Origin of the sequence: Mesorhizobium sp. M0119 (genome assembly GCF_040322615.1) — a bacterium.
Lineage (GTDB): Bacteria > Pseudomonadota > Alphaproteobacteria > Rhizobiales > Rhizobiaceae > Mesorhizobium.
Genome location: NZ_JAMYTU010000003.1, coordinates 112,924 through 167,889, shown reverse-complemented (window position 1 = coordinate 167,889; position 54,966 = coordinate 112,924). Strand labels below are relative to the sequence as shown.

Below are 54,966 nucleotides of genomic sequence, written 5' to 3'. Positions count from 1 at the left end.
GCCGGCCACGAACCCTTGTCAAAACGACAATCAGTCAACCTTGCAACCTGGAACATACTGCAAGGGGCTCAGCTTGAGCGGCAATGTAACCCTCTCGCCCGGGATATACGTCATTGAGGGAGGCGATTTCAAAGCGAGCTCGAATGCAAATATTTCCGGAGAGGGTGTCGTCATTTATCTGGCCGGTACCTCCGGCGTTAGCATGAACGGCACGGCGACCGTCAAGCTCAGCGCACCGACGTCGGGCACCTATTCAGGTGTGCTGTTCTATGGCGACAGAGCCAACCTGGCGGGATCCAACACGTTTAATGGCACGGCGGATTCGCTATTGACCGGCGCTCTGTATTTTCCAACACAGGGCGTCAATTATCTCGGCAATTTCTCGGGCAAAGGTGGTTGCACACAGGTCGTCGCCAGTACCGTGCAATGGTCCGGCAACGCAAACATCATTCAGGATTGCACGAGCCTTGGAATGCGAGACATTCCGGCCACGCAAACCGTTCAGCTTGTCGAGTAGTTTTCGTGGATCGGCTACAAGTCCGGATGCTCCGGAGTGATTCGGGTGTTGCCGCGGTAGAGTTTGCGCTGGTTCTGCCCATCCTTTGCCTGGTACTTCTTGGCATCATCGACGGCTGGTCTTTTGTCTCGAGCGCATTGTCGATGCGTGCAGGCGTCAAAACCGCGGCGAACCTCGTGATGCAAGGAGCAGTCGAGGATACGACTATCCAAGCTGTCGCTCTTTCGAGCTGGGAAAACCATCCTGATGGCGCGCAGGTGGCAGTGAGCCGGAAATACATGTGCGGGAACATCGTGGCCGATCCATCGATCCTGTGCGACACTTTGAAAGCCCCCTCGGTCTTCCTCGTAATACAGGCGACAGCCACCTGGTCACCGCCCTTCAGTTTTGGCGCGTTTTCCTTCTCGCGCGAACTCAGTCATCAACAGGTGATTCGTGTCCGCTAAGTCGAGAGCTTTCACGGGGGATGCATCAGGCGGAGCTGCATTAGAGTTCGCGCTGATCGCGCCTTTTCTGATAATGCTTTTGATCGGCATCTTTGCATTCGGCTGGGCTCTAAATGCTATGTCGAGTGTTCGGTACACGCTGGAAACGTCGTCACGTGCGCTGCAAATGAAGAACTCGCTGACGCAGGCCCAGATCCAAGCCATTGCCACGGAAAAATTACTGGATTTGGGATTGAAAGACGTCGAGGTGACAATAGCAATCGACGCCCCCAGCGGCGGCTTTCGCATGGCACATCTGACCGCCCAATATGCGTTCGTAATCGAGTTCCCGTATTTCGACCGATATCCGATAAATTATCAGACAACTGTCACAGTTCCCCTGATTGCATCGTGAGCACGTCCCCGGCCAGTCGAGCGGCACATTTCGCGGATGTTCGCTGCACGCCGCCTTTATAGGCGATCGCCTTGTACAGCGTGCCGTTGCCGGCTTTGTTCCGGCCGAGCCCCACCTCGCCTAATGCTGCGCCGCCGCTACTTGTTTGTTGACAGCATGCGAGGCCCACATGTGGATTTTGGCAGCAGAGGGCTGGAGGCTTCTCAAGCAGAGCGTCCTCGGCTTCATCGATGACAATGCGCTGAGCCATGGGGCGGCGATAGCGTTTTATGCCACGACTTCGCTTGCGCCGATCCTGCTCATCGTTGTCGCAATCGCCGGCATGGCCTTCGGGCATGAGGCGGCGCAACTCGCCCTTTCGGCGCAGATCGCCGGCCTGATGGGCCCGCAAAGCGCCGAGCTGCTGCAGGCAACGATCGAAAACGCCTCGCAGAAGGAAGCGGGAACCCTTGCCAGCATTCTGGGGCTGGTCACGCTGTTCGTTGCCGCATCCGGCGTGTTCGGCGAAATGCAGCTGGCGCTGAACGAAATCTGGAAAGTCAAACCGAGCGGGGCAACGATTTCACGGCTGGTGCGGGCACGCATCGCAAGCCTGGGCCTGGTCGCCGCTCTCGGCTTTCTGCTGTTGGTGTCGCTGGTTGCGAGCGCCGCGATTTCGGCGCTCGGAGACGTCATCAACGCCTATCTGCCGTTCGGCACCATCATCCTGAGCGCCATCAACGGGATCGTGTCTTTTGCCCTGATCGCGCTGCTGTTTGCCGCGATCTACAAGGTGCTGCCGGACCGCAGCCTGCAATGGCGCGATGTCGGCCTCGGCGCCGTGGTCACCGGGTTTCTGTTCACCATCGGCAAGTCGCTGATTGGCTGGTATATCGGAACCAGCGCCATCTCGTCGTCATACGGCGCGGCCGGCGCCCTGCTCGTCGTGCTGTTATGGGTCTATTATTCGGCGGAGATATTTCTGCTGGGCGCCGAATTCACGCGAGCCTATTCGGTCCGACACGGCAGCCGGACCGATTTGAAGAACAAGGTGGAATCGCGTGACAAATGAGTTCACGCCGAAATTCGACCTCGCCGGCAAGGTGGTGCTGGTCACCGCCGCCTCGCGCGGCACCGGAGATCGCGGCAGGCGAACTGCACTGGCCAACCTGGTGTCCGGCTTTCTCATTCATTGCCGGCGAGCCAACGGACCATGTTCGCCAGTAGCCGGAAATCGTCTCGGGACAATTCGGCCCCGAGGCCTCGCCGATCGGCGCGGCGATACTGCCGTTCTCGGCACTGCTAGCCCCCGACAGCGGCGTGCTGATGATCGGCAAGGACAGAACAATGCTGCCGGGCAGCCTTTCGAGGCTCGCCAGCCAAAGCCAGCCAGGCAGAAGCTCAGCGACTTCAACGGGATAGGATGGCGCTGCAAGAGAGCATCAAGCTCTGGGCATCATCAACATCAGCTCGCAGTCCGGCATGGGCACGGCGGGCTTTTTGCGCCGGCACCGGAACTTTTAGCGGCTGCTAATCTTCATTCGTAACCAACATTGAAATGCCGATCGGTCCGCGCTCCGCTTCAGTGCGGGCCAAGGAAGCAAGGAGGAATATATGAACTGGGATCAAATCAAGGGAAAATGGACGCAGTTCAAAGGCAAGGCGAAAGAGCAGTGGGGTGACCTCACCGACGACGATCTTGATCGGATCGAGGGCAATCGGGAGCAGCTCTTGGGACGTATCCAGGAGCGATATGGCATCGCCAAGGAAGAGGCTGAGCGCCAGGTAGATGACTGGTCCAGAAGCATCAGCTGAGCCTTGGGCGCGCAACGCCGTCTGCTGCCCACCACCGAGGTGAAACTCTGCGCCGCCCGCCGTGCCGACTGGTGCGGTGGGCTCTTCGACAGCGTGGCCCGCAAGGAACCTTTAGGTCGGCGTGGCCTCACAATCGTTGCGCTCAAGCAGGTCAGACTTAGGTCCCAAGCAAAATACTCCAGGATTGGACCGAAGCCCCGGCTGAGGAACGTAGCCGGCCGGCTCACGTTGTGGTGAGCTTTGGCGCGACGAAGATGCGTCCCGGCGGAAGAGTTCAAGCCAGGGAGGAGAGGCCCGACGCTCCGAACGAGCGTCGGGCCTGGGCGTAAATGCAAACCATCAGCAGACTGTTCAATTCCCATGCCCAGGCGGCACGTGCCGTTGCCAGGCTTCAGGCCGCCGGGATTCGTCGCCGGCAAATCAGCGTCGTCGGATCTTACAACGATAACGATGAACCGATCAGCGTTGCTGGATATTACGATGATGAGGTGAGCGTTCTCTGGCGGGGTGCGATTGCTGGTGCCGCACTTGGCGCGACGGCTGGTCTGTTGGCCGGTTTTAGCGCTTTTGGAGCTCAAGGCGTTGATCCTGCGGGGATGGCCGGCATGGCCCTGGTCGGTGCGGCGTGGGGCGGCTTTGCCGGCGTGCTTCTCGGAACTTTTGCCAATTTTGCCCAGAAGCCGCGCAAGCCGAAGATCGCAGAGGGTGTCGTACTGGTGATGGCCCGCGTCGATGAAAAGCAGGCCGGCGCCGCGCATACGGTGCTCCGGAGTTCCGCGGAGATGCCTACCGGGCCGATGAAGAGGAGCGCTTTGCCAAATTCAAGCCGGCTCCGCGTCCGATCTGGTGCCCGATGAAGTTTGTTTCGCGAAACGGGAATTCAAGCCGGAAACGCCCGACGAAAGCTTGGCAAACCAACACTTTGGAGGCATGCGGGCTGCTTGCCGTCGTGCTGTCCCTTATTCTTACCGTTCTGTTGGCTGGTCTCATCCTTGGCTGAACCCATGCCCTTGCCATCGGCGACACGGTGCCGAGCTCCGGCAAATTGGCAACTGGCGAAGGTGTGTGGCCAGTTCGAAGGATTAAACCATTCGTGCTAAGCGTTAATAGCTTGTAGCCATGGGAGAGGACGCCAACGTGGACAAACGGGCTGAAGGAGACACGGAGAGATTGGCTCGAGGCGAGTTCGAGCTCAAAGCCGAGCGATATGGCGTGAACGCCTTTCTTCTCGTTGTCGAACTTGTAAATCTGCTGGAAAAGCGCGGAACGATCAGCAGCGACGACGTCGCGAAAATAGCCGAGGCCGCCGCACTTGCCGTTGCCGCATCCAGTCAACCCGACGTGAACAGCATCAATCTGTTGCAGGCCATCGCTGCCGCCCGCCGGCCCAAATAGGCCTATATCAAATCCGCCAGCAATCGGCGCCAACCGATAAACGCTATATTGAACTGATCTCGATCGAGCGTGCGGAGCCCTTTCATGTGCAATGACTACGAGCAGCACATCGCCTGGGCCGAATATTGCCGGATGATGGAATCGCTGGCGCTCAAAATCCCCAGCCATCAAACCGAACTGGATCTGCCGCAGGCAGATGACATCCACATCAACGACCCCGCGCCCGTAATGCGGGCTGCCGGCGACACAATCGAACTGGCGTCGATGACGTTCGGCTTTCCTCCGGCCGGGCCAAAAGGCGGACCTGTATTCAACTTTCGCTCCGAGGGCCGACAGTTCGGCAACAGCAAGCGCTGCCTCGTTCCGGCCTCGGCATTCTTCGAATTCACGGGAACGAAATATCCAAAAACCAAGCACAGGTTCACGCTGAATGGCCATTCGTTCATGGCGATTGCCGGGCTGTGGCGCGAGCGTGTCGGCAACAAGCCGCCGACGTTCACGATGCTGACGACCGATCCAGGCCCGGATGTCGCGCCATATCACAACCGGCAAGTGGTTGTGCTCCCGCCATCGAACTGGGCGGCCTGGATCCATCTGACGAAGTCCGAGGCTGAACTCCTGCGACCGCTGCCGGAGGGGTCGCTCAGTGTGGAAACAGCTCGGGCAGGATCGGAGTAGGAACCATCGGATAATTGCGCGCTGAGCTGCGGCCGCGCCGCATAGTCACGGCGAGGCGCGCCATGCTCAGAACGAATGCCCGCACGACATAAGCGCTTCAGCCCCGCTTGACGTAGCCGGCGGTGACCTCGTCTTTGTGGGCGGCGAAAGCTTCCAAGACTTCGGTTTTCTCAGGCTTCGGAATTTTGAAATGATCCAAGGTCCGCCCGAGTTCCGCTGCGACCTCATCGAACTCCGCGGGGGAAATCCGCAGGTCGCGATGCGCCTCCTCGAGGCCAAGCGGCGTCGTGCCGGGCTTGGTGGCCACGAACTTGAAGGGCCCGCCAGAAACGTCGCAGACCCACAGCGTGCGCATGAACTTGAGGCCGGGCAACCTTTCAAGGTTCTTGGTGTGCCATTTGCGCAATTGTGGGTTCTTCGACTTCTTGCCGACGATCGGGTTCTTCACGACGGCGTCGCTGAAATGATCGATCACCGCCGCGATGGCGAACACACCCCCCAGCCGCTCATACAGACTTTTCTCAGATGTGCTTTTCTTGGCCTGCGCGAGCGCCTTGTCGGCAGGCAATACCGCCGTCGATGCGGCGGCCAGCGCCAGCGCGGCGACAACACTTCGTCTTGTCAAAGAGGTCGAAATTTTCATCCCTGGTTCCCTTCGAGGTTAGGCCAGAGCAAGCCGCAGCCTGACTGGCGGGCTTCATGAAGTGACATTCGGACACGTTGCCATATTTTAGCATCGTCTAAGGAACTAACGAGCCCTTCGCCCGAATTATTCCGATGGACGGCATTGTCGTGGTCAACATGCGTAACGGCCGCGCGGATGAGGAAGGCTTAAGCATGCGTCGCTGCACGCGGCAGAGGTCGCGAAGCCACTTCGGCCGCATCGGCGGCCCGATCGATGTTGCGGGCACCGTAGTGTTCCTGGCCTCGCTGGCGGCGGTCGCCTGCGGCCAATAGCCTATGCTTTTCGAAGATCGCTAGCTTCTGCGGATAGGTGATCCGCACCTTCGCGTTGCACCCGTCGCATTTGAAGTGCGCGATCGTTCTTAGTGCAGAGCCCTTTCTTACCGCCGGATGCGAGCAATCCGGACATTCGAATGTGAGCGCGACATCCGATAGGTCTTCGGCTAAGCCCATTTTCATCCCCTTCGCAAGCTCGGTGGCTACACTCTGGCGAGTCTCAATGAGCAATTCAGATGCCAGACGGCTGTGCCAAAGCGGGACCAGACCAATTCGCCTCGGAACGCCGCCAAGCTAGTGTGCCTTCTCTGTGCCTTTTGAGCGACGAAGAGACCTAACTTCCTCCAGCAGTTCGCGCTCATTGGTAGTCAAGTTTCGGAAGATTGCGACAATCATCACCGCCAAGGCTTCGGCATCCAGGCTTAGAGGGTCAATGTGTTCATCTGTGCAAACCTGATCAAACACCCGTTCACAAATAGCCAAATCGTGAGGGCTGAGGCGAGTGCGATTGAAACGCTGGCGCGACATTTGCGAGCCTTCGAGGCCCGCTGCCGTGCACAAAATGCGCGCCCTAACAAGAAACGCGAGTCGTTGAGTGATTGTTCCCGACTGCAAGCTTTGGTCCGCCGCCTGCAGCAGGGGCAGACCAGAATGCTTTCCGCGCGCGCATCATGGCGCATGCATCGATCGCTTCAGTGTGGTTCGATTGATGCTGGAGTCTGCCCGGGGAACTAGCGACCAGTTGGCGCTAACAGGTGCATGCTGAATTCGATGGTGCTGCGAGAGAGGATTGAACTCTCGACCTCTCCCTTACCAAGGGAGTGCTCTACCACTGAGCTACCGCAGCCGCCGATGGCGGGGCTTCTGCCATATCGAACCGGCAAGCGCAAGGCCAAGACAAAGACGGGTTGAAAGGCCGCACCAGGCGGTTGTTGCGGACATGGCCGTGCCACAATGTTGGCTATCCCTTGATCCGCACCGGCGGGTCGCCGGCCGGGGACGGAACGATGAACGGCAAGATAGTTTCTCCGAACAAGCCACCGAAGAAGGACGATCCAGCGAAAAAGGCCGGAGCGGGCCGCAAGGACCGGTTGGCCGAGCAGTTGCGCGCCAACCTGCAGAAGCGCAAGGCGCAATCGCGCTCGCGAAGGACCGGCGACGCCGACGAGCGGCCAGAGGGGCTGCAGGCGGTGATGAAAGAAGATTAACGCGAATCGGCTATGTTGGTCGCCGGTACTTTGGCCAAGTCGGCGTGGGCCAAAGTGGGGGAATAGCCTGTTTCTTGAACCAAGCCGGCCAATGGTCTAGATGGGCGGCAACAGACTCAACCGATTTAAACCGGCCTTTCGGCCGAGGGGACGCTCTTCATGGATCGCATCAGAATTGTCGGCGGCAACAAGCTTGCCGGAAGCATCCCGATCTCGGGCGCGAAAAACGCCGCGCTGCCGCTGATGATCGCCTCGTTGCTGACAGACGACACGCTGACGCTGGAAAACGTGCCGCATCTTGCCGATGTCGAGCAGCTGATCCGCATCCTCGGCAATCACGGCGTCGACTATTCGGTCAATGGCCGCCGCGAAAAGCAGCAGGAAGGCTATTCGCGCACCATTACTTTCTCCGCCCGCAACATTGTCGACACGACGGCGCCTTACGAGCTGGTGTCGAAGATGCGGGCCTCGTTCTGGGTGATTGGGCCGCTGCTGGCCCGCATGGGCGAGGCCAAGGTGTCGCTGCCCGGCGGCTGCGCCATCGGCACGCGCCCGGTCGACCTGTTCCTGGAAGGCCTGCAGGCGCTGGGCGCCGATATCGACGTCGACACCGGCTATGTCATCGCCAAGACCAGGAACGGCCGGCTTGTCGGCAACCGCTATGTGTTCCCGAAAGTCTCGGTCGGCGCCACCCATGTGCTGATGATGGCGGCCTCGCTGGCCAAGGGCGAGACGGTGCTCGAAAACGCCGCGCGCGAGCCCGAGATCGTCAACCTCGCCGAATGCCTCAACGCCATGGGCGCGAAGATCTCCGGCGCCGGTACGGCGACCATCACCATCGACGGCGTCGAGGCGCTGTCGGGCGCCCGCGTCAGGGTGATCCCCGACCGTATCGAGACCGGCACCTATGCGATGGCGGTGGCGATGACCGGCGGCGACGTCGTGCTGGAAGGCGCGCGGCCCGACCTGTTGCAGACGGCGCTGGACATCATTTCGCAGACGGGCGCCGAGATCACGCAGACCAATTCCGGCATTCGCGTCAGGCGCAACGGCGCCGGCATTTCACCGGTCGACGTGACGACGGCGCCCTTCCCGGCTTTCCCGACCGATCTGCAGGCGCAGTTCATGGGCCTGATGACGATGGCCAAGGGCAAGTCGCGCATCACCGAGACGATCTTCGAAAACCGCTTCATGCACGTCCAGGAACTCGCCCGGCTAGGCGCCCACATCACGCTGTCCGGCCAGACAGCGATCGTCGACGGCGTAGCGAAGCTCAAGGGCGCGCCGGTCATGGCGACCGACCTTCGCGCCTCGGTGTCGCTGGTCATCGCCGGCCTTGCGGCCGAAGGCGAAACCACGGTCAACCGCGTCTACCATCTCGACCGCGGCTTCGAGCGGCTGGAGGAAAAGCTGTCCGGCTGCGGCGCGGAGATCGAGCGCATTTCGGGCTAGAGCCTTTCCGCAAGGCTTGCGGTCCGGTTGCGCGGATCGCCAAGACCGCCTAACAGAAGGCCAAATGTAAACCTTCGCAGGTGCGAATTCCGCATGAATGGCCTTAAGCTTGTCGCGCTCGACGATCAGGATTTGAGCATCATCTCGGCGCATGTCCAGGATGCCGTCATGAAGGTCAGCGATCTCGAATACCTGCCTTCGGTCAAGCGCTTCGTGCTGACCATGAACCGCTTCGTGTGGGAGGCGAAATCCGGCTTCTTGCGCCGGCACAATGAGCGGCGGCAGGCCGTACTGCATTTCGACCGGGTGCTCGGCGCCAAGACCAGCGGCATTGCCCGCGACAAGCCCGACGAAGTGTTGTCGCTGCTGGCGATCAGCTTTCTCGCGCTCGACAAGCCGGCCGGCATCGTCGAGCTGATCTTTTCGGGCGGCGGCGCGATCATGCTCGATGTCGAATGCATCGAGGCACGGCTTGCCGATGTCGGCGGCGCCTGGGAAGCGACGTCGCGCCCGGTCCACAGGGTTTGAGCCGATGGCCATCATGCTTCGCCAGTCCGACGCCGATTTCGAGCAGCGCTTTGCCGCGTTCCTGCTGACCAAGCGGGAAGTCTCGGCCGATGTCGACGCCGTGGTGCGCGAGATCATCGCCAAGGTGCGCGCCGAGGGCGACGCGGCGCTTATCGGGTACACGCAGAAATTCGGCGGCGGCGACCTGGCCGAGCTCGGCATCGCCGTCTCCAGGGACGACATTGCCAAGGCTTACGATGCAGCCGATCCGCAGACGGTCGAGGCGCTGAAATTCGCGCGCGAGCGCATCCGCGCCCATCACCAGCGGCAGCTGCCGCAGGACGACCGCTACACCGATGCCGCCGGCGTCGAGCTCGGCTCGCGCTGGACGGCGATCGAGGCCGTCGGGCTCTATGTGCCGGGCGGCACGGCGAGCTATCCAAGCTCGGTGCTGATGAATGCCGTGCCGGCTAAGGTCGCCGGCGTCGAGCGCATCGCCATGGTGGTGCCGGCCTCCGGCGGCGAGGTGCCGCCGCTGGTGCTGGTGGCAGCCGACCTTGCCGGCGTTTCCGAAATCTACCGCGTCGGCGGCGCCCAGGCGATCGCCGCCCTTGCCTATGGTACCGAGACGATAAAGCCCGTCGCCAAGATCGTCGGCCCCGGCAATGCCTATGTCGCGGCGGCGAAACGCCAGGTGTTCGGCACGGTCGGCATCGACATGATCGCCGGGCCGTCGGAAGTGCTGGTCGTGGCCGACGGTAGCAACGATCCGGACTGGATCGCCGCCGACCTCCTCGCCCAGGCCGAACACGACGTGTCGGCGCAGTCGATCCTGATCACCAACGACCGCGCGTTTGGCGCAGCGGTCGAACAGGCGGTCGAACGCCAGTTGCAGCACCTGCCGCGCGGAAAAACGGCGGCGGCGAGCTGGCGCGATTTCGGCGCCGTGATCCTGGTGCCGACGATCGAGGCAGCACTGCCGCTGGTCGACCGCATCGCGGCCGAACATGTCGAGCTTGCCATCGACGACCCAGAGGCTTTCCTGGCGCGGATGCGCAATGCCGGTGCGGTGTTTCTCGGCCGCCACACGCCGGAGGCCATCGGCGACTATGTCGCCGGCTCCAACCACGTGCTGCCGACGGCGCGCTCGGCGCGCTTTTCGTCCGGGCTTTCGGTGCTCGATTTCGTCAAGCGCACGTCGATCCTGAAGCTCGGGCCGGAGCAGTTGCGGGCACTGGCGCCGGCGGCGATCACGCTGGCCAAGGCGGAAGGTCTCGATGCGCATGGTCGCTCCGTCGGCATCCGGCTGAACATGTAGAAATGTCCGACTACGACCAAACCCGCGCCAGGCTGATCGATGTCGAGCTCGACGAGACGATCGGCCGTTCGACGCCCGATGTCGAGCATGAGCGGGCGGTGGCGATCTTCGACCTGATCGAGGAGAACCGGTTCCAGCCGGTCAATGACGACGGCGCCGGGCCATACCGGCTGAAACTGTCGCTGGCCGAGTCGCGCCTGGTGTTTGCGGTGGCGCGCGAGGACGGCGCAGCCGTGGTCACCCACATCCTGTCGCTGACGCCGCTTAGGCGCATCGTCAAGGACTACTACATGATCTGCGAAAGCTATTACGACGCCATCCGCACCGCGACGCCCAGCCACATCGAGGCGATCGACATGGGCCGGCGCGGCCTACACAATGAAGGCTCGCAGACGCTGATGGACCGGCTTGCCGGCAAGATCGAGATTGACTTCGACACGGCGCGCCGGCTGTTCACGCTGGTTTGCGTGCTGCACTGGCGAGGCTGAACTGGCCGCCCCGCTGCCCCGCCCGATCCTGCCCCGCTCGATCCTGTTTGTCTGCGGCATGAACGTCGTGCGCTCGCCGATGGCCGAATTGCTGGCGCGCAAGGTGCTTCCGCCCACCACCTTCGTCGCCTCGGCCGGGGTGCGCGGCGGCGAACGCGATCCGTTCGTCGATGCCGTGCTGGCCGAAGAAGGGCTGTCGCTGGGCGAACGGCACCCGAGAACGATGGACGACCTCGAGGACGACTATTTCGACCTGATCGTGACTCTGGCGCCGGAAGCCCACCACACCGCGCTCGAGCTAACCCGCTCGCTGGCCGTCGAGGTCGAGTATTGGCCGATGCCCGACCCGACCGGCGTCAGCGGCACGCGCGAGCAAATCATGGCCGCCTACCGCGACGTGCGCGAGCGCCTGAAGGCGCGGATCGGCCGCCGTTTTCTCGGCAACGGGGCTGAAAACGCCGCGGATTAAGCATGTTCACAAGCGGACGTTTATCATATAGGTTCCGCGCAACTTTCCGGCCGGGGCGCTGGAAGTACCCATCCAAGCAAAGGTATCGAATGCCGAAGGAAGAAGTCCTCGAGTTTCCGGGTGTCGTGACGGAATTGCTGCCCAACGCGATGTTCAGGGTCAAGCTCGAAAACGAACATGAAATCATCGCCCATACGGCCGGCCGCATGCGCAAGAACCGCATCCGTGTTTTGACCGGCGACAAGGTCCTGGTCGAGATGACGCCCTACGACCTGACCAAGGGCCGCATCACCTACCGCTTCAAGTAAGTTCAAGGACCCGGCCGGGATCGCGATGGGCATTTTGCAGAAGCTCGTGCTTGCCTCGGGTTCGCCGCGCCGGATCGAGCTGCTGCAGCAGGCCGGCATCGAGCCGGACCGCGTGCTGCCGGCCGATGTCGACGAGACGCCGCTGCGCGCCGAACACCCGCGTTCGCTGGCCAAGCGGCTGGCGATGCAGAAGGCCGAGAAAGCGCTGGCCTCGCTGAAAACCGAGACGGACTACCTGCCGAGCTTCGTGCTGGCCGCCGACACGGTGGTTGCCGTCGGGCGGCGCATCCTGCCCAAGGCCGAGACGCTCGACGACGCCGCAAACTGCCTCGGGCTTCTGTCCGGCCGTTCGCACCGCGTCTATTCGGGCATCTGCCTGATCACGCCGGGCGGCAAGCAGCGCTTGCGGCTGGTCGAGACCAGGGTGCGGTTCAAGCGGCTGCCGCGCGAGGAGATCGAGGCCTACATCGCGTCGGGAGAATGGCGCGGCAAGGCCGGCGGCTATGGCGTCCAGGGGCTTGCCGGTGCCTTCGTCGTCAAGCTTGTCGGCTCCTACACCAACGTCGTCGGCCTGCCGCTCTACGAGACGGTAGCGCTTTTGGGCGGCGAAGGGTTCAAGGTGCACGCCAACTGGCTGTCGGGTGCGCGGATATGAGCCCGGACGACAAGGTCACGCCGCTGCGTCCCAAGCGGCCCTGCCCCGAATGCGGCAAGCCATCGGCGCGCGAAACCTACCCGTTCTGCTCGACCCGCTGCAAGGACATCGACCTCAACCGCTGGCTGAAGGGGGTCTACGTCATCCCGGGCCGCGACGACGAGGACGACAACGACGACCAGAAATAGCGCCGTCCGCCTGCGGTTTTCCACAAGCTTGGGGCGGCTTGCCCGCCCTGACCGCGGCCGGTGAACTGGCCCGCATTGAGGGCCAATCGTTTCTGCCTGAAATCAATGTCCAGCCTGTTCCACCCGGATAGAATCGGATGGAACAGGTTCTGGCTTTTTGTTTGAGCATGATCTTTTCCGAAAACCGGATTCCACTTTTCGGGATCATGCTTTTTGTCTGAGCATGATCTTTTTCCGAAAACCGGATTCCACTTTTCGGGATCATGCTCTAAGCGCTGGACAGGCCGAATTCCCGTGCTATAACCCACGCGCTTTCAAGGGGTGCCGACGGCGCTTTCATGAACCCGGTGTGCAGATTGCCGCCCGCCGGAGCAGGCCCAGATAGCTCAGTTGGTAGAGCAGCGGACTGAAAATCCGCGTGTCGGTGGTTCGAATCCGCCTCTGGGCACCATTTTTCCCTGTACGGCCCGGAGACGTGGGTAACAGTTTGTATGGGTGACAACCTCGCGCCGAGCGCATTGTCGATGGCGTGCAAGAATTGTCTGGACCATGGCGCCAGCGACTCCTGCTCGCCGGCCAATGTCGATGAAGAACGTCTTCAGCATCTTGGATCCCGCTCTGGCCACAACCGCCCTACAGACCGAGGGCGCAGCCGTCCTTGCGCGGTTCGGAACCGCCCAGCAGGGTGCCGTTTGCCCAATCGATGCGAATGGCCTGCGCGCCGCCGATCGGGTCCGTGGCAGGAATGATTTCGAAACCGCGCCGGCTAAGTTCAGCTACTGTTTCGCCAGCGAGCCCGTGTTCGGCCTGGACCTTCATCGTGCCGCTGACGGGCGTGACCCGCGGCAGATCAATCGCCTCCTGCAGATCCATCCCGAAGTCGAGCACTTTCGTCAGCAGGTGCGCGTGGCCCATTGCCTGGTAGTAGCCACCCATAACGCCGAAAGGCATTTCCGCCCGGCCGCCTCTCGCAAGCATCCCGGGTATGATGGTATGCAAAGGTCGCTTGTTCGGCGCCACCGCATTAGGGTGCTTAGGGTCAAGCGAAAAGCTTTGCCCGCGATTGTGCAAGACGACACCGGAGCGCGGAGAGACCAGGCCCGAGCCAAAGCTGTCGAAGACCGAGTTGATGAAGCTGACCGCGTTGCGATCCTTGTCGACAACGGAAATATAGACCGTGTCGCTGTGCAGCGGCATATCGAACGCCGGCAGGTCCGCGCGTGCGCGCTTCAGGTCGATCATGCCGGCCAGACGATCGGCCCAAGCATTCGACAACATGTCGGCCACCGGGACCTCGGAGGTGTCGGGATCGGCGACGAGCAGGTCACGCGCGGCGTAAGCGAGGCGTGTCGCTTCGATTTCCAGGTGAAGCCGGTCCGCGGATTGCGGGTCGCCGTGCGCTTCGAAGCGCGAGAGGATGTTTAGAATCAGCAGCGCGATCACACCCTGGCCATTCGGCGGACATTCGAACACATCGCAGCCTCGAAACGCCGTGCTGATCGGGGTCACGTACTCGCCTGTTGCCGAGGCGAAATCTTCGAGTGTGTGCAATCCGCCGAGCCCGCGAAGATAGGCGACCATGTCTTCGGCCACAGGGCCAGTGTAGAAAGCCTCTCGTCCCTTCTCGGCGATCAGCCGCAGTGTTGCGGCCAACTCAGGCTGGCGGTGCACTTCGCCAACGCCCGGTGCGCGACCGTTTGGCAGGAAAATCCGTTTCGCGGAAACATCGGAGGCCAGAAGTTCTTCCTCCAATGCCCAGTCACGATGGACCCGCGGTGAAATGGCGTAGCCTTCCTCGGCGAAACGTATGGCGGGGGCCAGGATTTGATCGAAGGGCATATGCCCATGATCAGCGTGCAATCTGGTCCAGGCATCGATCGCTCCCGGGATGGTGACGGAGCCAGGAGAATTGCGGGCCACCTCGGCCATGCCACGTTCGAGGAACCAGTCAATTGTGAGGGCGGCGGGTGTCCTGCCCGATCCGTTGTAGGCGATGACCTCACCGGATCCGTTTCGCGACAGAAGAGCGAAGCAATCGCCTCCAATGCCGGTCGAGGCTGGCTCGACGACACATTGAACTGCGCAAGCTGCGATGGCGGCATCCATGGCGTTGCCGCCGGCCGCCATGATCTCTACCGCCGTCAGGGTCGCCGACGGATGAGAGGTGGCGGCCATGGCCTCGCGTGAAACGACGACCGAGCGCGTTGGTTTCTCAAAATTTCGCATGCTGTGCCCTTCTGCTCAAGAGACGGCGTCGCTCATCGTCGAGGGGCGGTGCCGCAGATGCCGCGACATCCAGTATTCGAGTGCCGCCAAGGCACGGATGATCGCGAAGTTCAAAGTGAGATAAATGGCGCCCGCACAGATGAAGACTTCAAAGGCGCGGTAGGTCTGCGAGATCAATCCCTGGGCAATTCCAGTCACCTCCATCAAGGTCACGATGGAAGCCAGTGACGTGCCCTTGATCATCAGGATGATTTCATTGCCGTAACTCGGCAGAGCCTGGCGAAAGGCCAGCGGCAGGATAACATGCCGATAGGTCAGACAGGTGGACAGGCCGACAGACCGGGCCGCCTCGACAAGGCCGCGCGGCACCGATTGAATCGCGCCGCGCAGGATTTCGCTGCCATAGGCGGTGGTGTTGAGTGTCAGCGCGATGATTGCGCACCAGTAGGGTTCGCGGAAAACGGCCCATAATCCAATTGCCGACAGTTGGTGCCGGAACTGACCAAGGCCATAATAGGTCAGAAAAATCTGCACCAGCAGGGGCGTGCCCCTGAACACGGCAACGAAGCCACGGATCGGCATGACGACGAAGGGCGATTCCGATTGCTGGGCAAGCGCCAATGTGACGGCAAGAACGAAGCCGGCAATAATGGAAGTCAGGGCCAGTTCCATCGTAAGCGGCAGGCCAGCAAGGAGCTTCGGCAGGATTTCGAGGAAAAAACTGAAATCTATCATGCCGACCGGACGCGCCACGGCGCCTTTCGTTCCAGACGGTAAAAGGCATGGCCAGTGACGGAAGCGATAGCCAGATAGAGCAAGGCTGCAGCAATGTAGAAGATGAATGGTTCACGGGTCGAACCTGCAGCGATCTGTGCCTGGCGCATCAGTTCAACGAGGCCGATTACCGATATCAGCGAGGAGTCCTTCAGAACCAACTGCCACACATTGCCGAGACCTGGCAGCGCGTATCTCAGGAGCTGGGGAAAAATAACCTGTCGCAGCCGCTGCAGCCGGTTGAGACCAAGCGCGCAAGCGGCATCGTGCTGTCCTTGGTCGACGGCGAGGTAAGCCCCTCGATAGACCTCGGCTTGATAGGCGCCCGAGATGATGGCGATAGCCAAGGTTCCAGTGGCAAAGGCCGGAACGCCGACGAACCCGGACCCGCCCAGGCTATGACCAAGCGAGGTCAGGGCGACGCTTCCTCCATAGTAAAGCAGATAAATGGTCAGAAGGTCGGGCACGCCTCTGAAAACCGTGCAATAGCCAAGGGCCAAGAACCTCAATAGTTGGGAGTTGTGGAGACGCCCGGCCGCTGCCAGCCCGCCAAATACAGCGCCAAGCACAAAGCCCAGCACAGACAGAAGCACTGTAACCGAGGCCGCCATGAGAAGAGCGGCCCCCCAACCTCCGTGCTGGAAACCAAGCAGCCGGAATGCGTCAACCATTGATACCCCCGGCAGGGCGAACGGCTCAGCTCCGGAACGGGTCAGGACTGGCCGTTCGCCGGCAAGCGCCTACTTGACTGGCGTGACGTCGCTCTTCAGCCATTTAAGCGACAGGGTTTTGATCGTGCCATCGGCGGTCGCGGCGTCGATGGCCCCGTTGAGCATGTCTTTCAGCTTGGTGTCTTCTTTGCGAATACCGGCCCCGGAGCCAAGACCGAAGAGCCCCCCGACAAATCCTGGTCCTGCAAGCGTATAGTCGCTGAACTCCGGTTTGCTCAGCGTGGCGGCCAGCGCTGTCTGCTGTGCGAAGAGCGCGTCGATGCGACCCGCGGCAAGATCGAGATCGTGTTGCTCGGTGGTCTTGTATTCCATGATCACGTCGAACTTGCCGACGGTCAGCGCGGGGATCATGCCGTCCCAGTCCTGTGCGATGATCTTGCATTCGATCTTCATTCGCCCGCACAGATCATTGGCGAGATCGACTTCGAAGCCGTCCAGCTTGCCGTCGGCTGTTGTGAAATTCCAGGGCGCGTAGGCTCCTTCGGTGGCAATGGTAATTGCCTTTGGTGTTTCTTGTGCAACGGCGGCCTGGACCAGGCCGAACAGGACCGACGCAATAGCTGCGATGCGGCTAATTTTCATGTCATTCTCCTCTTTTTGCCGGTATGGCAGTTCCCTTTCGTCGTGCCAGATTATCTTCCGGCTTCAACGAGTTAGATGATATTTTCTAGCGCCGGCCGGGACTTGCGAAGTTGGCCAGAAGCGGCGCTGTCTCGACGATATGATCCCGCATGACGATCTCTGCCTTGCCGGCATCACCTGACCGCAGCACGTCGATCAGGATCTCGTGCTCGGCACGCGCGCTGGCGGGCTTGTCGACGTAGTCGAACCAGATGCGCAGGTAGGGCTCGATCACGACGTGCAGGCTGGCAATCTGCCGGACCAGCTTGGGTCTGTTGCTCAATTGGCAAATCTGCAGATGGAAGGCCTGATGGCGCACGACCCAGTCGCTGCTGCCGGTTTGGCTGGCGCGCTCCATCCGGTCGAGCTGGCGTTCCAGTTCTTCAAGCACGTCGACATCGATGTGCGGCATTGCAAGCCTCACCGCCAGCCCTTCGAGCACCGAGCGGATTTCAAAAGTTTCGTAGATCTCATCGAGGGTAAGCCCGGCGACGATGCAGCCACGGTTCGGGCGAATGACCACAAGACCTTCCGCGGCCAGCTGGCGGAATGCTTCGCGAACCGGCATGCGGCTCATGCCGATTTCCGTCGCGATCTCTTCCGGGATCAGCCGGTCCCCGGCCCGATAACGCCCCATCCTCAGGGCCCGCTGAATGTGGCGATAAGCCTCCTCCTCGGCGGTCGTGGTGCCCAACGGCTCGATTGCGTCTGCTGCCATGTCCTGGGTCCGATCAGAGCGTATCTGTGTATCCAATTATCCAGTTGTCGCCACCTGTGTCAAGCACCGAAGCTTGGGCGCTGTAGAATTTCTCTTGTGAGAATAACCACTTGGAAGGGAAATGGGGCAAGCACACCGTGATCAGCTAAGCCGCTGATCGGCCTATTTGGCGACTTCCGGCAAAAAGGCCCGCCGCTCCATTTGCGAAGCGGCGAGGCCCCATATTCGGGGACATTGCCGGGGTTCCCCGGCATTGCTTACAATGCAATTCAGGTGCCAGAATTGTTGACCCAAAACGGGTCAGCGCACCGGAGGCGCGAGCGCGGACCTTCCGCGATCACGCTACTGCCGCGCATTGCCATTCCTGCTATGTTACTTTGCGGCGGACCTGATTTTTCCGCCTGGCCGGCGCCCCATCAGGCAACTTACCCCAACGCGCCCCCCAGTGGCGCCGGCCATTTTCCCCTTGTTGGGGCACGGTCGCGCCGATTCTGTTATGCGCTTTCGAGCTATGGCAATCCGCCGGCGAGCCGCTTTGTCCAGCCTGCAACCATCAGTCCGCACGCGATTCCCGCGCAGTCGGCCACCCAGTCGAATAGATCCGGGTCGCGCCCTATCAGTTGCACGGCCTGAAGACCCTCGATCGCTGCGCCCGTGAGAACGAGGAGTAGGATCAGCTTCGCCTTGTGTTCCGGCCAGCCGAGACTTCCGAGAGCCGCCAGGACGACGAAGGCGGCGGCGTGATTGAGCTTGTCGTGATCAAAGGTGAAAGCCAGGCCAAGACCCCGCAGGAGCTGCTCCGGCAAAAGGGCGAACAGCAGAACGCCGGCAAACGCGGCGGGAAAGGCAATCCTTGCCACGATCTGATAAGAATCCAGGCGCAACAAGGATAGAATGGCCTTTCGTCCGAAAATCTGCAGGGGACACCGGCGAATCGAGAGCGAGCGCGGCGTCCAATCTCCGCCGTCCGGGCGTCCGGTGCATCGTCAGAATGAATGAATGCCTCGGGTGAGCTGCTGCACAGGCCGGGCTCGTGGCGAGTGCTCTGCAATGGTATAGCTTCCGCGATCACGCAATTACCTGCTGCGCCAGCGCGGCTATTATCTGGCTGCGGCGGACCTGATTTCCGCTTGGCCGGCGCTGCGTCGGGGCACCTTACCCATGCCACACGAAGCGGCGCCGGCCAGAATTCCACCGATTGCGCAAGGAGCGACCCGCGTCAAAAAGCCCGCCGCCCTGTCGGACGACGGGCTCCGTTGCCTGGGCGCCAGGGCGCCACGGTAGCGACTGATGCCACTAATGCTCCCGCAGGTTTCCAATATGCTGCTGCCGGACGGCGTTGCGCATCAGCTAAACAAACGAAGCCCGCGCCTCTGGCGGAGGGCGCGGGCCGACCGGGTTGCACCCCGATCTGCAGCAGAAACCCGGGAGGTTCCCACTGCTTAAGATAACAATTAGAGACTTCTAATGTTCCACTCGGGGGGAAGATGCCGGCTGAATCTCATTGGCGACGCGATGACGATCGAGGCGTCAGTTCGTGCGCAAGTCGATCTGGAAAATCCGCTCGTCGAAGTGCCGCGTTTCGACGGCAAAGGTCAAAGCCACTTCAAGGACCAGACCGCCACGGTCGTCCCGGACTTTGACTGCAATCCGGCGGTGAGGAAGGCCATCCCTGGCCATCTCGGCCAATGTGCGAAGGGCTTCTTTCCTGACCAGCGGGAAATCGACATATAGCGTTCCCTGATCGTCGGAATAGACGATTCCGTCTTCATCGGAATCGAAGAAGTAACGGGGCATTGCGCTTGGCCGAAGCGGCGGCATCCGGGCACGTTGTCGATAGCTGGCCGGTATCTCGGCCGATCGTGATCAGTGCCTTTCCACCGTTGGCTTCGCCGGCATCTCACTTGCGCGCGCGCAATGCCTTCACCGCCTGCGAGAGGATCATCCGGTCGCCACCGGTCCTCTTGATCAGCTTGCTCACCTGGCTAGGCGAAACACCATTTTTCCGCGCGAAATATTCGACCTCATAATACTCATCCGCCGAAACGCGATTGCGGTCGCTGAAGTCTCGCTTGCTCTTGTCGTCGGCCATTTCTCTTCTCCTGGCCCCTTCTCTTCGCTTCAGGGGGTCAACTTTGGTCAGAAGCACGCAGCAATTTGAGGGTTCGCTCGCCACAAAGTGACGCGCGAACCCTATCGGCGCAGGAAGGGACAGGGCTGCGCAGATGCCGGGTTCGATCGGAATGGAACAGCCAAGATCGGTGCGAGCAACCGTCGACTTTCCATGGAATCCTCCCGGAACGTGCAGCCAGCAACGGCTACGCGCCGCGGCGGTTCCGGGTCACGCGACGAACCAACCCTTTGCGCGCAAGGATCAGACTTAGGTCCTGCGGCGACATGTCGGTTGGTCCCTGCCGGGCGGGACCGAAGCCCCGTCGACGGAACGTTTTCAACTGGCTTCCGTTCGAGTGAGCCTTGGCGCGAAGAGCGGACCGAGTTCGCAAAGGAGACGACCATGAGAATGCATTTTTCCACCGCGGTGGCGGGACTGTTGCTGCTGGCAGGCGTCGGCGCCGCTGCGGCGCAAGACGTTATCATCGAGCCGGAGCAGGAAACGGTCATCAAGGAGTATGTGAAGAAGCAGCCGCTCGCCTCGGTGAAAATCCCTGGGGTGGAGCTCAACATCGGCTCGACGCTCCCGGACACCGTCGAGCTTCGTGAGGTCCCGAACGTCAAATATCGTTATGTCATCGTTGACAACCGCACAGTTGTCGTCGACCCAGGCACGCGCAAGATCGTCAAGGTCATCGATTGACGTGAAAGCTCGGGCAGCCGTCGCCCGCCGCTCGTAAATTGAGCGGCGGGCGACGTATGCGTCAGGGGTTCCTCGGCGTCGTCGCTCGGCAGGAACCCCGCCGTACCGTGGAGGGCCGGGGGGCCTCACAGGCAGTTTCAATGCGAACAATCAGCAGACTTTTCGATTCCCATGACCAGGCGGCGCGTGCCGTCGAAACGCTTCAGGCGGCAGGAATTGCCCGCCACCAGATCAGTGTCATCGGACCCTACGATGACGAAATCGACGCCGTCTTGCGCGGTCCAGGCACCGGTGCCGCCCTTGGCGCGGCAGGCGGTTTGTTGGCCGGCCTCGGCGCCTTTGACATGCCCGGCATCGATCCCCTCGGCGCGGGATGGCTGGCATCGGCGCTCGTCTGTGCAGTCTTGGGCGGCGTTACCGGCAGACTTCTGGGGAAATTGTCCGAACTCGGCAAGCAGCCGGGCCAGCGGGATGCCGAACAAGGTGTGATCCTGGTGCTGGCGCATGTCGATGAAAGACAGGCCGACACCGCACAGGCGGTGCTTGGGGCTTCCATTCAGGCGACGCAGTCTTTGGCCAGGGCGGCTTGAAGATTCAGCTCGGACAAAGCGCTTGACCAGGCCACGCAACGGGCCGATCAAAGCGCGCACCCAAAAATCTCTGGCAAGCCGCCGCCAGAAAGTGTTGAACACCGTGCCGATCACATTCGGCGAGCGGTTGCGCTCGGCGAGGCTTGATGATTTGCTGTCGGTTTGCGGAGAACGAATGATGCATGAGCCTGTCGGTCAAGACGAATATGGGTCGACCAGCCCGTTCGATCCGGACGATCTGTCGAGGTTGAACGCGATCGGCCCGAGCGCCGGCAGCAACGATTTCGAAAAATACGCAGTCGCCGTGATCATCGTGTTCGGCGCCCTGATCATCGGTGGCCTGATGGCTGCCGGCTTGAGCTTCGGGCGCCGCAGCACCTTCTTTTTCGCGCTTGGCGGCGCCACCGCGGCATGGATATCCGGCAATGCGCTTCTGCTCGACCGGCCGCGCATCTACGCGCTGTTCGTCGGCATCGCGGCGCTGATGCTGATCGCGTCCACGATCGCGCTGGTCACCTGATTCAGAGCGTAATCTTCTTGTTGACCATGATCTTATCCGAAAACCGGTCCCCACTTTTGGGGTCTAATACCCGATAGCCTTGCCGGATGCGGCGCGGCTGTCGATGGCGCCATTGTAGCGGGCGCCGCCACCCTTCTCGATTTCTGCCAGGCTCTTGCCGCCGACCAGGATGCCGGCCGCCTGGCCCCAGGTCTTGTCGGCAAGATCGAGGTGGTAGCCCATGCCGGTGAGCAGCTTTTCGGTATCGGGCGACAGGCCGAAAGGTTCGATATAGACCGTGTCGGGCAACCATTGGTGATGGATGCGCGGTGCGTCGATAGCCTCCTGGATGTTCATGCCGTGGTCGATGACGTTGACGACCGCCTCCAGCGTGATGGTGATGATGCGTGAACCGCCGGGGCTGCCAACGACCATGAACGGCTTGCCGTCCCTGGCGAGGATGGTCGGGCTCATCGACGACAGCGGCGTCTTTTTCGGCGCAATCGCGTTCGCCTCGCCCTGGACCAGGCCATAGAGATTGGGCACGCCGGGTTTCTGGGTGAAGTCGTCCATCTCGTTGTTGAGCAGGATGCCGGTGCCGCCGGCGACGACGCCGGCGCCGAAAGAGCCGTTCAGCGTGTAGGTTACCGCGACGGCGTTGCCGTCATTGTCGATGATCGAATAGTGCGTCGTCTCGCTGCTTTCGCCAAAGCCCTTCGGCATCAGTTCCTGCGACACGCCGGCCCGGAACGGATCGATCTTTTCGCGGATTTCTTTCGCGTAATTCTTGTCGAGCAGTTTTGCGACCGGATTGTCGACGAAGCCGGGATCGCCGAGCGCCGAATTGCGGTCGACATAGGCGTGGCGCATTGCCTCGACCATGACGTGAACCGTCTCGGCCGAACCGGCGCCGAGATAGGACAGCGGATAGAACTCAAGCACGTTGAGGATCTCGCAGATGATGACGCCGCCGGAGCTCGGCGGCGGCGAGGAAATGATCTCGTAGCCGCGATAATTGCAGGTCGCCGGCTTGAGCTCGCGCACCGCATAGTTTTCGAAATCAGCCCTGGCCAGAATGCCGCCCTTCTCGCCGCTCGCCTTGACGATGGCGTCGGCGATCGCGCCTTTGTAGAAGGCATCCGCACCGCGTTCCGAAATGGCGGCAAGCGAAGCCGCGAGATCGGGCTGAACGAGGCGCTCGCCGACGGCATAAGGCTTGCCGTCCGGCTTAAGGAAAATGGCCGCCGCCGCAGGGTCCCTCGCCAACCGCTCCGCGCCGCCTTGCAGCGAGGCCGCATCGCCCTGCTCCAGTACAAAGCCTTCTTTGGCAAAGCGGATGGCCGGCGCCAGCAAGTCCTGCCGCGTCAGCGTGCCGTATTTCTCCCGCGCCATTTCGAAACCAGCGACCGAGCCCGGCACGCCGACCGCCAGATAGCCGTCAAGACTGGCGCCCTTCACCGGCTTGCCCTCCTTGTCGAGATACATGGTTTTGGTCGCGGCCAGCGGCGCGCGCTCGCGGAAATCGAGGAAGGTCGAGCGGCCGTCCTTGAAGCGGATGGTCATGAAGCCGCCGCCGCCGATATTGCCGGCAGTCGGATAGACCACGGCCAGCGCATAGCCGACGGCGACCGCGGCATCGACGGCATTGCCACCCTTCTTCAGCACCTCGACGCCGACTTCCGATGCCAGATGCTGGGCGCTCACCACCATGCCGTGCTCGCCCTTCGCCGGCTGCGGCGAGGCGGCAAAGGCGAGGAACGGCACGAAGGTCAGGATGAGGGAAAGGCTGACAGCGATTAGGGTTCGGCGGGTGTTGTGCATGGCCGTTCTCCGAGGCGTGGGGTAGGCCTAGGAAACGCGCTTGGAGAGGTTGAGTCTACTGACAATGATGGGATCGGTGAGGGTTGCAGGCCGGCGGAACTGCCAATCTCCTCCTTGCGGGGGAGATGGCCGGCAGGCCAGAGGGGGTGCTGTCCCTCCGACCTGTCACCAGCCGCAGCTGAGCCCTCGGACTGATTCTCATTTGGGAAATCAGATGTCGGCGATCCTTCCCACCCCCCTCTGTCCTGCCGGACATCTCCCCCGCAAGGGGGGAGATCGGATTTGGCCTTTGGTTTTCGCCAACATTCAACGCTGACAGGCAACTTTGTTCTTGCTTTGTGCCGGCAGCTATGCTACTAATCTGGGTGTGGTGCTAACTGGCTCCAACGACCCGCCCTTCGTGGCGGGTTTTCAATTTTCACCCCAGCTTCAAACAATCCCGCCGCCGACGCTCGCCACCGCCGGCCGTTCCGCTGCAATCTTCGCCCGGTAGCCGGCGGCGCGATAGGCGGCGACCGGATCGATGGCGCCGCCTGTCTTGAGCCGTGCCATGGCAAGGATCGGCTCGACATCGGTGCGATAGGCTATCTTCAGCGTCTGCGTCGCCATCAGCGCATCATTGGCGCCCTGGAAGCCTTCGAGCGCCTTGCGGTCGACCAGCAGCGCCTGGGCATAGGCGCGCTGCACCTCTATCGCCGACAGCATCAGGCTTTCGATCGGATCGGTGACGTTATGGCTTTGGTCGAGCATGTGGGCCGGATCGAAACCTTCGGCACCGGCAAGCTCGGCATCGACCAGTTCGTTGAAGACGAGGAACAGGCGGTAGGGATCGATCGAGCCGGCGTCGAGGTCGTCGTCGCCATATTTCGAATCGTTGAAGTGGAAGCCGCCGAGTTTCTTGAACTGGATCAGCCGCGACACGATCATCTCGATGTTGACGTTGGGGGCGTGATGGCCAAGGTCGACCAGGCAGAACGCCTTGTCGCCGAGTTCCGTGGCGATGATGTAGTTGGTGCCCCAATCCTGCACGACAGTCGAATAGAAGGCCGGCTCGTACATCTTGTGCTCGGTGAACAGTTTCCAGCCGCCCGGCAGTCTGGCATAGATCTCCTTCATCGCGTCGAGATAGCGCTCGAATGCCTTGGCGAAATTGACCTGGCCGGGAAAGTTCGAGCCGTCGCCGATCCACACCGTCAGCGCTTTCGAGCCCAGCGTCCTGCCGATTTCGATGCATTCGAGATTGTGCTCGACCGCCTGCCGGCGCGTCGCCGCGTCGGCGTGCGACAGCGAGCCGAACTTATAGGAAAGTTTTTGGTCCCTGGCGTCCGAGAAGGTGTTGGAGTTGATCGCGTCGAAGCCGAGGCCGAAGCGGGATGCCGCCTGCTTCAGCCGGTTCGGATCGGCCTTGTCCCAGGGAATATGCAGCGAGACGGTCGGCGTCGCCTGCGTCAATTGCCGGATGACGGCGCAGTCCTCGATCTTGTCGAAAATGTCGCGCGGCTCGCCGGCGCCGGGAAAGCGGGCGAAGCGGGTGCCGCCGGTGCCGACGCCCCAGGACGGGATGGCGACGGCGAATTTCTCGACCTTGTCGCGGATGGCATCGATGGCGATGCCGCGGCGGTCGAGGCGCTCGCCGAGGGACTCGTAGTCGCGTTTGAGATCGGCATCGCGCGCGGCATTGTGCTGGTTGACGAGGTCGGCGGAGATGATGGTTTCGGACATGGATCCTCCCAAATGCGTTCGGTTGGCGCTGCCCCTCATCCGGCTGCCGGCACCTTCTCCCCGTATAGCGACGGGGAGAAGGAAAGCGCTCCTGCGTTGGCGCCCCCTCTCCCCGTTCTTCACGGGGAGAGGGTAAGGGTGAGGGGCAGCGCAGGTCGATGATAGACTACCGCGTAAAACTCTGCGCGTTGCCGGCGTCGACGTTGATGATGTTGCCGGTCGATTTTGCCGACATGTCGGAGGCGAAGAAATAGATCGCCTCGGCGATGTCTTCGGGGAACACCGAGCGCTTCAGCATCGAGCGCGAGCGGTAGTGCTCTTCGAGATCATCGGTCGACATCTTGTAGGCGGCGGCGCGCTGTTCCTTCCACTCGCCGGTCCAGATCTTCGAGCCGCGCAGCACGGCGTCGGGATTGACGACATTGACCCTGATCTGCGCTTCCGCGCCTTCCAGCGCCAGGCAGCGTGCCAGATGGATTTCGGCGGCCTTGGCCGTGCAATAGGCGGCGGCGTTTGGCGATGCGGCAAGCCCGTTCTTGGAGGCGACGAAGACGACGTTGCCGCCGATCTTCTGCGCCCGGAACAGCCGGAACGCCTCCCGCGAAACCAGGAAATAGCCGGTCGACAGGATGTCCATGTTCTTGTTCCACAGCGCCAGCGTGGTGTCCTCGATCGGCGCCGACGTTGCCAGACCGGCATTCGACACGAGGATATCGATGCCGCCGAATTCGACCGCCGTTTCGGCAAAACCGGAGATCACCTGATCCTCGGACGTGACGTTGATGACGACGGGCCGCACGAAATCCTTGCCGTAGGCTTTCGCCAGTTCGTCATTGGCGCTGGCGAGGGCTGCTTCGTCGATATCGGCCAGCACGACGCAGGCGCCCTCGCGCAACAGCCGGTTGGCGGTCGCCCGGCCGATGCCGCCGGCGCCGCCGGTGACCAGCGCGATCTGGCCGGCAAGGGCCTTTGGTTTGGGTAGGCGCTGCAGCTTTGCCTCTTCGAGCAGCCAGTATTCGATGTCGAAGGCTTCCTGGTCGGGCAGGCCGACATAGGTCGAGACCGTCGAGGCACCGCGCATGACGTTAATGGCGTTGACGTAGAATTCGCCCGAAATGCGCGCCGTCGCCTTGTCGCCGGCGAAGGTGAACATGCCGACGCCGGGCATCAGATAGACGACGGCGTTGGGATCGCGCACCGGCGGCGAATCCGCGTGCTTGCAGCGGTCATAATAAGCCTGATAGCCGACGCGATACTCCGCCACATCGTCGGCAAGACGGGCAATGACGGCATCGACGTCCGGATTTTGGGGGTCGAACTCAATGACCAGCGGCCGGATCTTGGTGCGCAGGAAGTGGTCCGGGCAGGATGTGCCGAGTGCCGCCAGCGGCCGCAAATCCCTGGAATTGACGAATTCGAGCACCGCAGGAGAATCATCGAAATGACCGAGCTTGTGGCTTTTCTCCGAGATCAAGCCGCGGATCCTCGGCATCAGTTTTGCGGCCGCGACGCGACGCGCCGGCGCATCGAGCGATTTGACGACTTCGCCGCCGAAGATCGGCTTGCCCTGGCTCTTGCGCTCGAACCAGTCGATCGCCTGGTTGATCACCGAGATCGTCGTCTCGTAGCATTCCTTCGGCGTGTCGCCCCAGCTGAACAGGCCATGGCTGGCCAGCACGACACCCTTGGCCTCGGGGTTCTCGAGGCAGAATTTCTCCAGCCACAGGCCGAGCTCGAAGCCTGGCCGTTTCCATGGCAGCCAGCCGATCGTGTCGCCGAAGATCTCCTTGGTCAGCGCCTGCGAATCCTTGGCGGCGGCAATGGCGATGATGGCATCGGGGTGCATATGATCGACATAAGGCTTCGGCACGAAGGCATGCAGCGGCGTGTCGATGGAAGCCGCGCGCGGGTTGAGGTTGAAGGTGCAATGGGGCAGATAGCCGACCATCTCGTCCTCATGTTCGAGGCCGCGATAGAGACCTTTCAGCGCGCGCAATTTGTCCATGTAGAGCGTGGCGAAGCCGTCGAGCTTGATCGAGGCGCTGTCGCCGCCCGAGCCCTTGACCCACAGCACTTCCACGCTCTCGCCGGTGAGCGGATCCTTTTGCCAGATCTTGGAGGAGGTGTTGCCGCCGCCATAATTGGTGACGCGCTTGTCGGAGCCAAGGACGTTCGAGCGATAGACCAGACGTTCGGGCTCGCTCATTGCTTGCGCTTTTGCGTCATCCCAAAGATTGGCGAGGCGCGTGCCGGAGCGCTTGTCGAGCATAGATATCCTCCCTTTGGGACACGCAAACGGCGCGGGTCCCTTTTGTGCGAATTTCTACGCAAGCGGCCGACTTGTCAATCACAAACGATCAACATCAATCATATTGCACTGCACAATGAAATTATCTGATCGGAAATGATTGACACTGCGCGCTTTGGGTGCCTAGATGCTCAGGCAGGGAGGAACCATGCACGAGAAAGAGCGCCACAGGATCATTCTGTCCGCCGTCCAGGAAAAACCTGTGGTGACGGTGCAGGAGATGGTCGACCTGACGGAGTCGTCGGAGGCGACGATCCGGCGCGACATCGCGGCATTGCATGTGCAAAAGCGGCTGCGCCGGGTGCGCGGCGGCGCCGAGGCGCTGTCGCCGCCGCAGTTCATCGGCCTTGCCGGCCGGCCCTTTTCCGTCAACGAGACCATCAACGCTTCGCAGAAGCGGGCAATCGCGCGGGAAGCCGTGGATCTGTGCAAGGACGGCGAGCCGATCATCATCAATGGCGGCACCACCACCTTCCAGATGGTGCATTTCCTGACCGGCCGCCGCATGCCGATCTTCACCAATTCCTTCCCGATCGCGGAGCACCTGCTCAGGCACTCCAAGAACACGGTGATGCTGTCAGGCGGCACCATCTACCGCGAGCAGAACATCATCCTGTCGCCGTTCGACAATGACGTCACGCGCAATTTCTACGCGCGCCGCATGTTTATGGGCGCGCAAGGGCTGGGGCCGCTCGGTCTTATGGAAGGCGACCCGTTGCTGATCCAGGCAGAGCAGAAACTGATCGACCAGGCAGACGAGCTGGTGGTGCTGGTCGATTCCTCGAAATTCCGCAAACGCTCCAGCCTGATCCTGTGCGGCCTGTCGCGCATCGCCACGGTGATCACCGACGACGCCATCGAAGATCGCGAAGCCAAGATGCTGGAGACCGCCGGCGTGACGCTGATCATCGCCCGGACAACGGCAATCAACAAGGAAGAATCTTCGCTGCAGGCCTGAGAACCACTCACGCCCGCAGCGGCGATGGAATGCAACGCTCAAGGGAGGATATTCGATGAGCTTTCTGAAGAAATTGATGGTTACGGCGGCGTTCTCCGCCGCCATGTTCGTGAATGCCGCCTACGCCGAAAACGTCAAGATCGCGCTTGTGGTGAAGTCGCTCGGCAACGGCTTCTTCGACGCCGCCAACAAGGGCGCCGAAGAGGCGGCCAAGGAGCTCGGCGATGTCGACATCATCTACACCGGCCCGACCAAGGCGACCGCCGAAGCACAGATCGAAGTGGTCAATTCGCTAATCGCACAGAAGGTCAATGCCATCGCCATTTCGGCGAACGACGCCGACGCGCTGGTGCCGGTGCTGAAGAAGGCGATGCAGCGCGGCATCACCGTCATCTCGTGGGATTCAGGCGTCGCGCCGGAAGGCCGCCAGCTTCACCTCAACCCCTCCGACACCAACCTGATCGGTGAGACCATCATCAAGCTTGCCGCCGACTACCTGCCGGAAGGCGGCGATGTCGCCATCCTGTCGGCTTCGTCGACCGCGACCAACCAGAATGCCTGGATCGACGCGGCCAAGAAGGTGCTGCCGGAGAAGTTCCCCAAGATCAAGCTCGTCGCCACCGTCTATGGCGACGACGACTCGGCCAAGAGCACGGACGAGGCCAAGGGTCTGCTGAAGTCCTACCCGAACCTCAAGGCGATCATCGCACCGACCACGGTCGGGGTCGTTGCCGCCGCGCAGGTGGTGACCGACGAAGGCCTGATCGGCAAGGTCAACGTCACCGGCCTGGCGCTGCCGTCGGAGTTCAAGAAGTTCATCGACAACGGCGCCAGCCAGGCGGTTGCGCTGTGGAACCCGATCGATCTCGGCTATTCCGCGGTCTACCTCGCCCATGACCTGGCGGTGAAGAAGGAAGAAGCCAAGCCCGGTGCTACGCTGTCGATCGGCCGCGTCGGCAAGGTCACGCTCGACGACACCAACTCGGCTGCGATGGCTCCGCCCTTCCAGTTCGACAAGTCGAACATCGAAAAGTTCTCCAAGATCTATTGATCCTGGAGCCTTCGAACTGGTGCGGGGGGACTCAGGGCCCGCCGCGCTTTCAAACGAACCTTGTTTCAGGGCTTGATACGATTATGGACACGACAGCCCAACACGAAGTGGCGAAGGAAGCGCCTTTGTCTTCCGGACCGCGCCTGACGCTGTCCGGCATCTCGAAAAGCTTTCCCGGCGTGCGGGCACTGCACGATGTCGGCCTGTCGCTCTATCCCGGCCAGGTAACCGCGCTGATCGGCGAAAACGGCGCCGGCAAGTCGACGCTGGTCAAGATCATGACCGGGATCTACCAGCCGGATGCTGGCACGATCAGCATCGACGGCCAGCCGGTCACACTGTCCAGCGCCCACGCCGCGTTCGGGCATGGCATCACTGCCATCCACCAGGAAACTGTGCTGTTCGACGACCTGACGGTGGCCGAAAACATCTTCCTCGGCCATGCGCCGCGCACGCGCTTCAAGACCATCGACTGGCGCACCATGCGCAAGAATGCCCGCGAGGTGCTCGACACGATGGGCGCCGGCCATATCGACGCCGACGCCAGGCTGAAGGATCTCGGCATCGCCAACAAGCACCTTGTCGCGGTTGCCCGCGCCATGTCGATCGACGCGCGGATCGTCATCATGGACGAGCCGACGGCAGCGCTTTCGATGAAGGAGATCGAAGAGCTTTTCCTGCTGATCGAATTCCTCAAGAGCGACGGCAAGGCGATCCTGTTCATCAGCCACAAATTCGATGAGATCTACCGCATAGCCGACCGCTATACCGTGTTCCGCGACGGCGAGATGGTCGGCGAAGGCCTGATCAAGGACGCCGGCCAGAGCCAGATCGTGCGCATGATGGTCGGCCGCTCGGTCGATCACATCTTTCCGCAGCGCAAGGCCGAGATCGGCGCGCCGGTGCTCGCCGTCTCCGGCCTGTCGCATCCGACCGAGTTCGACGACATCGGCTTCGAACTGCACAGGGGCGAAATCCTCGGCTTCTACGGCCTTGTCGGCGCCGGGCGCAGCGAGGTGATGCAGGCGATATCAGGCATCACCCGCACCAGCGGCGGCACGATCACGCTGGAGGGCAAGGCGATCGCGCCGAAATCGGCGGCGGATTCGATCAATGCCGGCATCGTCTATGTGCCGGAGGAGCGCGGCAAGCAAGGTGTGGTGATCGGCCTGCCGATCTTCCAGAATGTCTCGCTTCCCTCGCTCAAGCGGACATCCAAGTCCGGCATGTTGCGGCTGGCGGAAGAGTTCGCCCTGGCCCGCGCCTATACCGAGCGGCTCGACCTGCGCGCTTCTTCGCTCAGCCAGGATGTCGGCACGCTGTCGGGCGGCAACCAGCAGAAGATCGTCATCGCCAAATGGCTGGCGACCGCGCCCAAGGTGATCATCCTGGACGAGCCAACCAAGGGCATCGACATCGGTTCGAAGGCAGCCGTGCACGGCTTCATGGCCGAGCTCGTCGCGCAAGGCCTGTCGGTGATCATGGTGTCGTCCGAACTGCCGGAAATCCTCGGAATGTCGGACCGCGTCGTCGTCATGCGCGAGGGCCGCATTGCCGCGGTCTACGACAATAAGGGGCTCGACGCCGAAACACTGGTCAGGACGGCAGCAGGGATCGCGGCATGAAGGCTTTTCTCAGATATCGCGAGGTCTGGCTGCTGGCGGCAATCGTCGTGCTGATTGGGCTGATCTCGATGCGTTTTCCAGGTTTTGCCGATCCGGCCAATCTGCGCCAGGTGTTCAACGACACGTCGATCCTGATGATCCTGGCGCTCGGCCAGATGGTCGTCATCCTGACCCGCTCGATCGACCTGTCGATGGCCTCCAACCTCTGTTTCACCGGCATGGTGGTGGCGATGCTGAACGCCGCAGATCCGGCAATCCCGATCCCGCTGCTGATCGTCATCGCACTTCTGGTGGGGCTCGTGCTCGGCGCCATCAACGGCCTGCTGGTATGGCGGCTGAACATTCCCTCGATCGTGGTTACGCTCGGCACGCTCACCATCTACCGCGGCGCCACCTTCGTCATATCAGGCGGCGCCTGGGTCAATGCCGACCAGATGAGCGCTGATTTCATCGGGCTGCAGCGCGCGGCTTTCCTCGGCATTCCGGTGCTGTCCTGGATCGCCCTGCTGGTCATTGCATTGTTTTTCCTCGTGATGACGCGCACCGCGCTCGGCCGCTCGATCTACGCCATCGGCGTCAACCCGACGGCATCGGTCTATGCCGGCATCGATGTCGGCCGGACGAAATTCATCGTCTTCTGCATCTCGGGGATGATCGGCGGCCTCTGCGGCTATCTCTGGATCTCGCGCTACGTCATCGCCTCGGTCGAGGTCGCCAATGGCTATGAGCTCAACATCATCGCCGCCTGCGTCATCGGCGGCATCTCGATTGCCGGCGGCATCGGCTCGGTCGGCGGCGCGGTGCTCGGTGCGCTGTTCCTTGGCATCATCTCCAACGCGCTGCCGGTCATCAACATCTCACCCTTCTGGCAGATGGCGATTTCAGGCAGCGCCATCATCCTGGCCGTAGTGCTCAACGCACGCGGCGAACGCCGGCAAGGCCGCATCATTCTCAAGAAGGCGGAAGCGGCATGATGGACACCCCTGCTCCACGCCACATTCCCGACCGGCTCGACAAGTCATTCACTGCGGCGGTCTTCTCTTGGGAGGCGCTGCTAATCGCGGTGGCCATCGCTATCTTTGCCGTGAACAGTTTTGCTTCGCCCTATTTCCTCGACGCGTGGTCGCTGTCGGACCTGACTTTCAACTTCACGGAAAAGGCGCTGATCGCGCTGGCCATGGCGCTGCTGATCATCTCCGGCGAAATCGACCTGTCGGTCGCCGCCATCATCGCGCTGGCTTCGACGATGATGGGCATGGCGGTGCAGGCCGGCGCCGGCACGCCTACCCTGGTGGCGATCGGCCTCGTCGTCGGGCTCGGCTGCGGCGCCTTCAACGGCCTGCTCGTCACCAGGCTCGGCTTGCCGTCGATCGTCGTCACCATCGGCACGATGAGCCTGTTTCGCGGCATTGCCTTCATCATCCTGGGCGACCGTGCCTATAAGGGCTACCCCGCGAGTTTCGCCTTCTTCGGCCAGGGCTATGTCTGGTGGGTCGTGTCGTTCGAACTGACGCTGTTCCTGGTCGCGGCAGTCGTCTACTGGTTCCTTCTGCACCGGACGAGCTTCGGCCGCCGGGTCTTTGCCATCGGCAACAACCCGGTCGCGGCGCAGTTTTCCGGCGTGCGCGTCGGCCGCATCAAATTCATCCTGTTTTGCCTGACCGGCCTGATGGCGGGCATCGCCTCAGTGCTGATAACGTCGCGGCTCGGCTCGACCCGGCCGTCCATCGCGCAGGGCTACGAGCTCGAAGTTATCACCATGGTGGTGCTCGGCGGCGTCAGCATTCTCGGCGGCGCCGGCAGCATTCTGGGCGTGGTGCTGGCGGCCTTCATCATGGGACTGGTGACCTTCGGCCTCGGCCTGCTCAACGTTCCCGGGATCGTCATGTCGATCTTCATCGGCCTGCTGCTGATCATCGTCATCGCGCTGCCTATCCTGTGGCGGCGCGTGCGGCGGGAGCGCTTTGCCTGATGCCGGAGAAATACGCGTTCAAGATGAAGCTCAATGCCGGCATGAAGGCCGAATACAAGAGGCGCCACGACGACATCTGGCCGTCACTCGTCGCGTTGCTGAAACAGGCCGGTATCTCCGATTATTCGATCCATCTCGACGAGGAGACCAACATACTCTTTGGCGTGCTGTGGCGACGCGATGATCACGGTATGGACGAATTGCCGAAGCATCCGGTGATGCAGCGCTGGTGGGCCGAGATGGCGGACATCATGGAGACCAAGCCGAACAACGAGCCGGTGGCGGTGCCGCTGGAAACAATGTTCCATATGGAATGACCCGCTACGTTGCCGTCATCGATATCGGCAAGACCAACGTCAAGGTGGCGCTGGTCGATCTCGCCGCAGCAAGCGAAGTCGCGCTGCGCACGGTGGCGAACGAGCCGGTTCGGCAAGGCCAGTACCCGCACCATGACGTCGAGCGGTTATGGGCGTTTATCCTCGGCAGCCTGGCCGAGATCGATCGTGAGCAGCGCATCGATGCGATATCGATCACCACCCATGGCGCAACGGGCGTGCTGGTCGACGCATCTGGCGAACTGGCGCTGCCGGTGCTCGATTACGAATTCGACGGGCCGGATGCCCTTGCCGGGGACTATGACACGATCCGTCCGGCGTTCTCCGAGACCGGCACTCCGCGCCTGCCGGCCGGCCTCAATCTCGGCGCGCAGCTGTTCTGGCAGCAGAAGCGCTTTCCGGCGGATTTCGCCAGAACCGCCGCGATGCTGATGTATCCGCAATACTGGGCCTTGCGCCTGACCGGCGTCGCCGCCAGCGAGGTGACTTCGCTCGGCTGCCACACCGATCTGTGGAACCCGTGGAAAGCGGATTTTTCCTCACTGGTCGACCGGCTGCAATGGCGCCGGCTAATGGCGCCGGTGCGGCAGGCCAAGGACCGCTTGGGCCCGATCCTGCCCGCTCTGGCGCGGCAAACCGGCCTCGATCCGCAAACGCCGGTGTATTGCGGCCTGCACGATTCCAACGCCTCGCTGCTGCCGCATCTCCTGTCCGACAAGCCGCCCTTCTCCGTTGTCTCGACCGGCACCTGGGTGGTCTCGATGGCGGTCGGCTGCAGCAAGGTCGCGCTCGATCCGGCCCGCGACACGCTGGTCAATGTCAACGCACTCGGCGATCCCGTGCCTTCGGCGCGCTTCATGGGTGGCCGCGAGTTTTCCCTGCTGACCGAAGGCCAATCGGAAGACTGGACGGAACACGATGTTGCCACGGTGCTCGCGCGCAAGACGTCCCTATTGCCTTCGACCCAACAGGGTTCGGGGCCGTTTCCGCATCATACTGCATCATGGCTTAACGCGGACGGCATCAACAATGGCCAGCGTTTTGTCGCCATCTCGTTCTACCTGGCGCTGATGACCGCGACCTGCCTCGACCTGATCGGCGGCGAGGGGTCAACCATCGTCGAAGGACCCTTCGCCCGCAACCGGCTGTTCACCCGCGTGCTGGCTGCCGCGACAGCGCGCGCCGTCATTGCCTCCGAGGCTGCGACAGGCACCAGCATCGGCGCCGCCTTGCTGGCGTCGGACCAGGGGACACCGCAAGGCAGAGGCGAAAGGACCGAACCGTCGGCCGATCCACTCTGGACAAGCTACGTGTGCTCCTGGCGTTCGGCGGTCGACGAACGAGCCTGACGGCCGAGCTCATGGCGCCCTGATGTCCGGAGATGCCTAGCCCGCGTAAAGCAATCCTTGCGGATCGATCTCCGGCTTGCGGCCAGCCACCACGTCGGCAAGGAATTTTCCCGAGCCGCAGGCCATGGTCCAGCCGAGATGGCCGTGGCCGGTGTCGAGGTAGAGATTCTCGTACCGCGCCCGTCCGATGACCGGCACGGAGTTCGGCATCATCGGGCGAAGTCCAGCCCAGAGCTCGGCCTTGCTCTCGTCGAAGGCACCCGGGAACAGGTCCTTGCCGGTGTTCAGGATCGAGTTGAAATCGCGTGGCTTGAACGCACGGTCGAAACCGGTGAACTCCGCCGTCGAGGACATCCGCAGCCGATTTCCCAGCCTGGAATAGCCGATCAGCCGGTCCTCGTCGGCGCCGCCCATGATCGGTCCCTTGCTTTCATCTTCCAGCGGAACTGTCACGGTATAGCCCTTCACGGGATAGACGGGCAGGTCGATGCCGTAGCGGCGGCCGAGCAGACCGCTCTCCGGCCCCATCGAGATGACCACCGCATCGCCGGTTATCGGGCCGGCCGAGGTCATCACCGCGCGCACCTGGTCGCCGTCGATGTCGAGGCCTTCGACAGTGGTGCCGTAGAGGAATTGGACGCCGAGTTTTTCGGCGGCATAGGCAGCGAGGCGCTGCGTGAATTGGCTGGAGTCGCCGGTCTGGTCGATCGGCGAATAGACGCCGCCGGCAATCTTGTCCTTGGCGCCGGCGAGGCCTGGCTCGAGCTCGACCAGCCGGTCGCGGCCGACGATCTCGATCGGCAGGCCGTGTTCGCCGAGATAGCGGTAATTGTCGGTGCCGGTATCAAAGCTCTGCTGCGAGCGGAAGAAATACAGAATGCCTTTCTTGCGCTCGTCATAGTGGATGCCGGTCTCGGCGGTGACGGCGTTGATGCAGTCGCGCGAATAGAGCGCCAGACGCAGCTTGACGTCGGTGTTGGCGCGCATGCGCTTATGCGTGCACTGGCGCAGGAAGCGCAGGCTCCAGGCGAAAAAATACGGATCGAAGCGCAGGCGCACCTTGATGCCGAGATCGTGGTTGTAGAGGCCACGCAGGAACGTTTTAAGTGCGGCGGGCGAGGCCCAGGCGGTGGCGTCCCCGGGCGACACCAGGCCGGCATTCGACCGGCTGGTGCCGCGCGCCGCTGCCGGATGGCGCTCGATCACCGTCACCTCATGGCCGTCGCTGGCCAGATAATAGGCCGCCGCCGTACCGACGACGCCGGCTCCAAGCACCAGGATTTTCATTCCGCCACCAGCGCGCTGAACCAACCTTTGCGGAGAGCCCACTTCACCCCAGAGCCGAATTCTTGCTGGTCAGGATGCGTTCCCAGGCAAGCGCGTCGGCAACGATCTGGTCGAGGTTGTCGCGCTGCGGGGTCCAGCCGAGTTCGCCGCGCGCCAGCTCCGAATTGGCGACGACCGCGGCGGCGTCACCGGCGCGGCGATCGCCCATCCGCACGTCGAAATCATGGCCGAAGACGCGGCGGACGCTGTCGATGACCTCGAGCACCGAATAGCCGTGGCTGTAGCCGCAATTGGCGACCAGGCTCGATCCGCCGGCACGCAGCCGCTGCAGCGCCAGCCGATGCGCCGCCGCCAGGTCGCTGACGTGGATATAGTCGCGCATGCAGGTGCCGTCCGGCGTCGGATAGTCGGTGCCGAACACCTGCATGAAAGGGCGCTTGCCGAGCGCCGTCTCGCAGGCGACCTTGATCAGATGCGTGGCACCGGGCGTCGACTGGCCGGTGCGGCCCTTCGGGTCGGCGCCGGCGACGTTGAAATAGCGCAGCGCCGTATAACGCAACCCATAGGCAATCGCTGCGTCGCGCAGCATCCATTCGCTCATCAGCTTGGACAGGCCATAGGGCGATTCCGGCGCAAGCCGGGCATCCTCGCGAACCGGCTCCAGTCCGGCGCCGCCATAGACGGCGGCGGTCGAGGAAAAGATGAAATTGGGCACGCCTTCGCGCACCGCGGTCTCGATCAAGGTGCGTGTCTTGCAGGTGTTGTTCTCGTAATAGGCAAGCGGGTCGGCGACCGATTCGGGGACCACGATCGAGCCGGCGAAATGGATGATCGCGTCGACCTTATTGTCGCGAATGATCGAGGCGACCAGTTCCCTGTCGGCGACGTCGCCGACGACGAGCTTTGCTTCCGGAGCCACCGCCCATTCAAAGCCGGTCGAAAGCCGGTCGAGGACGACGACGCTGTCACCCGTGTCCAGCAATTCCCAGACCATATGGCTACCGATATAGCCGGCACCGCCTGTCACCAAAACCGTCATCCGCATCCTCGCTATTCATGATTTATCGGCACTGTCTCAATCGTCGCCTTACTGGAAAACCTGCCGCCAAGCCATTAGAACCTGCGGTAACCGGTCTCATCGGCGCGTGGCATTGTCCTGAAACAAGATTGATCCACATCAAGGGAATAGGCCACGTTCCGTGGTCGTTAGGAACAGGCTCGGGGCGTGGCATTTTGACCAAAAAGGCCAGGTGGACGACGAATGGGCCAATGACTATGATCCCGCGCAAAACTGGGAAGGCGACATGAACTATCAGCGGTTTTTCGAGGAAGCGATCGACCAGCTCCATGCAGAGCGTCGCTACCGCGTCTTCGCCGACCTTGAGCGTATCGTAGGGAAATTCCCGCGCGCCATCTGGCGCGCCAATGGCCGCGCCGAGGAAATTACCGTCTGGTGCTCCAACGACTATCTCGGCATGGGCCAGCATCCCGACGTCATTGCCGCGTTCCAGAAGGCGGCAGGCAAGATGGGGTCGGGGGCCGGCGGCACCCGCAACATTTCCGGCACCAGCAACCCGCTGGTCGAGCTCGAACTGGAGCTGGCCGACCTGCACGACAAGGAAGCCGCACTGGTTTTCACCTCCGGCTTCGTTTCCAACGAGGCGTCGATCTCGACCATTGCAAAGCTGCTTCCCAATTGCCTGATCGTCTCGGACGAGCTCAACCACGCTTCGATGATCGAAGGCGTGCGGCGCTCGGGCGCCGAGAAGAAGATCTTCCGCCATAACGACGTCGCGCATCTCGAAAGCCTGCTGCAGACGGCCGGCCGCGAGCGCGCCAAGCTGATCGTCTTCGAGAGCGTTTATTCGATGGACGGCGACATCGCGCCGATCAATCAGATCGTCGATCTCGCCGAGCGCTACAACGCCATGACCTACATCGACGAGGTCCACGCCGTCGGCATGTACGGGCCACGCGGCGGCGGCATCACCGAGCGCGAAGGGCTGGCCGACCGCATCGACATCATCGAGGGCACACTGGCCAAGGCGTTCGGCACGCTTGGCGGCTACATCGCCGGCAACACTGCGGTGATCGACGCGGTGCGCTCCTATGCGCCGGGCTTCATCTTCACCACGGCGTTGCCGCCGGCGATCGCTGCCGCGGCAACCACTTCGATCCGCCATCTCAAGCGCTCGCAGGCCGAGCGCGATGCGCAGCTGCGTCAGGCGACACGGACCAAGCAAGTGCTGGCCGCGGCCGGCCTGCCGGTGATGGAGTCGCCTACCCACATCGTGCCGCTTCTGGTCGGCGATCCCGAGCTCTGCAAGATGGCCAGCGACCGCCTGCTGGGTGTGCACGGCATCTACATCCAGCCGATCAACTACCCGACAGTGCCGCGCGGCACCGAACGGCTGCGCATCACGCCGACACCGTTCCATTCGGACGCGCTGATTGCGTCCCTGCAGGACGCGCTGGTCGAGACATGGGACGCGTTGGGGATTCCCTACGGTTCGGCGGGCCGACCGTCGGTCGCCAAGAGCGACCGCGTCATACCGCTGCTGGTGCCGAAATCGGGCGGGTAACCTCCGCCGCCACGGGCCGTAGCCGCCACCGGTGCCGCTTATTCTTCGGTGCTGCGATGCTCAGACTTGGCGCGAAGCTCAACACACCTCACACAGTCTTCATCCATTTCGCCAGCCGGTGCGCGGCTTCCTCGAGCTGGTCGAGACGGCGGTGGAAGCACAGCCTGAGGAAGGCTTCACCGCCGGGGCCGAAGGCGGTGCCGGGAGCCAGGCCGACATTGGCGCGGTCGACCATGTCGAAGGCGGCAGCGCGGGAATCGGTGATGCCGTCGACCGCGAAGAACAGATAGAATGCGCCCTGCGGCACGGTGAACCGCGCCCTGCCGGTCTCGGCGAGAATGCCGCAGACCAGGTCGCGCGCGGCCCTCGCCCGCTCCACCTGCTCGACGATGAAGGCGTCGCCCTCATCGAGAGCAATGACGGCGCCGCGCTGCATGAACTGCGCAACGCCGGAAGTCGAATACTGGACCAGGTTCTCGAACACCTGCTGCAAGGCGGGATGGATCTTGATCCAGCCGATGCGCCAGCCGGTCATCGCCCAGTTCTTGGAAAAGGAATTGACGAACAGGATGCGGTCCTCGTCAGCCATGATGTCGATGAAGGACGGCGCGCGGCCATGGCCGTAATGAAACAGCGAGTAGATCTCGTCGGCGATGATCCACAGGCCCCTTTCGCGGGCAAGATCGAGGATTGCCTGCAGCGTCTCCTTGTCGGCCGTCCAGCCGGTCGGGTTGGACGGCGTGTTGACGAACAGTGCCTTGGTCCGCGGCGTGATCGCCGCTGCGATCTTGTCGACATCGCAGGACCAGCCATTGCCCGATTGGTCGAGCGTGACCGCGACTGGAACGGCGCCCGCGACGCCTGCGGCGGCGGCGAAGTTCGGCCATGCCGGCGACAGGTAGACGAGTTCGTCGCCCTTGCCGGCCACCGCATCGATGGCCAACTGGATGGCGTGCATGCCGGAGCCGGTGACGATAAATTCTTCGTTGGCGAAAGTCTTGCCGAAATGCCTGGTGTAGTAGCGGGCGAGCGCCTGCCTGAGTTCAGGAATGCCCCGCTGCCAGGTGTAGAAGGTCTCGCCGCCGGCGAGTGCCTTGGCGGCGGCATCGGTGATGAAGGCAGGCGTCGGCAGGTCGCCCTCGCCGGCCCAGAGCGGGATCATGCCGTCGCGGCCGCGGCCACGGTTCATGACGGCGACAATGCCGCTTTCAGGCGCCGCCCGCGCTTCGGCGCGCAGAGTATCGATCAGGGTCATGGATGGATCCGTTTTCGTTTGCTCGACTGCTAGCGTGTTTCAGGGCGGACGAAAACAGAAAACCCCGGCCGCAAGCGACCGGGGTTTTGGTCCAGAAAGGTTCTCGCAGGCGCTATTTTCTGGCGAGGAGATCGCGAATTTCGGTGAGCAGCGCGACGTCGGCTGGCGGCGGAGAGGCCGGGGCGGCCGGTTTCTCGCGCTCCAGACGCTGGCGCAGATTGTTCACCGCCTTGACCATCAGGAAGATGATGAGGGCGAGGATAAGGAAATTCAGCGCCACGGTGATGAAGCTGCCATAGGCGAAGACCGCACCCTGTTTCTTTGCATCAGCCAGCGAGGTTGCATTCACCGCAGAAGACAGGGGTATGAAGTAGTTGTTGAAGTCCAGTCCTCCGAAGATCGCACCTACAATAGGCATGATGATGTCGTCGACCAGCGAGGTGACGATCTTGCCGAAGGCAGCGCCAATGATGACGGCGACGGCCAGGTCCATCACATTGCCCCTGGAAATGAATTCCTGAAACTCTTTCAGCATTCGACTCCTCCTTGTCCTGACCGGCCGTTCTGCCGTCCGCTCCTCCGGCATCGACCGGCAGGCAGAATAGCAAAAACCTGCGGTTGCAACAGGAACAAAAGCTGGTTTCAGCCGGTCACGATTGCCCGACGCAGTCGATATGATACGCCGAAAGCCGCGATGGACTCGATCGCCAAGCTGTGATTGCGTCTGCAAGGCCGGATGAAAAAGCCGGCGCAGGGAGGAAGTTCGAGGCGTGCAGGGCTGGTTCATCGTCATCATCGCGATCGCCTATGTGACGTTGCTGTTCGTCATCGCCAGCCTGGGCGACCGCCGCTCGACTTCATCCGGGCCCGGCCGCGCCCGGCCGTTCATCTATGCGCTCAGCCTCGCCATTTACTGCACCTCCTGGACCTTCTTCGGCTCGGTCGGGCTGTCCTCCGAGCGCGGCCTCGAGTTCCTCGGCATCTATATCGGACCGGTCCTGGTGTTCGTGTTCGGCTTTCCGCTGCTGCAGCGCATCGTCAGGCTGGCCAAGACCGAGAAGATCACCTCGATCGCCGACTTTCTCGGTGCCCGCTACGGCAAGAGCTTCGCTGTCGCGGCGATCGCCACGCTGATCGCGACCATCGGCGCCGTGCCCTATATCGCGCTGCAATTGAAGGCGATCTCCGGCTCGGTCAGCCTGATGGTCGAGCACTATACCGGCTCGCCCCCGTCGTTCGATCCGTTCGTTAGCGACATCTCGCTGGTCGTGGCCATGCTGCTGGCGCTGTTTGCGGTGCTGTTCGGCACGCGCCATGCGGATGCCACCGAGCACCAGGACGGACTGGTGCTGGCGGTGGCGGTCGAGACCGTGGTCAAGCTGGCCGCCTTCCTGGCGATCGGCCTGATGGTCATGTTTCTGATCTTCGGCGGGCCAGGCGATATGTTCGACCGGCTCGCCGAAAACACGCAGGTGCGCCAGGCGATAGGCTACAACACCTCACTCGCCACCTGGCTTGTGCTGACATGCCTGAGCGGCTTTGCCATTCTCATGCTGCCGCGCCAGTTCTACGTCACCATCGTCGAGAACCGCAGCGAGGCCGAGCTGCGCACCGCGACATGGGTGTTTCCGCTCTATCTGGTGGCGATCAACCTGTTCGTGCTGCCGATCGCGCTGGCCGGCCTGGAACTGGTCGGCACCAGGACCAGCAGCGACCTCTACGTGCTGTCGCTGCCGCTGTTCAGCGGCCACGACGTGCTGGCGATGGCGGCCTTCATCGGCGGCCTGTCGGCGGCGACCGCGATGGTGATCGTCGAAAGCGTCGCGCTGTCGATCATGATCTCCAACGACTTGGTCATTCCGCTGTTCGTGAGGCGATTGCTGCGGACCACGACATCCGAGAACGAGGACTGGTCGACGCTCATCCTCAATGTGCGGCGGGCGGCGATCTTCATCATGCTGTTCATCGCTTTTCTCTACTACCGCGAGAGCACCAACAGCGCGCGGCTGTCCTCGATCGGCCTGATGTCGTTCGCGGCGATCGCGCAGTTCGCGCCGGCAATGATCGGCGGCCTGGTCTGGCGCGGCGCCAACGGAAGGGGGGCGGCACTCGGCATGGTCGCCGGCATCGTCGTCTGGAGCTACACGCTGCTGCTTCCATCGCTCGCCGCGGCCGATACCGGCATCCTCGTCCACGGCCTGTTCGGCTTCGATGCGTTGCGGCCGCAATCCCTGTTCGGCACCGTCGCCGAGCCGCTGAACCATGGCGTGCTGTGGAGCCTGTCTATCAACACGCTGTTTTTTGTGTTCGGCTCACTGTCGCGCGCGTCGGTGCCGCTGGAGCGCATCCAGGCATCGATCTTCGTGCCGCGCGAGGCGGGGCCGCTGCCGAGCCTGCGCCGCTTCCGCACCACCATCACCGTCAACGACCTGAAGGACACGATTGCGCGCTATCTCGGTGTCGAACGCACCGAGCGGTCCTTCCAGTCGTTCGAGAAGAGCAGCGGCACTTCACTGCACGGCAACGAACAGGCCAGCATGGATGTCATCCGCTTCTCCGAGCAGCTTCTGGCCAGTGCCGTCGGCTCCTCTTCGGCGCGGCTGATCCTGTCGCTGCTGCTGCGCCGCAACGACCGCGAATCCAAGGACGCCTTCCGACTGCTCGACGACGCCACCGAGGCGCTGCAGCACAATCGCGACCTGCTGCAGATCGCGCTCGACCAGATGGAACAGGGCATCACCGTCTTCGACCGGGATTTCCGGTTGATCTGCTGGAACCGCCAGTACCGGGCGCTGTTCGACCTGCCCGACGAGATGGGCCAGGTCGGCGTCTCGCTCGATCGTATCCTGCGCCACCTTGCCGAGCGCGGTGATATACCGGCAGACCAGCGCGTCACTATGCTCAATCGCCTGACCAGCTTCGTCAGCCCATGGCAGATGGAGTTGAAGACCAGCGGACGCATCCTCGAATTGCGCTCCAATCCGATGCCGGACGGCGGCATCGTCGCCACCTATGCCGACATTTCCGGACGCGTCGAACAGGATCTGGCGCTGAAGCGCGCCAACGAATCACTGGAACAGCGAGTGAAGAACCGCACCGCCGAGCTCACCCGTGTCAACGAGGAGCTGGCGCAGGCGCAGATGCTGGCCGAGGAGGCCAATCTCGGCAAGACCCGCTTCCTCGCTGCCGCCGGCCACGACATCCTGCAGCCGCTGAACGCCGCCCGCCTCTATTGCTCGTCGCTGATCGAGAAGACCGGCAAGGGACCTGCCGGCAAGGCGGCGATGAACATCGAATCGTCGCTGGAATCGGTCGAGACCATCCTCGGCGCGGTGCTCGACATTTCGCGCCTCGACGCCGGCGCGATGAAGCCGGACGATACGAGCTTCGGCCTCGACGGGCTGCTGCGCCAGATCGGCAACGACTTCCGGCCGCTTGCCGCCGAAAAGAAGCTCGAGCTCACGATCATGCCGTCATCGCTCAGCGTCATGATGGACCGCAATCTGCTGCGCCGGCTGATCCAGAACCTGGTCTCCAACGCCATCAAGTATACGCGCCATGGCCGCATCCTAGTCGGCGTGCGGCGGCGCGGCGAACTGGCCGAGATCCAAGTTATCGATACCGGCATCGGCATTGCCGGCGACAAGCTCAACACCGTGTTCCGCGAATTCACCCGGCTCGACGAGGGCATGCGCGAGGCGGAAGGCCTCGGCCTGGGGCTCTCCATCGTCGACCGCATCGCCCGCGTGCTGCGCCTCGAAATCCGGATATTCTCCAGTCCCGGCAAGGGCACGCGCTTTTCCGTGTTGCTGCCGGTGGTGGCCGTGCAGGCACCGCGGCGCGAGGCCGAGGCGAAGCCGCCTGCCCGTGCCGCGGCCTCGCTTGCCGGGCTGCATGTGCTCTGCATCGACAATGACGCCCGCATCCTCGACGGCATGCGGCTGTTGCTCGAGGGCTGGGGCTGCAGCGTCGACACGCTTTCCGGCGCGGAGGATCTCGACAGGTCCGGTATGCATCGGCCGGACATCGTGCTTGCCGACTATCATCTCGACGACAAGACCGGCCTCGAATTGATCGCCGAGTTGCGTGCGATCCATGGCGAGGACCTGCCGGCCGTGCTGGTCACTGCCGACCGCTCCAGCGAGGTTCGCGCCGCCGCCGGCAGGCTCGACGTGCCGGTGATCAGCAAACCACTGAAACCGGCGATGCTGCGCTCGATGATGGCCAGGGTCAGGCCGCTGGCGCCGGCGGCCGAATAGGAATCAGCCGGCCGTCTGCAACGGGTCGCTGCCGATTTTGGACAAAAGGATCACCGCCTGGGTGCGGCTGTCGACGCCGAGCTTCTGCAGGATGGCCGAGACATGCGCTTTGATCGTCGCTTCGGAGACCCCGAGCTCATAGGCGATCTGCTTGTTGAGCAGTCCCTCGGCCAGCATGCCGAGCACACGCGTCTGCTGCGGCGTCAGCGCCCGTAGGCGCTTGATCAGGTCGGAAATCTCGGGATCGTGCTCGACGCCGAGATCGACCCCGGCGGGTGCCGCGATATCACCTGCGAGCACCGACTGGACCGCATTGCGGATCTCCTCCATGCTGGCCGATTTGGAGATGAAGCCGGAGGCGCCGAGATCGAGCGCGCGCCGGATCGTCACCGGATCGTCATGCGCCGAGACCACCATCATCGGCACCGCCGGATGGATGCCGCGCAACGAAATCAGGCCGGAAAGACCGCTTGCCCCCGGCATCGACAGGTCGAGCAGCACCAGATCGACATCCTCATTGGCCAGGACCAGCGCCTTGGCGCTTTCGAAATCGCCGGCCTCGTGAATGGCGGCATCTCCGATGCCCGCGAGTGCCTCCCTCAATGCACCGCGAAAAAGCGGATGATCGTCGGCAATGACGAATGTGTAGCCCAACAGTGATGTCCCTCCCCGAATCCCGTTGGCGATTTTCCGCCTTGCAGGATCTGAACGATCATAACGCTACGCCTGCTGTTCGGCGTGGCCGGCTTGCTATTCCCGCCCCAGGTCTTTTTGCGAATTGCCTAGGTCTTTTGCGAATTGGGCTTGGCGCCGTCTTCGTCCTTGTCCATGTCCTTGACGATATCCATAAAGCTGCGCAGGAAGCGCTCCATATAGCCCATCGTCTTGTTGAAATCCTCCTCGCTGGGCAAAGTCGATTCGAAACGCGCGGCAAGCGAATTTTCGAGTTTGGCGACGCGTTCATCGAGCGCCTTCACCGAATTTTTCAGCCGGTCGACCTCATCCTGGAAGGCGGCACGTTCGTCGGCCGCCGTCTTGCAGACGAGCTGACCGGAGCGCTCCTCGCAGAGCGACATGGCGCCGGTTTGCGTATCCATGCGCACATAGCCATTGGCCGATTTTTCCAACCGGTAGCGATCGGCTTCCTCGGAAAAGGCCGAGGCCGCGACAAGCGACACCAGTGCCGCGGGGATCAAGACGTGTTTCAGACGCATGTTTTCCTCCATGAGCCAGTTGGCTCAATGTATCACATGTTTGCGCCTGAAATGGGGAAGAGTTCGGAGCCTCCGAAACCCGCTTGCCCCTTCCCCGCATGATCTGTTCGGACTATAGCGCAACGATGTCCGAGATCATCTACAAGATAGTTCCCGAGGCGCTGTGGCGCGAGGCTGAAAGAGAAGGCCGCTTCACCGGCGCGCCGATCGACGTCGCCGACGGCTTCATCCATTTTTCCACCGCCGGGCAGGTTCGGGAAACGGCAGCCAAGCATTTCGCCGACCGGAGCGGGTTGCTGCTGGTCGCCGTCGACGGCGCGCGTCTCGGCGATGCGCTGAAATATGAGGTCTCGCGCGGCGGCGCCTTGTTCCCGCATCTCTATGGCGCGCTCGGCCTCGATGCGGTCGTTTCGGTGCAGGCATTGCCGCTCGGCGCCGACGGCCGGCATGAATTCCCGGCGCTGGAGGCCGAATGAGCGCGTTCGACCGGATCGGCCAGAAACTGCTGTTCACGCTCGATCCGGAAACCGCGCATGGGCTGTCGATCGCCGCGCTGAGATGCGGGCTGCCGGTCGCCGGTCGTTCGCCGCAGGACAACAGGCTAAAGGTCAGCCTTTGCGGGCTCGATTTCCCGAACCCGCTCGGCATGGCCGCGGGTTACGACAAGAATGCCGAAGTGCCGGACGCGCTGCTCGGCCTCGGCTTCGGCTTCGCCGAGGTCGGCACAATCACGCCGCTGCCGCAGACGGGCAATCCGAAGCCGCGCATCTTCCGGCTGCCTTCGGACGGGGCAGTGATCAACCGGCTGGGCTTCAACAATGAAGGCCACGCCGCCGCGAAACAGCGCCTTGCCGCCCGTAAGGGCCGCGCCGGCATCGTCGGGATCAACATCGGGGCCAACAAGGACAGCGCCGACCGCGTCAGTGATTATGAGCGCGGCGTGATCCGGTTCGCGCGATACGCCAGCTATCTGACAATCAATATCTCCTCGCCGAACACGCCAGGCCTGCGCAACATGCAGGCGCGCGAACAGCTTGGCGAACTCCTGTCGCGGGTCATGGCTGCGCGTGCGGCGGCACCGGCAAAACCGCCCGTCTTCCTCAAGATCGCGCCGGACCTGGTCGAGGCCGAGCTGGAGGATATCGCCGCCGAGGTCACTGAGAAGCAAATAGACGGCGTCATCGTCTCCAACACCACGATCGCGCGAGCCGGCCTGAGCAGCGCCGGCCTTGCCGGCGAGGCCGGCGGGCTTTCGGGGAAACCCTTGTTCGAACGCTCGACGATCGTGCTGGCTAAGATGCGAAAACTGCTTGGGCCGGATCGCGCCATCATCGGCGTCGGCGGCGTGGATTCCGCCGAGACGGCACTGGAAAAGATCCGTGCCGGCGCCGACCTCGTGCAGCTCTATACCGGCATGATCTATGCCGGGCCTGCGCTGCCGGGACGCATTCTTTGCGGCATGGCCCGTTTCATGGACAGTCATGGGCTGAAGTCGCTGCGCGAGCTTCGCGACAGCCGCCTCGATCAATGGGCAGCGAAACCGCTTTAGCGATCAGCCAAAGGCCGTGCGCACCCGCAGCCGCAATATGGCGAGCAGGCTGAAGCCGCGGACAAGCAGGAACACATGCAACGCCGCCCATAGGCCGTGATTGCCGAAGGCCGGCGCCAGGATCAGCAGCGCGGCGCTGAACGCCAGGAACGACACCAGCATCATGTTGCGCATGTCGCGCGACCACGTCGCGCCGATGAAAAACCCCGTCCATCTCGAAAGCCAGCGCGCCGCTGAGCGCGGTGAACGCCGCCCAGGGCAAGTAGATGTCGGCAATGGCGCGGACGTCCGTCGAGGTCGTGATCAGGGCGACGAGATCGGTGCCCTCCAGCAGGAGGAAGAGCGTCGCCGTGCCCGCCAGCCCGAGCCCCCAAAGCAGCGTCAGCCGCACCGCCCGGTCGAACGCCGTGGCGGCACGAGCACCGATGGCGCGCCCGGCGAGCTGTTCAGCGGCGGTGGCGAAACCATCGAGGAAATAGCCGGCAATCAGGAAGAGGTTCATCAGCACGGCGTTGGCGGCCAGGGTCAGCGTGCCGAATTGCGCCCCTTGGCGCGTGAACAGCGCGAAGGCGGCGAGCAGCGAAAAGGAGCGGATCATGATATCGCGATTGAGCGACATCATGCGCAGGAATGCCGGCAGATCGAGGACGCGGTGGCGCGGCAACCTGGGCGCCGCCCAAAAGCGCCGGCCGACAATGGCGAGACCAAGCAGCATGGCGACGAATTCGCCGGTGACCGTTGCCCAGGCAACGCCGGCAACGCCCCAGCCGAGCTCCAGGCCAAGCAGGAAGCAGAGGGCGATGTTGATGCCGTTCAGTATCAATTGCAGCATCAGCCCGAGCCCGCCTTCGCCGCGCCCCAGCACGTAACCGAGGATGGCGTAATTGATCAGCGAGAACGGTGCTGCGAGCATCCTGATGTGGATATATACGTCCATCGCCGCGCTGACGCGCGGCTCGGCGCCGATGAACCATTGCCCGGCGGTGGAGACCAGCGGCGCAAGTGCGGCAAGCACAATGCCGGCGACGACCGCGATCAGCACGGCGCGCCAGAACACCGCCTGCTCCTCCAGCGCATCGCCGCGCCCGAAGGCCTGGGCGACCAAGCCGGTGGTGCCGGAGCGCAGGAAGTTGAAGGTGGTGAAGACGACATCGAAGATCAGGGCACCGGCCGCCAGGCCGCCGAGAAGGGCGGCGTCGCCGAACTGTCCGACCACCGCCGTGTCGACAATTCCGAGCAACGGCGTCGTCAGATAGGCAAGCGTCATCGGCACGGCGATGGCGAGCACCGAGCGGTTGGTGACGATGAAGGCCCTGGCTTCGGTGGCGTGGGCTTCGGTGGGTAAAGCCTGCTCCAAACGCGTGTTGCTTCCTGTTGCCGCTTGATCGGCTAGCCGATGTGCCCCAGTTTGCGGACCTCGCGCAACCATCCACCCCGTTATGGTCAACCGAAACCCGCCTCTGGCGCACCGGCCGTCCCATGCCCTTGCAGATCGTTCATCATCCCGACTACGACGCCGGCTTCGCCGTCAACCACCGCTTCCCGATGAGCAAATATCCGCTGCTGATGGACGCCTTGCGGGCACGCGGCCTGGCGCGGCCCGAAGCGCTCAACATGCCAGCGGCGGCGCGGCCATCATGGCTGAAGCTTGCCCACGCGGCCGACTATGTCGATCAGGTGCTTGCCTGCGAAGTGCCGGTGGGGATCGAGCGCGAGATCGGCTTTCCCGTTGGACCGCGGGTTTCGCTGAGGGCGCAGCTCGCAACGGCCGGCACGGTGCTGGCGGCGCGGCTGGCTTTGCTGAACGGAATCGCCTGCAACACCGCCGGCGGTAGCCATCATGCGCGGCGCGCGCAAGGCGCCGGCTTCTGCACCTTCAACGATGTGGCCGTGGCTGCGCTGGTGCTGCTCGCCGAAGCTGCTGTCCAAAACATCCTGGTGGTCGATCTCGACGTCCATCAGGGCGACGGCACGGCGGATATCCTGAACGACGAGCCGCGCGTGTTTACCTTCTCCATGCATGGCGACCGCAACTACCCCGCGCGCAAGATCGCCTCCGATCTCGATGTCGCCCTGCCCGACGGCGCCGGCGATGCAGCCTATCTGGAGCGGCTGGACGCCACCCTGCCGGAGCTGTCGGCGCGAAGGCGCTGGGACCTCGTCTTCTACAATGCTGGGGTCGACGTCCATGCCGAGGACCGGCTCGGCAGGTTGTCGCTCACGGACGACGGGCTGCGCGCCCGCGACGATATGGTGATCCGCCATTTCCTCACGCTTGGCATACCGGTGTGCGGCGTTATCGGCGGAGGCTATTCAACGGATGTCGCAGCACTCGCCGCACGGCACGCCATCCTGTTCGAGGTGGCGGCGGGCTACGCCTGAAAATTCACTTCCGGTAGTTAGCGATCCTGAGCAGGATGAACGCCGGCACGACGATCGCGGCACCGAGTAGGATGTAGCCGAGAAAGCGGTCGATGGCGTGGAAGCCCAAATTCCACAGGTCGATGAAGAATTTGCGGATGCCGTAAAGCACGTCCATCGGCGACCAGCCGAAGGCGTTCATGACCAGGCCGACGAGGAACGACACCACGAGCAGCTTCAAGATCACCCGGAGCGGCGTATCGCCGAGAAAGCGGTTCAGTGCGGACAAGGCCTGTCTCCACAGTCGGGTGCCGCGATTCGGGCACATGCCCAGAAATACGCAGTTGACCGCCCGGCATCAAGCCGAGCCCTCAAACCGGATTGCGCATCGGCGCCGGGCCATGATATCGGAAGAACAGCGCGGGTATGATGTAATGGTAGCTTGTCAGCTTCCCAAGCTGAACGCGCGGGTTCGATTCCCGCTACCCGCTCCAGCTTTTGCCACACTGCATTAAACTTGTTTTGGCCAGGCTGAAAACCAGCGGAATTCACAGGCAATTTTTTTATAGCCCGGCTGGCCGTCTTTCATCTGTTTGGCCGATGTGCCAGTTCGTGGAATATCTCACATTGAGGGTCGGCGGGGCCTCGAATGACCCCTACCGGAATGTCTACCCTTGGCCCGCTGGCTTCTGCTGGCGGGCTTTTTTGAGCATTACGCAGTAGTGGTCGACGCGCACCGGCGCCGCTCAGGCGGGCCTGTCTGGTCGTCTGGCCGGCCACGGGATGCGCCCCGCTACCCGCTCCAACCCTCAGCCCACCTCTCGCAGAATAAAATCGTGCAGCATCTTGGCTGCCGGCGACAGCGCGCGGTTCTTTACCGTGATCAGGCTGTAGGGCCTGACCTCGATGTCGAATTCGGTCTGGACAACATCGATGGCGCCGGCCAGGCCTTCCGGGTTCTGGATGAACTTCGCGACCTGGATCGACACCGGTGCGATGGCGTCGGATTGCGCGACCATGACCAGAGTCAATAGCAGCGAGCTGGTGTTGAGGATGCGGTCCGGCAGCGCGATGTTTCGGTTCAGGAAGTTGCTCTCCATCGCCTGGCGCAGCGGCGAGCCGCCCGACTGGAAAACCCAGTCATAGGCGGCCGTGTCTTCCAGCCGCACTGCCTTGCCCTTGGTCAGCGGGTGGCCGCGGCGCACGATCAGGCAGGCCTTCTCGACGCCGATGACTCGCGCTTCGAACAGCCGCGGATTGAGGTCGTCGGGGATGCGGGCGATGATGAAATCGTGGCGCGAGGCGATCAGCTCGCGCGCAAGCACGTTCGAGGTCTCGACCTGCATGGTGATTTCGATGCGCGGATAGAGACGCCGGATCTCGCGGATCGCCGGCACCGCCAGCTCGATCGCCGGTGCTGTCACCGCGCCCAGGAACACCGAGCCGCCCTTGCCCGCCTTGAGCTCGAAAATCTCGCGGTCGACCTCGCGCATCTCGAGCAGGATCGATCGCGCGCGCCGTGCCAACGCCTTGCCATAAGGCGTCAGCGTGATGCCGCGCGGCAGCCTTTCGCAGAGCTTGACGTCGAGCACGGCCTCCATCTCGGCGATCATGCGCGAGGCGGCCGGCTGCGAGATGTTCATGACCTGGGCCGCGGCACTCACCCGGCCGTGCTCGTCGAGGGCCGCGATCATGCGCATGTGACGCAGGCTCAAGCCGCTGCGCAGCAAGGTTCCGCCATCACCCGGAATCTCATCGTAACCGGCTGATATTCCGCCAGGATTTCGCAACGCCGCCATGATTTTTCCCTACTCCTACGCCCGGCGCCCCGGCTGAATCCGGCAGCGTCGTCACCAGCCTAAGCCATATCAGTCTCGATATAGCAACCATCAAAGATCGCATTTGACAGTTATGGCAAAGCGACACACCCTTCGCGCGTCCTGAGACTTGACGATCGGTGATGAGGGAAAACTCGTATCGATTGAGACCAGAGTTTCGGGGCCGATTGGGAGGATACCGGAGATCGATTGACGGCAGCGGCGCGTTTGGCGCTCCTGCACGATTGCGCGGCCCACGAAACCCAAGGGTACGCGTCCATCAACCAGGGAGAGTTAATGTGAAGATTATCAAGACACTGGCCGCTGTCGCGGCCCTAGGCATCGCGGCCATGACGCTGCCGGCGCAGGCGGGCGAAGGCCTGATCGGCGTGCTGATGCCCACCAAGACCTCGCAGCGCTGGATCAACGACGGCGACGCCGTCAAGTCCCAGCTCGAGGCTCTGGGCTACACCGTCGACCTGCAATACGCGCAGGACGACATTCCGAACCAGCTCAGCCAGCTGGAAAACGAAATCACCAAGGGCCCGAAGGCGCTGATCATCGCTTCGATCGACGGCACCACGATGGGCGATGCGCTGCAGAAGGCGAATGACGCAGGCGTCGTCGTCGTCGCTTACGACCGCCTGATCAAGAAGACGCCAAATGTCGACTACTACACCACCTTCGACAATTTCGGCGTCGGCGTCATCCAGGCCAAATCGCTGCTCAAGGGCCTCGGCTATCCCGAGAAGAAGGGTCCGTTCAACATCGAGCTGTTCGGCGGGTCTCCGGACGACAACAATGCGTTCTTCTTCTATAACGGCGCCATGTCGGTTCTTCAGCCGCTGATCGACGACAAGACCCTCGTCGTGAAGTCCGGCCAGATGGGCATGGACAAGGTCGGCACGCTGCGCTGGCTGGCGGCAACCGCCCAGGCCCGCATGGACAATCTGCTCTCCGCCAACTACTCGGACGGCAGCCGCGTCGATGGCGTGCTCTCGCCCTATGACGGCCTGTCGCGCGGCATCATCGCTTCGCTGCGCGCCGTAGGCTACGGCACTGCCGATCAGCCATGGCCGATCGTCACCGGACAGGACGCCGAGACCGCTTCGGTCAAGGCGATCATCGCCGGCGAACAGTACTCGACCGTGTTCAAGGACACCCGCGAACTCGCCAAGGCGACGGTCGAACTCGTCGACAAGGTGCTCTCGGGCGGCAAACCGGAAGGCCTCGACACCACGACCTACAACAACGACGTCAAGGTCGTTCCCTCGATCCTGTTGACGCCGCATGACGTCGACAAGTCGAACTACCAGGCCCTGGTGGTCGACTCCGGCTACATCAAGGCCGAAGAACTGAAGTAATCGCGGTTACAAAGCCTGGGGTCCTGCGCAGGCAGGGCCCCTTTTCGTTGGCGAGCCAGCCCGGTATTGTTTGCGGACCTCGCAGGAGTGGTATTCTCAATGGCATCGACGATTTTGGAGATGCGCGACATCACCAAGACGTTTCCCGGCGTCAAGGCGCTGTCGAACGTCAAGCTCATGGTCGAGGAAGGCGAGATCCATGCCGTGGTCGGCGAGAACGGCGCCGGCAAGTCGACGCTGATGAAGGTGCTGTCGGGCGTGTATCCGTCCGGCACCTATGACGGCCAGATCATCTATCGCGGCGATGAGTGCCATTTCAAAGGCATCCATGATAGCGAACGCAAGGGCATCGTCATCATCCATCAGGAGCTTGCGCTGGTGCCGATGTTGTCGATTGCCGAAAACATCTTTCTCGGCAACGAGCACGCCAGATACGGCGTCATCGACTGGAATGCCAACGAGACGCGCACCAGCGCCCTGCTCAAGAAGGTCGGCCTCAAGGAAGACCCCAACACGCTGATCACGAATATCGGCGTCGGCAAGCAGCAGCTGGTCGAGATCGCCAAGGCGCTCAGCAAGGAAGTGAAGTTGCTCATTCTCGACGAGCCGACCGCGAGCCTGTCCGAAAAGGACAGCCAGGCGCTGCTCGATCTGCTGCTCGAATTCAAGCGGCAGGGCATCACTTCGATCCTGATCTCGCACAAGCTCAACGAGGTGAACCGGGTCGCCGACAAGGTCACCATCATCCGTGACGGCCGGACCATCGAGACGCTGGCCAAGAAGGACATCTCGGAGGACCGCATCATCACCTCGATGGTCGGCCGTTCGCTCGACGACCGCTATCCGCCGCGCGAGCCGAAGATCGGCGAGACCGTTCTCGAAGTGAAAAACTGGTCGGTCTACCACCCCATCCATGCCGAGCGGCAGGTCATCAAGGGTATCAACCTCAACGCCCGCAAGGGCGAAGTAGTCGGCATTGCCGGGCTCATGGGCGCCGGCCGGACCGAGTTTGCCATGAGCCTGTTCGGCCGGTCCTATGGCCGCCGCATCACCGGCGAGGTGTTCCTTGACGGCAAGCCGATCGACGTCTCCTCGGTGAGCAAGGCGGTGGAACACGGCATCGCCTATGTTACCGAGGACCGCAAGACCTACGGTCTCAACTTGATCGACCATATCAAGCACAACATCACGCTGGCCAACCTGCCCGGCGTCTCGCGCCATGGCGTGATCGACGATTTGCGCGAGCTTTCAGTCGCCAATGACTATCGCGGCAGGACCAATATCCGCGCCTCGAGCGTCTATCAGATGACCGGCAACCTTTCTGGCGGCAATCAGCAGAAGGTGGTGCTGTCGAAATGGCTGTTCGCCAATCCGGAAGTGCTGATCCTCGACGAGCCGACACGCGGTATCGACGTCGGCGCCAAGTATGAAATCTATACGATCATTGCGCGTCTCGCCTCCGAGGGTAAGGCAATCATCGTCATCTCGTCGGAAATGCCCGAACTGCTCGGCATCACCGACCGCATTTACGTCATGAACGAAGGACGCATCGTCGGCGAAATGGCGGCAAGCGACGCCAGCCAGGAAAAGATAATGCGCGCCATCGTCCGCGGAGAAGGAAAAGCATCATGAGCACCGAAAGCGCTCCCGGGCCGCAGACCGGCGTTGCCCAGGACCTACAACAGGGACCTCGCATTGCCGTCTCGGCGCTGGTCACCAACCTGCGCGAATACGGGTTGGTGCTGGCGTTGATCGCAATCATGGTGTTCTTCCAGTTCACCACGTCCGGAACGCTGTTCAAGCCGGTGAACCTCAGCAATCTGGTTCAGCAGAACAGCTTCATCATCGTGATGGCGCTAGGCATGCTTCTGGTCATCGTTTCGGGCCATATCGATCTCAGCGTCGGCTCCGTCGCCGGCTTCATCGGCGCGCTGGCGGCGATGATGATGGTCATCTGGCCGCTTGGCCCGTTGAGCAATCCGCTGGTGGTATCGATCATCTGCCTGATCGTCGGTGGCGCGATCGGCGCGGCACAAGGCTACTGGATTGCCTATCATCGAATACCGAGCTTCATCGTCACACTGGCGGGCATGCTGATCTTCCGCGGCATCTGCCAGGCGCTGCTGGGTGGCGGGTCTTCCGTGGGGCCGCTCCCCGTCGGCTTCAAGGCGCTCAGTTCCGGCTTCATTCCGGACCTGATCGGCCCATTGACGCTGATACCGCCAACCGTCAACGCCGCCGGCAAAACCATTGTCGGCAGCGGCCTGACGCTGCACCTGACGACGATCGTGATCGGCCTCGTCGCCGTGCTCGCCTATGCCTATTTCGGACTCAAGGCACGGCGCACCCGCGAGAAGCATGGCTACGAAGCCGAGCCGTTCTCGCT

Annotated in this window: 56 protein-coding genes, 3 tRNA genes and 1 pseudogene (2 of these 60 cut by a window edge); 37 read left to right on the top strand and 23 right to left on the bottom strand. The window is 62.5% G+C overall.

Annotated features, from left to right (window positions below):
• The 8 genes from NKJ40_RS04485 to NKJ40_RS04450 all read left to right on the top strand — a co-directional run.
• Positions 1 to 517: the end of a pilus assembly protein TadG-related protein gene (locus NKJ40_RS04485; protein ID WP_352464945.1), read on the top strand. Its footprint begins 839 nt before the window's first position; only the last 517 of its 1,356 coding nucleotides appear in the window; its start codon lies off the left edge, out of view; its stop codon occupies positions 515 to 517.
• A 26-nt stretch (positions 518 to 543) separates the two neighbouring features.
• Positions 544 to 963 carry a TadE/TadG family type IV pilus assembly protein gene (locus NKJ40_RS04480; RefSeq protein ID WP_352464944.1) on the top strand — a complete coding sequence of 140 codons (420 nt, stop codon included), beginning with the start codon at positions 544 to 546 and terminating at the stop codon, positions 961 to 963.
• Positions 953 to 1,357, top strand: coding sequence for a TadE/TadG family type IV pilus assembly protein (locus tag NKJ40_RS04475; RefSeq protein WP_352464943.1), 405 nt, complete (start codon positions 953 to 955; stop codon positions 1,355 to 1,357). The genes NKJ40_RS04480 and NKJ40_RS04475 overlap by 11 nt, the downstream gene beginning before the upstream one ends.
• Positions 1,358 to 1,526: 169 nt before the next feature.
• Positions 1,527 to 2,408 (top strand): YihY/virulence factor BrkB family protein, encoded by an 882-nt coding sequence (locus NKJ40_RS04470; protein ID WP_352464941.1) that lies wholly within the window; start codon positions 1,527 to 1,529, stop codon positions 2,406 to 2,408.
• Between the two features lie 542 nt (positions 2,409 to 2,950).
• Positions 2,951 to 3,151: a CsbD family protein gene (locus NKJ40_RS04465; protein ID WP_352464940.1), complete on the top strand. Its 201-nt coding sequence runs from the start codon at positions 2,951 to 2,953 to the stop codon at positions 3,149 to 3,151.
• A gap of 329 nt (positions 3,152 to 3,480) precedes the next feature.
• Positions 3,481 to 4,008 (top strand): hypothetical protein, encoded by a 528-nt coding sequence (locus tag NKJ40_RS04460; RefSeq protein WP_352464938.1) that lies wholly within the window; start codon positions 3,481 to 3,483, stop codon positions 4,006 to 4,008.
• A 280-nt stretch (positions 4,009 to 4,288) separates the two neighbouring features.
• Positions 4,289 to 4,546: a hypothetical protein gene (locus NKJ40_RS04455; protein ID WP_352464936.1), complete on the top strand. Its 258-nt coding sequence runs from the start codon at positions 4,289 to 4,291 to the stop codon at positions 4,544 to 4,546.
• Between the two features lie 84 nt (positions 4,547 to 4,630).
• Entirely contained in the window at positions 4,631 to 5,224 is a 594-nt protein-coding gene (locus NKJ40_RS04450; protein WP_352464935.1) for an SOS response-associated peptidase, read from the top strand.
• Positions 5,225 to 5,321: 97 nt separating this feature from the next.
• Here the strand turns inward: NKJ40_RS04450 and NKJ40_RS04445 are convergent, their stop codons facing one another.
• Positions 5,322 to 5,867 carry a group I truncated hemoglobin gene (locus tag NKJ40_RS04445; protein ID WP_352464933.1) on the bottom strand — a complete coding sequence of 182 codons (546 nt, stop codon included), beginning with the start codon at positions 5,865 to 5,867 and terminating at the stop codon, positions 5,322 to 5,324.
• 134 nt (positions 5,868 to 6,001) lie between these two features.
• On the opposite strand from NKJ40_RS04445, the gene NKJ40_RS04440 reads away from it, so the two are divergent.
• A complete protein-coding gene (locus NKJ40_RS04440; protein ID WP_352464932.1) occupies positions 6,002 to 6,181 on the top strand; it encodes a hypothetical protein in 180 nt (59 codons plus the stop codon).
• A 775-nt stretch (positions 6,182 to 6,956) separates the two neighbouring features.
• On the opposite strand, the gene NKJ40_RS04435 is transcribed toward NKJ40_RS04440, so the two are convergent.
• Positions 6,957 to 7,031 (bottom strand) — tRNA-Thr (locus NKJ40_RS04435).
• A gap of 160 nt (positions 7,032 to 7,191) precedes the next feature.
• Between NKJ40_RS04435 and NKJ40_RS04430 the strand changes: the two genes are divergently transcribed.
• The 10 genes from NKJ40_RS04430 (at position 7,192) to NKJ40_RS04385 (ending at position 13,228) form a co-directional block, all read left to right on the top strand.
• Positions 7,192 to 7,392: a hypothetical protein gene (locus NKJ40_RS04430; RefSeq protein WP_352464931.1), complete on the top strand. Its 201-nt coding sequence runs from the start codon at positions 7,192 to 7,194 to the stop codon at positions 7,390 to 7,392.
• A gap of 159 nt (positions 7,393 to 7,551) precedes the next feature.
• Positions 7,552 to 8,844 (top strand): UDP-N-acetylglucosamine 1-carboxyvinyltransferase, encoded by a 1,293-nt coding sequence (murA, locus tag NKJ40_RS04425; protein ID WP_292662909.1) that lies wholly within the window; start codon positions 7,552 to 7,554, stop codon positions 8,842 to 8,844.
• A gap of 93 nt (positions 8,845 to 8,937) precedes the next feature.
• Entirely contained in the window at positions 8,938 to 9,372 is a 435-nt protein-coding gene (locus tag NKJ40_RS04420; RefSeq protein ID WP_352464930.1) for a DUF2948 family protein, read from the top strand.
• A 4-nt stretch (positions 9,373 to 9,376) separates the two neighbouring features.
• A complete protein-coding gene (gene hisD / locus NKJ40_RS04415) occupies positions 9,377 to 10,669 on the top strand; it encodes a histidinol dehydrogenase (RefSeq protein ID WP_352464928.1) in 1,293 nt (430 codons plus the stop codon).
• Between the two features lie 2 nt (positions 10,670 to 10,671).
• On the top strand, positions 10,672 to 11,157 hold the full coding sequence (locus NKJ40_RS04410; RefSeq protein WP_292663977.1) for a UPF0262 family protein: 486 nt from the start codon (positions 10,672 to 10,674) through the stop codon (positions 11,155 to 11,157).
• A 1-nt stretch (position 11,158) separates the two neighbouring features.
• Positions 11,159 to 11,626 carry an arsenate-mycothiol transferase ArsC gene (locus NKJ40_RS04405; RefSeq protein ID WP_352465096.1) on the top strand — a complete coding sequence of 156 codons (468 nt, stop codon included), beginning with the start codon at positions 11,159 to 11,161 and terminating at the stop codon, positions 11,624 to 11,626.
• An 89-nt stretch (positions 11,627 to 11,715) separates the two neighbouring features.
• The gene (gene infA / locus NKJ40_RS04400) at positions 11,716 to 11,934 is read left to right on the top strand and encodes a translation initiation factor IF-1 (protein WP_006200926.1); all 219 of its coding nucleotides are present in this window, start codon (positions 11,716 to 11,718) and stop codon (positions 11,932 to 11,934) included.
• A 25-nt stretch (positions 11,935 to 11,959) separates the two neighbouring features.
• Positions 11,960 to 12,589: a Maf-like protein gene (locus tag NKJ40_RS04395; RefSeq protein WP_352464927.1), complete on the top strand. Its 630-nt coding sequence runs from the start codon at positions 11,960 to 11,962 to the stop codon at positions 12,587 to 12,589.
• The gene (gene yacG / locus NKJ40_RS04390) at positions 12,586 to 12,777 is read left to right on the top strand and encodes a DNA gyrase inhibitor YacG (RefSeq protein ID WP_352464926.1); all 192 of its coding nucleotides are present in this window, start codon (positions 12,586 to 12,588) and stop codon (positions 12,775 to 12,777) included. Before NKJ40_RS04395 ends, yacG begins: the two co-directional genes overlap by 4 nt.
• A gap of 375 nt (positions 12,778 to 13,152) precedes the next feature.
• Positions 13,153 to 13,228: transfer RNA gene (locus NKJ40_RS04385), tRNA-Phe, on the top strand.
• Positions 13,229 to 13,410: 182 nt separating this feature from the next.
• Here NKJ40_RS04385 and ggt (NKJ40_RS04380) read toward each other — a convergent pair.
• From ggt (NKJ40_RS04380) to NKJ40_RS04345, 8 genes are all read right to left on the bottom strand, one after another.
• The gene (gene ggt / locus NKJ40_RS04380) at positions 13,411 to 15,003 is read right to left on the bottom strand and encodes a gamma-glutamyltransferase (RefSeq protein WP_352464925.1); all 1,593 of its coding nucleotides are present in this window, start codon (positions 15,001 to 15,003) and stop codon (positions 13,411 to 13,413) included.
• A gap of 15 nt (positions 15,004 to 15,018) precedes the next feature.
• The gene (locus NKJ40_RS04375; protein ID WP_352465095.1) at positions 15,019 to 15,738 is read right to left on the bottom strand and encodes an ABC transporter permease; all 720 of its coding nucleotides are present in this window, start codon (positions 15,736 to 15,738) and stop codon (positions 15,019 to 15,021) included.
• Complete coding sequence (locus NKJ40_RS04370; protein WP_352464924.1) at positions 15,735 to 16,448, bottom strand: ABC transporter permease; 714 nt, start codon at positions 16,446 to 16,448, stop codon at positions 15,735 to 15,737. The genes NKJ40_RS04375 and NKJ40_RS04370 overlap by 4 nt, the downstream gene beginning before the upstream one ends.
• A gap of 69 nt (positions 16,449 to 16,517) precedes the next feature.
• The gene (locus tag NKJ40_RS04365; RefSeq protein WP_352464923.1) at positions 16,518 to 17,090 is read right to left on the bottom strand and encodes a transporter substrate-binding domain-containing protein; all 573 of its coding nucleotides are present in this window, start codon (positions 17,088 to 17,090) and stop codon (positions 16,518 to 16,520) included.
• Between the two features lie 85 nt (positions 17,091 to 17,175).
• Positions 17,176 to 17,823 carry a GntR family transcriptional regulator gene (locus NKJ40_RS04360; protein ID WP_352464922.1) on the bottom strand — a complete coding sequence of 216 codons (648 nt, stop codon included), beginning with the start codon at positions 17,821 to 17,823 and terminating at the stop codon, positions 17,176 to 17,178.
• 533 nt (positions 17,824 to 18,356) lie between these two features.
• Positions 18,357 to 18,734 (bottom strand): VanZ family protein, encoded by a 378-nt coding sequence (locus tag NKJ40_RS04355; protein ID WP_352464921.1) that lies wholly within the window; start codon positions 18,732 to 18,734, stop codon positions 18,357 to 18,359.
• Between the two features lie 643 nt (positions 18,735 to 19,377).
• Positions 19,378 to 19,644 (bottom strand): DUF6894 family protein, encoded by a 267-nt coding sequence (locus NKJ40_RS31865; protein ID WP_502903689.1) that lies wholly within the window; start codon positions 19,642 to 19,644, stop codon positions 19,378 to 19,380.
• 103 nt (positions 19,645 to 19,747) lie between these two features.
• Positions 19,748 to 19,939, bottom strand: a complete 192-nt coding sequence (locus NKJ40_RS04345) for a DUF3606 domain-containing protein (RefSeq protein ID WP_352464919.1) — start codon at positions 19,937 to 19,939, stop codon at positions 19,748 to 19,750.
• A gap of 423 nt (positions 19,940 to 20,362) precedes the next feature.
• On the opposite strand from NKJ40_RS04345, the gene NKJ40_RS04340 reads away from it, so the two are divergent.
• Positions 20,363 to 20,662, top strand: coding sequence for a DUF1236 domain-containing protein (locus tag NKJ40_RS04340; RefSeq protein WP_352464918.1), 300 nt, complete (start codon positions 20,363 to 20,365; stop codon positions 20,660 to 20,662).
• Positions 20,663 to 20,799: 137 nt separating this feature from the next.
• Here the strand turns inward: NKJ40_RS04340 and NKJ40_RS04335 are convergent, their stop codons facing one another.
• A complete protein-coding gene (locus NKJ40_RS04335) occupies positions 20,800 to 21,366 on the bottom strand; it encodes a hypothetical protein (protein WP_352464917.1) in 567 nt (188 codons plus the stop codon).
• 61 nt (positions 21,367 to 21,427) lie between these two features.
• On the opposite strand from NKJ40_RS04335, the gene NKJ40_RS04330 reads away from it, so the two are divergent.
• On the top strand, positions 21,428 to 21,772 hold the full coding sequence (locus NKJ40_RS04330) for a hypothetical protein (protein ID WP_254820014.1): 345 nt from the start codon (positions 21,428 to 21,430) through the stop codon (positions 21,770 to 21,772).
• 63 nt (positions 21,773 to 21,835) lie between these two features.
• Here the strand turns inward: NKJ40_RS04330 and ggt (NKJ40_RS04325) are convergent, their stop codons facing one another.
• The 3 genes from ggt (NKJ40_RS04325) to NKJ40_RS04315 all read right to left on the bottom strand — a co-directional run bounded on the left by ggt (NKJ40_RS04325) (position 21,836) and on the right by NKJ40_RS04315 (position 27,563).
• Positions 21,836 to 23,572, bottom strand: a complete 1,737-nt coding sequence (gene ggt, locus NKJ40_RS04325; protein WP_352464916.1) for a gamma-glutamyltransferase — start codon at positions 23,570 to 23,572, stop codon at positions 21,836 to 21,838.
• 429 nt (positions 23,573 to 24,001) lie between these two features.
• The gene (gene rhaI / locus NKJ40_RS04320; RefSeq protein ID WP_352464915.1) at positions 24,002 to 25,294 is read right to left on the bottom strand and encodes an L-rhamnose catabolism isomerase; all 1,293 of its coding nucleotides are present in this window, start codon (positions 25,292 to 25,294) and stop codon (positions 24,002 to 24,004) included.
• A gap of 166 nt (positions 25,295 to 25,460) precedes the next feature.
• On the bottom strand, positions 25,461 to 27,563 hold the full coding sequence (locus NKJ40_RS04315; RefSeq protein ID WP_352464914.1) for a bifunctional rhamnulose-1-phosphate aldolase/short-chain dehydrogenase: 2,103 nt from the start codon (positions 27,561 to 27,563) through the stop codon (positions 25,461 to 25,463).
• A 187-nt stretch (positions 27,564 to 27,750) separates the two neighbouring features.
• On the opposite strand from NKJ40_RS04315, the gene NKJ40_RS04310 reads away from it, so the two are divergent.
• The 7 genes from NKJ40_RS04310 to NKJ40_RS04280 all read left to right on the top strand — a co-directional run bounded on the left by NKJ40_RS04310 (position 27,751) and on the right by NKJ40_RS04280 (position 34,892).
• Positions 27,751 to 28,560, top strand: coding sequence for a DeoR/GlpR family DNA-binding transcription regulator (locus NKJ40_RS04310; protein ID WP_352464913.1), 810 nt, complete (start codon positions 27,751 to 27,753; stop codon positions 28,558 to 28,560).
• 55 nt (positions 28,561 to 28,615) lie between these two features.
• Entirely contained in the window at positions 28,616 to 29,611 is a 996-nt protein-coding gene (gene rhaS, locus NKJ40_RS04305; RefSeq protein WP_352448664.1) for a rhamnose ABC transporter substrate-binding protein, read from the top strand.
• Positions 29,612 to 29,694: 83 nt separating this feature from the next.
• Positions 29,695 to 31,236 (top strand): sugar ABC transporter ATP-binding protein, encoded by a 1,542-nt coding sequence (locus tag NKJ40_RS04300; RefSeq protein ID WP_352464912.1) that lies wholly within the window; start codon positions 29,695 to 29,697, stop codon positions 31,234 to 31,236.
• Positions 31,233 to 32,210 (top strand): ABC transporter permease, encoded by a 978-nt coding sequence (locus NKJ40_RS04295; RefSeq protein WP_352464911.1) that lies wholly within the window; start codon positions 31,233 to 31,235, stop codon positions 32,208 to 32,210. The genes NKJ40_RS04300 and NKJ40_RS04295 overlap by 4 nt, the downstream gene beginning before the upstream one ends.
• Positions 32,207 to 33,208: an ABC transporter permease gene (locus NKJ40_RS04290; RefSeq protein WP_352464910.1), complete on the top strand. Its 1,002-nt coding sequence runs from the start codon at positions 32,207 to 32,209 to the stop codon at positions 33,206 to 33,208. Before NKJ40_RS04295 ends, NKJ40_RS04290 begins: the two co-directional genes overlap by 4 nt.
• Positions 33,208 to 33,525 carry an L-rhamnose mutarotase gene (gene rhaM / locus NKJ40_RS04285; protein WP_352464909.1) on the top strand — a complete coding sequence of 106 codons (318 nt, stop codon included), beginning with the start codon at positions 33,208 to 33,210 and terminating at the stop codon, positions 33,523 to 33,525. Before NKJ40_RS04290 ends, rhaM begins: the two co-directional genes overlap by 1 nt.
• Complete coding sequence (locus tag NKJ40_RS04280) at positions 33,522 to 34,892, top strand: FGGY-family carbohydrate kinase (RefSeq protein WP_352464908.1); 1,371 nt, start codon at positions 33,522 to 33,524, stop codon at positions 34,890 to 34,892. Before rhaM ends, NKJ40_RS04280 begins: the two co-directional genes overlap by 4 nt.
• Positions 34,893 to 34,928: 36 nt before the next feature.
• Here NKJ40_RS04280 and NKJ40_RS04275 read toward each other — a convergent pair whose 3' ends face one another.
• Both NKJ40_RS04275 and galE read right to left on the bottom strand, forming a co-directional pair.
• On the bottom strand, positions 34,929 to 36,179 hold the full coding sequence (locus NKJ40_RS04275; RefSeq protein ID WP_352464907.1) for a D-amino acid dehydrogenase: 1,251 nt from the start codon (positions 36,177 to 36,179) through the stop codon (positions 34,929 to 34,931).
• Positions 36,180 to 36,222: 43 nt separating this feature from the next.
• Positions 36,223 to 37,218 carry a UDP-glucose 4-epimerase GalE gene (galE, locus tag NKJ40_RS04270; RefSeq protein WP_352464906.1) on the bottom strand — a complete coding sequence of 332 codons (996 nt, stop codon included), beginning with the start codon at positions 37,216 to 37,218 and terminating at the stop codon, positions 36,223 to 36,225.
• Positions 37,219 to 37,483: 265 nt separating this feature from the next.
• Between galE and hemA the strand changes: the two genes are divergently transcribed.
• Entirely contained in the window at positions 37,484 to 38,761 is a 1,278-nt protein-coding gene (gene hemA / locus NKJ40_RS04265; protein ID WP_352465094.1) for a 5-aminolevulinate synthase, read from the top strand.
• Between the two features lie 88 nt (positions 38,762 to 38,849).
• Here the strand turns inward: hemA and NKJ40_RS04260 are convergent, their stop codons facing one another.
• Both NKJ40_RS04260 and mscL read right to left on the bottom strand, forming a co-directional pair.
• The gene (locus NKJ40_RS04260; RefSeq protein WP_352464905.1) at positions 38,850 to 40,016 is read right to left on the bottom strand and encodes a pyridoxal phosphate-dependent aminotransferase; all 1,167 of its coding nucleotides are present in this window, start codon (positions 40,014 to 40,016) and stop codon (positions 38,850 to 38,852) included.
• Between the two features lie 112 nt (positions 40,017 to 40,128).
• Positions 40,129 to 40,551, bottom strand: a complete 423-nt coding sequence (gene mscL / locus NKJ40_RS04255) for a large conductance mechanosensitive channel protein MscL (RefSeq protein WP_352465093.1) — start codon at positions 40,549 to 40,551, stop codon at positions 40,129 to 40,131.
• A 235-nt stretch (positions 40,552 to 40,786) separates the two neighbouring features.
• On the opposite strand from mscL, the gene NKJ40_RS04250 reads away from it, so the two are divergent.
• Positions 40,787 to 44,275, top strand: coding sequence for a hybrid sensor histidine kinase/response regulator (locus NKJ40_RS04250; protein WP_352464904.1), 3,489 nt, complete (start codon positions 40,787 to 40,789; stop codon positions 44,273 to 44,275).
• Between the two features lie 3 nt (positions 44,276 to 44,278).
• On the opposite strand, the gene NKJ40_RS04245 is transcribed toward NKJ40_RS04250, so the two are convergent.
• Both NKJ40_RS04245 and NKJ40_RS04240 read right to left on the bottom strand, forming a co-directional pair.
• Positions 44,279 to 44,929, bottom strand: coding sequence for a response regulator transcription factor (locus NKJ40_RS04245; RefSeq protein ID WP_352464903.1), 651 nt, complete (start codon positions 44,927 to 44,929; stop codon positions 44,279 to 44,281).
• Positions 44,930 to 45,057: 128 nt separating this feature from the next.
• Positions 45,058 to 45,489 carry a hypothetical protein gene (locus NKJ40_RS04240; RefSeq protein WP_352464902.1) on the bottom strand — a complete coding sequence of 144 codons (432 nt, stop codon included), beginning with the start codon at positions 45,487 to 45,489 and terminating at the stop codon, positions 45,058 to 45,060.
• A 125-nt stretch (positions 45,490 to 45,614) separates the two neighbouring features.
• Here NKJ40_RS04240 and NKJ40_RS04235 point away from each other — a divergent pair, with 125 nt between their 5' ends.
• Positions 45,615 to 45,965: a DUF952 domain-containing protein gene (locus tag NKJ40_RS04235; protein ID WP_352464901.1), complete on the top strand. Its 351-nt coding sequence runs from the start codon at positions 45,615 to 45,617 to the stop codon at positions 45,963 to 45,965.
• Positions 45,962 to 47,038, top strand: coding sequence for a quinone-dependent dihydroorotate dehydrogenase (locus NKJ40_RS04230; protein ID WP_352464900.1), 1,077 nt, complete (start codon positions 45,962 to 45,964; stop codon positions 47,036 to 47,038). The genes NKJ40_RS04235 and NKJ40_RS04230 overlap by 4 nt, the downstream gene beginning before the upstream one ends.
• Positions 47,039 to 47,041: 3 nt before the next feature.
• Here the strand turns inward: NKJ40_RS04230 and NKJ40_RS04225 are convergent.
• Positions 47,042 to 48,305, bottom strand: a pseudogene (locus NKJ40_RS04225) (MATE family efflux transporter).
• A 212-nt stretch (positions 48,306 to 48,517) separates the two neighbouring features.
• On the opposite strand from NKJ40_RS04225, the gene NKJ40_RS04220 reads away from it, so the two are divergent.
• Positions 48,518 to 49,420, top strand: a complete 903-nt coding sequence (locus tag NKJ40_RS04220; RefSeq protein ID WP_352464899.1) for a histone deacetylase family protein — start codon at positions 48,518 to 48,520, stop codon at positions 49,418 to 49,420.
• A 4-nt stretch (positions 49,421 to 49,424) separates the two neighbouring features.
• Here NKJ40_RS04220 and NKJ40_RS04215 read toward each other — a convergent pair whose 3' ends face one another.
• Positions 49,425 to 49,727: a DUF6460 domain-containing protein gene (locus tag NKJ40_RS04215; protein WP_198030500.1), complete on the bottom strand. Its 303-nt coding sequence runs from the start codon at positions 49,725 to 49,727 to the stop codon at positions 49,425 to 49,427.
• A 92-nt stretch (positions 49,728 to 49,819) separates the two neighbouring features.
• On the opposite strand from NKJ40_RS04215, the gene NKJ40_RS04210 reads away from it, so the two are divergent.
• Positions 49,820 to 49,893: transfer RNA gene (locus NKJ40_RS04210), tRNA-Gly, on the top strand.
• Positions 49,894 to 50,208: 315 nt separating this feature from the next.
• Here the strand turns inward: NKJ40_RS04210 and NKJ40_RS04205 are convergent.
• Entirely contained in the window at positions 50,209 to 51,198 is a 990-nt protein-coding gene (locus NKJ40_RS04205) for a LysR family transcriptional regulator (protein ID WP_352464898.1), read from the bottom strand.
• A gap of 317 nt (positions 51,199 to 51,515) precedes the next feature.
• Between NKJ40_RS04205 and chvE the strand changes: the two genes are divergently transcribed.
• The 3 genes from chvE to mmsB all read left to right on the top strand — a co-directional run.
• Positions 51,516 to 52,580 (top strand): multiple monosaccharide ABC transporter substrate-binding protein, encoded by a 1,065-nt coding sequence (gene chvE, locus NKJ40_RS04200; RefSeq protein ID WP_254816339.1) that lies wholly within the window; start codon positions 51,516 to 51,518, stop codon positions 52,578 to 52,580.
• A 99-nt stretch (positions 52,581 to 52,679) separates the two neighbouring features.
• Entirely contained in the window at positions 52,680 to 54,212 is a 1,533-nt protein-coding gene (mmsA, locus tag NKJ40_RS04195) for a multiple monosaccharide ABC transporter ATP-binding protein (protein ID WP_352464897.1), read from the top strand.
• Positions 54,209 to 54,966: the 5' portion of a multiple monosaccharide ABC transporter permease gene (gene mmsB / locus NKJ40_RS04190; RefSeq protein ID WP_352464896.1), read on the top strand. The gene runs 535 nt beyond the window's last position; the window shows 758 of its 1,293 coding nt (coding positions 1–758); it begins with the start codon at positions 54,209 to 54,211; the stop codon falls past the right edge of the window. Before mmsA ends, mmsB begins: the two co-directional genes overlap by 4 nt.

Excerpts from the sequence above, each read along its gene's own strand:
- NKJ40_RS04300 (WP_352464912.1), top strand. The coding sequence starts at position 29,695 with ATGGACACGACAGCCCAACACGAAGTGGCGAAGGAAGCGCCTTTGTCT.
- NKJ40_RS04345 (WP_352464919.1), bottom strand. The coding sequence starts at position 19,939 with ATGGCCGACGACAAGAGCAAGCGAGACTTCAGCGACCGCAATCGCGTT.
- NKJ40_RS04445 (WP_352464933.1), bottom strand. The coding sequence starts at position 5,867 with ATGAAAATTTCGACCTCTTTGACAAGACGAAGTGTTGTCGCCGCGCTG.
- NKJ40_RS04240 (WP_352464902.1), bottom strand. The coding sequence starts at position 45,489 with ATGCGTCTGAAACACGTCTTGATCCCCGCGGCACTGGTGTCGCTTGTC.
- NKJ40_RS04315 (WP_352464914.1), bottom strand. The coding sequence starts at position 27,563 with ATGCTCGACAAGCGCTCCGGCACGCGCCTCGCCAATCTTTGGGATGAC.
- murA (WP_292662909.1), top strand. The coding sequence starts at position 7,552 with ATGGATCGCATCAGAATTGTCGGCGGCAACAAGCTTGCCGGAAGCATC.
- ggt (WP_352464916.1), bottom strand. The coding sequence starts at position 23,572 with ATGCACAACACCCGCCGAACCCTAATCGCTGTCAGCCTTTCCCTCATC.
- NKJ40_RS04235 (WP_352464901.1), top strand. The coding sequence starts at position 45,615 with ATGTCCGAGATCATCTACAAGATAGTTCCCGAGGCGCTGTGGCGCGAG.
- NKJ40_RS04440 (WP_352464932.1), top strand. The coding sequence starts at position 6,002 with ATGGACGGCATTGTCGTGGTCAACATGCGTAACGGCCGCGCGGATGAG.
- NKJ40_RS04215 (WP_198030500.1), bottom strand. The coding sequence starts at position 49,727 with ATGTGCCCGAATCGCGGCACCCGACTGTGGAGACAGGCCTTGTCCGCA.
- yacG (WP_352464926.1), top strand. The coding sequence starts at position 12,586 with ATGAGCCCGGACGACAAGGTCACGCCGCTGCGTCCCAAGCGGCCCTGC.
- NKJ40_RS04220 (WP_352464899.1), top strand. The coding sequence starts at position 48,518 with ATGCCCTTGCAGATCGTTCATCATCCCGACTACGACGCCGGCTTCGCC.
- NKJ40_RS31865 (WP_502903689.1), bottom strand. The coding sequence starts at position 19,644 with ATGCCCCGTTACTTCTTCGATTCCGATGAAGACGGAATCGTCTATTCC.
- NKJ40_RS04460 (WP_352464938.1), top strand. The coding sequence starts at position 3,481 with ATGCAAACCATCAGCAGACTGTTCAATTCCCATGCCCAGGCGGCACGT.
- infA (WP_006200926.1), top strand. The coding sequence starts at position 11,716 with ATGCCGAAGGAAGAAGTCCTCGAGTTTCCGGGTGTCGTGACGGAATTG.
- NKJ40_RS04205 (WP_352464898.1), bottom strand. The coding sequence starts at position 51,198 with ATGGCGGCGTTGCGAAATCCTGGCGGAATATCAGCCGGTTACGATGAG.
- hisD (WP_352464928.1), top strand. The coding sequence starts at position 9,377 with ATGGCCATCATGCTTCGCCAGTCCGACGCCGATTTCGAGCAGCGCTTT.
- rhaI (WP_352464915.1), bottom strand. The coding sequence starts at position 25,294 with ATGTCCGAAACCATCATCTCCGCCGACCTCGTCAACCAGCACAATGCC.
- NKJ40_RS04330 (WP_254820014.1), top strand. The coding sequence starts at position 21,428 with ATGATGCATGAGCCTGTCGGTCAAGACGAATATGGGTCGACCAGCCCG.
- NKJ40_RS04465 (WP_352464940.1), top strand. The coding sequence starts at position 2,951 with ATGAACTGGGATCAAATCAAGGGAAAATGGACGCAGTTCAAAGGCAAG.
- NKJ40_RS04260 (WP_352464905.1), bottom strand. The coding sequence starts at position 40,016 with ATGACCCTGATCGATACTCTGCGCGCCGAAGCGCGGGCGGCGCCTGAA.
- hemA (WP_352465094.1), top strand. The coding sequence starts at position 37,484 with ATGAACTATCAGCGGTTTTTCGAGGAAGCGATCGACCAGCTCCATGCA.
- mscL (WP_352465093.1), bottom strand. The coding sequence starts at position 40,551 with ATGCTGAAAGAGTTTCAGGAATTCATTTCCAGGGGCAATGTGATGGAC.
- NKJ40_RS04395 (WP_352464927.1), top strand. The coding sequence starts at position 11,960 with ATGGGCATTTTGCAGAAGCTCGTGCTTGCCTCGGGTTCGCCGCGCCGG.
- NKJ40_RS04370 (WP_352464924.1), bottom strand. The coding sequence starts at position 16,448 with ATGGTTGACGCATTCCGGCTGCTTGGTTTCCAGCACGGAGGTTGGGGG.
- NKJ40_RS04230 (WP_352464900.1), top strand. The coding sequence starts at position 45,962 with ATGAGCGCGTTCGACCGGATCGGCCAGAAACTGCTGTTCACGCTCGAT.
- mmsA (WP_352464897.1), top strand. The coding sequence starts at position 52,680 with ATGGCATCGACGATTTTGGAGATGCGCGACATCACCAAGACGTTTCCC.
- NKJ40_RS04430 (WP_352464931.1), top strand. The coding sequence starts at position 7,192 with ATGAACGGCAAGATAGTTTCTCCGAACAAGCCACCGAAGAAGGACGAT.
- NKJ40_RS04295 (WP_352464911.1), top strand. The coding sequence starts at position 31,233 with ATGAAGGCTTTTCTCAGATATCGCGAGGTCTGGCTGCTGGCGGCAATC.
- rhaM (WP_352464909.1), top strand. The coding sequence starts at position 33,208 with ATGCCGGAGAAATACGCGTTCAAGATGAAGCTCAATGCCGGCATGAAG.
- galE (WP_352464906.1), bottom strand. The coding sequence starts at position 37,218 with ATGACGGTTTTGGTGACAGGCGGTGCCGGCTATATCGGTAGCCATATG.
- NKJ40_RS04420 (WP_352464930.1), top strand. The coding sequence starts at position 8,938 with ATGAATGGCCTTAAGCTTGTCGCGCTCGACGATCAGGATTTGAGCATC.
- NKJ40_RS04275 (WP_352464907.1), bottom strand. The coding sequence starts at position 36,179 with ATGAAAATCCTGGTGCTTGGAGCCGGCGTCGTCGGTACGGCGGCGGCC.
- NKJ40_RS04450 (WP_352464935.1), top strand. The coding sequence starts at position 4,631 with ATGTGCAATGACTACGAGCAGCACATCGCCTGGGCCGAATATTGCCGG.
- NKJ40_RS04340 (WP_352464918.1), top strand. The coding sequence starts at position 20,363 with ATGAGAATGCATTTTTCCACCGCGGTGGCGGGACTGTTGCTGCTGGCA.
- NKJ40_RS04470 (WP_352464941.1), top strand. The coding sequence starts at position 1,527 with ATGTGGATTTTGGCAGCAGAGGGCTGGAGGCTTCTCAAGCAGAGCGTC.
- rhaS (WP_352448664.1), top strand. The coding sequence starts at position 28,616 with ATGAGCTTTCTGAAGAAATTGATGGTTACGGCGGCGTTCTCCGCCGCC.
- NKJ40_RS04290 (WP_352464910.1), top strand. The coding sequence starts at position 32,207 with ATGATGGACACCCCTGCTCCACGCCACATTCCCGACCGGCTCGACAAG.
- ggt (WP_352464925.1), bottom strand. The coding sequence starts at position 15,003 with ATGCGAAATTTTGAGAAACCAACGCGCTCGGTCGTCGTTTCACGCGAG.
- NKJ40_RS04480 (WP_352464944.1), top strand. The coding sequence starts at position 544 with ATGCTCCGGAGTGATTCGGGTGTTGCCGCGGTAGAGTTTGCGCTGGTT.
- NKJ40_RS04280 (WP_352464908.1), top strand. The coding sequence starts at position 33,522 with ATGACCCGCTACGTTGCCGTCATCGATATCGGCAAGACCAACGTCAAG.
- NKJ40_RS04410 (WP_292663977.1), top strand. The coding sequence starts at position 10,672 with ATGTCCGACTACGACCAAACCCGCGCCAGGCTGATCGATGTCGAGCTC.
- NKJ40_RS04375 (WP_352465095.1), bottom strand. The coding sequence starts at position 15,738 with ATGATAGATTTCAGTTTTTTCCTCGAAATCCTGCCGAAGCTCCTTGCT.
- NKJ40_RS04365 (WP_352464923.1), bottom strand. The coding sequence starts at position 17,090 with ATGAAAATTAGCCGCATCGCAGCTATTGCGTCGGTCCTGTTCGGCCTG.
- NKJ40_RS04310 (WP_352464913.1), top strand. The coding sequence starts at position 27,751 with ATGCACGAGAAAGAGCGCCACAGGATCATTCTGTCCGCCGTCCAGGAA.